The sequence below is a fragment of the Geomonas sp. Red276 genome, assembly GCF_054784495.1.
On the sequence record NZ_BLXW01000037.1, the window covers coordinates 1 to 50,440 of the forward strand.

The window sequence follows — 50,440 nt, forward strand, 5'->3', positions numbered from 1 at the left end:
GTTGGTGCTGGAGCCGTAGAAGCGCAGGCCGGCGGTCATGAACTGGGACGGGGTCTTGTCCATGCGGACCACGATGCGGCGGAAGATCATATGGTTGGTGCCGACCGGGTTGCCGTTGTAGTCGTCAGGCTTGGTATAGAAACCGTAACGGCCATACCCCCAGACCCAGCAGTCTTCCACCAGGCCGTAGGAGGAGCCGCCGGCGATGGCCGCGATGGGAACCTCGTCGTTGATGGTCGGGTTCATCCCGTCCTCGAAGCCGCAGTTGCTGATCCAGGCGTGGTCGCCGTACCAGAAGAAGACGCCGTTGCCGCCGTGGCGGAAATGGATGCCGTCGAAATGGACGTAGTTGCGCTTTCTGTCGGCCGTGTTGATGTTGGAGACCGCGAGGTTGTTGTACTGGGCGTCGATGATGGCGCCGCCCACGTGCTCGGACTTGATGGTGGTGAAGGCGCCGGCAGAGCCGCTGGGCGGGAGCACGAACACGCTCGAGTACTCGGAGATCATGTTGGAGTCGCCGCTGTAGACCCCGTCCTTGAGGACCAGGGTGTCACCGCCGGCCATCAGTTTGAGCCCCGAGGTGATGTACTTCTTGGGACTGGTGGCCGAGCCGTTGCCGGAGTCGCTGGCGGCCGTGGGGTCGACGTAGTAGGTGGCGGCCAGGGCCTGGGTGGCGGGGACCAGCAGTGCAAGGGTCAGCATGGTCTTCATGATGCCTTTCGCGATGGTCTTGCGCATTTCTTTCCTCCGTTGAGTGCCTGGGCGGTGCTTCTCGTGGACCGCCCTTCTGTGTTTGGTAGAGACTTTGTCTGGTCGTTTTTGAAAATCTCTATATTTGTTGAGAACTTCTGGTATCCGATTCAGAGCGCGCAGATAGAGTGTTCGCATTGAATGCTGCGATTGGCGGTAAAACCCTGTCTGGTTTTAGGTGGATTCAGTAGGAGGCTGGGGTTCTACTCTTTGCTGCCAGTGCTGCCGGAGATGTTTGTTTCCATGGTTCGTATCTTGGTCCCTTTTGTCATTGCGCACAGTGTTTCAAATCACATGATTTCGAGTTGTTGTCGGCTCTGTTTCCTTCGTTCTCGCTGCACACCTTCTCCCTTGGCAAAGGACGTGCCGCCCGGGCCCAGGCGGCCTCCAGGCCGGCAAGACACCGGTATCATTGAAAATCGGCAACGAACAAAAAGCGAGGCGGGGAGGGGAAATCTTGCGCAGAGGGTGCACACGGGGGGGGAGCAGCGGCCAGCCCCTTGGGGAAGCTACCGAAAGGAAAGGGTTATTTCGGAGAGATACGGCTAAAGTTCGGAAACTGAACAGTGGTCACAGTCTGAACAGCAGAGGGATGCAGGAGGGAAGGCCCGGCCGGTCGCCCGGGCCCCGAAGTCGGAAAAGTGTGATTCAAATCACCGGCCGGCGTAGATGTCCGGCTTGGGATTGCCGAGGTACCCCCAGATGTAATCGGTGAGCGGGGTGGCCGAAGTAGCCGCGAGCGCCGCGAATCCCCGGTTGCCTCCCGGACCGCTCGCGGTGTAGGAGGCCATCTTGGCCCCCCACAGCCTCTCGTTGGCAAACGGCCAGAGCGGGACGGTCGTGGTGGCGTTCCAGTTGGGGTCGCCGTAGAAGGAGCCGGTCCCTCCCAGCTGGTACATGATGGTGGCCCCAACCCCCGCCGCGGCCAGCGGGGAGCCGCTTTCGACCCGGGGAAGGTACTTGAGCCCCTGGCCGTAGAGGTTGGCGCCGGCCGCCTGCACCGTGTAGCTCCCCCCCCGCCCGCAGGCCGAACCGCTGGAGAGGAAGACCCAGACCGGGGAGGTGAAGGTCTCGGTGCCGTTGCCGTCATAGAAGGTGGTGGCGCCGCTTCTCGTGAAGAAGAGGTCGTGGGTATGGCTCAGGCTGAAGCCGTAGTTCTGGCGGACGTCGAGGTAGCGGTTCATCCCCACCGTGTTGAAGCTCGTGGCGACCGCGAAGGGGGGGACGAAGTCCTGGGACATGGCCGGGCCGATGTTGTTGTCCCAGCAGACGTTGTTGCTGAAGGTGTGGGTCCCGGTCCCCTTTTCCGACCAGTAGCAGTCGATCAGGGGATTGTTGAGCACGATGTTGCCGTAGAAGGAGGCGTCGCGGTCGGAGGCGGAGCTCCCCCCGCCGGTGGCCAGGCCGTGGAACTCTCCCGAGGCGGGATTCCAGTTGCCGTCGATGATGATGTTGTTCTGCATGACGTTGGTGTCGGAGCCGTAGAACCGAAGCCCCGCCGTCATGTAGGCCCGCGGGGTGTTGTCGAGCCGGACTACGATGCGGCGGAAGATCACGTGGTTGGTCCCCACCCGGTTGCCGTTGTAGTCCTCGGGCTTGGTGTAGAAGCCGTAGCGCCCCTTCCCCCAGACCCAGCAGTCCTCCACGAGCCCGTAGGATGAGCCCCCCGCCAGGCCGGCGATGGGGACCTCCCAGTCGGCGCCGGCCGGCATGCCGTCCTGGAAGCCGCAGTTGGAGATCCAGGCGTGGTCGCCGTACCAGATGAAGAGGCCGTTGCCGCCGTTACGGAAATGGATGCCGTCGAAGTGGACCCAGTCGCGCCTTCTCCCGGCGGTGTTCATGTTGGAGACCGCCAGGTAGCGGTACTGGGCGTCGATGACCGCCTGCCCCGCGTGCTCCGCCTTGATGGTGGTGAAGTGGCCGGGGGTGCCGCTCGGGGGGAGGACGAAGACGCTTGCGTACTCGGAGATCATGTTGGCGTCGCCGGTGTAGACCCCGTCCCTGAGGATCAGGGTGTCACCGGGAGAGAGGAGGGCGAGCCCGGAGCTTAGGTACTTCTTGGGGCGCTCGGCGGAGCCGTTGCCGGAGTCGTCCGCCGCCTGGGGGTCGACGTAGAAGGTGGCAAAGGGGGTCGACGGCGGGGAGCTGCTCTGGGTGGTGGCGGCCCCTCCTCCGAGGTCGGCGGCGGACTTGCCGAGCCCCCCGCAGGCGGCGAGCAGCAGGATGAAGAACCCCACCAGCCAGGTGACCGCCAGGGTCTCCCCCTGCCCCTTGCAACGCCAGCGGGCCATCCCTTCCCTCTTGCGGCGCCAGCGCGCTTCCCCGCTCTGTCCCGGTCTCCATCCCCATGTCATTCCCATCACACAATCTCCCCTACTCCGTTTGCCGGCACCCTTCCCGCTCGGGAAGCGTCAACAGCGGATGCCTCCCGGCAACCCGGTCGAAGACCTTGGCCAGGTCCGCGGTCAGGTTCCTCCTGGTGAAACGCGATACGTCTTCCGGTTCGGCTTCCCTGAGCTTGGCGGCCGACTCGGTGAGGGAGCGCAGCGCCTGGAGCACCTCCTCGCTGCGGCCGGTCTCGATGAGGGTCAGGTTCCGGTAGTTGCCGCGCAAGAGCTCGGCGGTCTCCCCGGGGGGGACGATGGCCAGGATGTGGCGGCCGGCGGCCATGTACTCGAAGGCCTTGCCGGTGATGATCTTCTCGGCCCCCGGGAGGTTACTCAGGGTGAGCAGGAGGAGGTCCGAGCCGACCAGCTCGCTCATGATGGTGCGGTGCTCCGCGTAGCCATGCAGGGTGATCACCCCCGGATAGCGGCCGGTCACCCTTTCCACGGAGGGGATCTCGTCGTCCACCACCCGCCCGAAGATCTCCACCGAGAGCCGGTCCGCGAGCCTGCCGGTCGGGTCCCCCTCCAGAAACATCTCGAGTCCGGCCAGGAAGGTGGCGAGCGAGGTGGCCTTCCAGACGGTCCCCGCGTAGGTGATCCGGATCCGCCCGTCCTCCCGCGCGGCGGGGACGAGATCAGCCAGGTCCTCCTCGTCGTAGCCGTTGGTGATCACCGACCCCTTCCCGCGGGCAGCCTTGGGAAAACTCTGCTCGATGGCGTCGACGTAGCTCGTGTTGGCCGCCACGAGCCCCTGGCAGCAGGAGACCGCCAGCCGCTCGAGGAGCCGGTCCACCGTGGTGGCCAGCACCCCCTTCACGCTGTTCTCCCAGGTCTGCCGCGAGAAGGACCACTCGTCGCGGTAATCGAGCACCGCCGGGACCCCGAAGAGCCTCGCCACCAGCACCACCGGGACGAAGGAGGAGAAGGGGGGCGCCGAGACGAAGACGATCTCCGGCTTCTCACGCCAGAGGATGCGGAAGAGCTCACGGGTGAGCCCCGGCCACCAGAGGATCTGCAGGTCGGGGAGCAGGAACTGCCCCACCACCTTCTTGGCCAGCCGGGCGAGGAAGGACTTGACGCCGCCGGAGGCCTGCGACACCCGGCTCTTGGCTGCGTAGGAGGGCTCGAGGGTGCGGGCCCTGAAGACCTTCACCCCCTCGGGGATGTCGGCCAACAGGGAATGGTCGAGGACCGGGACGGAGGGATTTTCCACCGACAGCACCATCGGCTCCCAGTCGGCCTCCCGCAGGTACTTGACGAACTTTACCGGACGCTGGACACCGGCGCCACCGACCGGGGGGAAATTGTAGGAGACGATGAGCGCTTTTCTCATGACAGGTACTTCTCCTTCCAGGCTTTGAAGACCAAAAGCGACATCACCAGGCGGGAACCGTCCGTCCCCTCCCGCCCCGCGAGCGCCGACTCCACCCGGGCGGGATCGAGCCACGGGCTCATCTCCTCGGGGATCCGCATGGAGGCGAGCGCCCCTGCGAGCTCGTTGCCGAACCACTGGCCGACCGGGACCGGGAACCCCATCTTCTTGCGGTCCACGATCTCGGCGGGGAGCTTTGGCCGCATCATCGACTTGAGGACCGCCTTGCCGCTGCCCCCGGCGAGCTTCATCCGGGAGGGGAAGGAGGTGGCGAGCTCCACCATCCGGTAGTCGAGGAAGGGGACCCGAAGCTCGATGGAGGCGGCCATGGTCATCTTGTCCGCCTTGACCAGGAGGTCGTCGGCCAGCCAGGTCTTGGCGTCCACGTAGAGCATCCGGGAGAGGGGGTCGGGGAGGTGGGCCACCTTGGCGAAGTGGCGGGCGAAGGTCTCATCGAGGTAGCCGCCCCGGCGGGAGAGGAAGCCGGGGGCGTAGAGGCGATCCTTCATGCTCCCGGTGAGATAGCTGGAGGTCCCGTGGTAGCGCTCCTCCAGCCCGAGGTTCAGCCAGTCCCCGTACTTGGCGGGCTTCAACCGGCCGTTAAGCCGCGCCGCCCAGCGGGCCCCCTTCAGGAAGCAGGAGGGTACCACCCGCTGCAGCCGCTCGATTTTCAGCATCAGGTCGTAGAGGTAGTAGCCGGCCAGGATCTCGTCGCTCCCCTCCCCGGAGAGAAGCACGGTGGCCTTCTCCCGCGCCATCTGCGAGATCCGGTAGAGGGCGATGGCGGCAGGCTCCACGATCGGCTCCTCGGCGAACTCCACGAGCGTCCGGAGGCTTCCCAGGAAGTCGTCCGGCTCCAGCCGGAAGACGTGGTGCTTGGTGCCGAAGCGCTCGGCAACTTGGGCGGCGTACGGCTCCTCGGAGAAACTCTTGGTCTGGTCGTAGCCGACCGTGAAGGTGTTGACCGGGTCGGTGACCAGCTCGCTCATGGTGGCCACCACTGCGCTCGAGTCGAGCCCGCCGCTCAGAAAGACCCCGAGCGGGACGTCGCTTCTCAGCCGCAGCGACACGCTGTCCCGGAAGAGCTCCTCGATCCGCCCCTGGTACTCGGCATCGGGAAGCGACAGCGGCTCCACCTGCGCGAAATCCCAGTACTCGGTCTCCTCTAGCCTTCCGTCCCGGTAGGTGAGGAAGTGGCCGGGGGTGAGCTTGCGGATCCCCTGGAACATGGTCTCCGGCCCCGGGACGTAGCCGAGGCTGAAGTAGGCGTCCAGCACCTTTTCGTTGAGCTCGGAACGGACCGCCCCGGTGGCGAGGATCGGCTTCACCTCGGAGGCGAAGACCAGGCTCTCGCCGTCGTGGTAATAGTAGAAAGGTTTGATCCCCAGCCGGTCCCGCGCCCCCCACAAGAGCCTGCGCGGCCGGTCCCAGAGGGCGAAGGCGAACATCCCGTTGAAGCGGCTGAGGCAGCCGGTCCCCCACTCTTCGTAGGCGTGGATGATCACCTCGGTGTCGGACTTGCTCCTGAAGCGGTGCCCGAGCTCGACGAGCTCCTGGTACAGCTCGCGGTAGTTGTAGATCTCCCCGTTGTAGACGAGGCCGATCGACTGCTCCTCGTTGAACATCGGCTGGTGGCCAAGCGGCGAGAGGTCGATGATGGAGAGCCGCCGGTGGCCGAGCCCCACCCCCGGTTCGCACCAGTACCCGGCGTCATCGGGGCCGCGGTGCCTCATGAGGTCGGTGCAGACGGCGACCTGCCTCTCCTCCACCGGCCGGCTACGATCGGCATGAACGATTCCGAATATCCCGCACATCAACTCACCACCCTTTCGAAGACACCGACCACCCGGTCGGCCACCTCGCTCCAGGAGTTGGAGGAGCCGTGCCGGGAGATGGCGCTCCGGTTCCACCGCGTTCTCAGGGCTTCCTCGAGCCCGGCCGCCAGCGCCACCTCGTCCCCCGGCGTCACCAGCACCCCGCACTCGGGCTCCGGCACCAGGTCCGGGATCCCCCCTACCCGGCTCGCCACCACCGGCGTCCCGCAGGCGAGCGCCTCGATCACCACGTTTGGGCACCCCTCCCAGAGCGAGGGGAGGCAGAAGATGTCGGCGGCGTTGTACCAGCTGCAAAGGCCCCCGTGGTCGAGGTTGCCGAGGAAGCGGACCCGGCCGGCGATGCCAAGCCGCTCGGCAAGCGCCGTGAGGGTGGCGCGGAGCGGCCCGTCGCCGGCGATGGTGAGGGTGAGGCTCGCATCGTCCAGGCGGGCGATGGCCTTCAGGAGATGGTCGAGCCCCTTTTCGGAGGAGAGCCGGGAAACGGTCAAGACGGCGCGCTCGCCGCTCTCCACCCCGCAGCCGCGGCGGGCACCCTCCCGGTCAACGGGATGGAACTTGCCGCAGTCGATGCCGTTGGAGATCACCGTCACCCGGGAGGGATCCACCCCGTACTCGTCCACCACCTTGTTCTTGAGATCCTGGGAGACCGAGATGACGTGATCGAACTCCTTGAGGTGCTTCTGCACGATCCGCCGCATGGGGCAGTCGTCGAAGAAGTAGATCGCCTCGTTCCCCCGCACGGTCACCACCGTCTTCTTCCCGAGGCGCCGGGCCCATTCGAGCCCGCCGATCCCGTCCGGGTAGACCCAGTGGAAGTCGAAGATGTCGAAGTCGTGGCGGCGGGTGAGAAGTTCGATGTAGGAGGCCATCGAATGGCCGTAGAAGCGCGCGTCGAGCCACTTCAGGTAGCGGGGGATCACGAAGTAGCGGGGATGGTGGACCAGGAGCCCTTCGAGCATCTCGGTCTCCTCCAGCCCCTTAAGCCCACGGTACTTCTCGAGCCTTTCCATGAACGGGAAGGAGGGGACCGGGGCGATCATGGTGAGGTCGGTCTTCTCCGCCACGTGCTTCAGGCGCTCCTTGACGAAGACCCCGACGTGCGGTTGCACCCGGTTGGGAAACATGTGGCAGATGGAGGCAACTTTCATGGACGCTCCGTGGAAAGGGAAGTGGCGGCGCCGAAATGGTCGCTGGAGAGCCGGGAGATGGTGAAGCGGAACTTGCCGGAGGCCTCCACGAGCGACTGCTGCACCTGGTTGACCTGCACCCGGACCGAGCCCCCCAGGCAGAGGCGGATCTTCTCCAGCACCGGGTCGAGGACGGCAGGGAGAAAGCCCACACCGGGACGGACGTTCAGGGTGACCAGGTCGCGGCTCTCCTGGATCAGCTGGAACTGCTCGATGCCGGGAAGCCCGTAGAAGAGGTGGGTGAAATATTCGCCATGCACGAGCGCCCCCCGCTCGTCGATCAAGAAGTCGCTGGTGCGCCCGGTGACCCCTTCGATGAGCGGCAGGCCGCGGCCGCAGGAGCAGAGCCGGCCGGTGGCCACCCCGACGTCCCCCATCTTGTAGCGGACGAAGGGCATCCCGTAGTTCCAGAGGTCGGTCACCACGATCTCGCCGGACTCGCCCGGTTTCGCGGGGCGGCCATCCTTGAGGATCTCCACCACCACGTTCTCCGCGTTGACGTGCATCCCCTCCCCCGCCCGGCACTCGCTCGCCACCAGCCCGACCTCGCGGGAGCCGTAACGGTTAAAGACCTTGGTGGCGAAGGCCTCCTCGATGGCGCTCCGTTTTTCCGGCGTCAGGGTTTCGGCCGAGGAGACGAGCCCCTTGATCTCCAGGGGGGCGAGGTCGAGGCCGCGGCGTTTGACGATGCGGGCGAAGAGGTAGGCGACGTTCGCGTAGGCGACCACCATGGAGGGGCGGACCTTTTTCAGGCTCTCCAGGCAGCGGAGGACCTTTTCTTCGGAGATGTCGAAGGCGTTGAAACCGAAGGCACGGTAGAGGTAGCGCTCGACCAGGCGCGCCTTCAGGGGGGGCTGGAGGTCGAACTCCCGCTGGGCACCCCAAAGGGTCGCGTAGCTCTCCCCCGGTTCCCAGCCGCACCATATGTCGTGGCGCATCTTGTCGGCACTCCTAATCCGGTTGCGCTCCCGGTCCTTGAAGAAGCTGGTCGGCTTCCCGGTCGACCCCCCCGAGGCGTCGGCGATCAGCTCGCTACGGGGGATGTTGAGGGCGATCAGCCGCTCCCCTTCTTGCTGGAGATCCTTCTTGGTGAGGGTCGGGATCCGCAAGAGGTCGGCCTCGCCGCGGAAATCGTCGGGGTTAAAGCCGGCCTGGTCGAAGCGCTCGCGGTAGAGGGGGACGTTGCGGTAGCAGTGGTCGAGGAGCGTTTTCATGCTCGCGAACTGGATCGCCCGGATCTCCTCCGGCGGGAGGTACTGGCTCTTCTTGAGCTCCGCCAGCCGCCCGAGGTCCACGTTGCGGGTGAGCCCGAGGTAGGCGGGGAAGAGGATCTTCTTGTTTATCCGGTCATACAGCGACATGGGCCCTCCAGCAATTACATGGCAAAAACGGTCACTTCGCCTCCGGCACCGCCCCGGCGGGGACCCGCGCCTTTTGCTCCCCGAAGCGCAGGGAATCCCGGAAGCGGCCGATCGGTACCTCGATCAGGTACCAGGAAGCGGTCGCCACCCCCACCGTGATGATCGAGTAGGTGATGTACTTCCCGATCAGCCCGCTGACCAGGAAGTCGAGGTGCAAAGGTTCCAAAAGGTACGGCTTGGCCACGTACGGGACGAAGTTGTGGTAGAGGTAGAGCCCGTAGCTGATCTTGCCGAGGAACAGGAACGGCTTCCATTCCAGGAAGGTGCCGAGAGGCCCCGTGAATCCGTCGGTGGCCTTGTTGAAGGCCCAGCAAAACGCCATCGCCTCGAAGGTGCGGCTGAAGACGGAGAAGGCTCCCGCCACCTCGAAGGTCAAGAGGATGGCGTCCAGCACGAAGAGCCCTCCCCCCACCCAGAGGCAGAAGCTCATCACCTTGGCGACCGCCTCCGGACGGGACCTCCGGTAGGTCTTCAGGTAGGCGAGCACCGCCCCGATCGCCAGCATGTCCAGGTTCCCCAGGGCATGCACGAAGGGGAGGATGCTGTTGGTCCCGGCCACCAGGCAGTAATACCTGAAAAGCGGCGCGACCCCGATCACCGCCACCAGGGCCACCGGGAGCGCCCGCTTGGGGGTCAAAAGGACGAGCAGCGGCCAGAGAAGATAGAACTGCTCCTCCACCGACAGCGACCAGAGGTGGGTGACCGATCCGAGCTCCCAGCCGTGGTCGGCGAGGTAGATGTTGGAGAGGTAGCCAAGGTGCCAGCCGATGGAATCCCTGACCGGCGGGATGTCGAGCAGCCAGCCGGCCGCCAGCGTGAGGTAGAAGATCGGGAAGATCCTCAGGCTCCGCCTCACGTAGAACTGCTTGAAGGCGGTACTTAGAGAGATCCTCCCCGCTTCGAAATCGCTTCTCCCCTTCAGCAAGATCCCCGTGATGAGGTAGCCGCTCATCACGAAGAAGGCGTCGAGCACCGTCGAACCGAGGAAGATCTCGTGCCCGAAGATGGTAGGCTTGGGCAGGTGGGTGCTGACGAAATGGACATAGAACACACCGAAGACGCCGAAGGTCCGGATGGCATCAAGCTGTTTCATGTACCTCATCTTCGTTCCCTCCCCTCCAGGTGGCAGGCCAGCCGATCCGGTAGCCGGTCGCCCGCCGGTATAGACTTTCGTACTCCTCTTCATACCTGGCGATCATGGCGGCGATGGAATACCGCTCGGTCACCAGGCTCCTTCCCGCCTCCCCCATCCGCCTGGCCAGGGAACCGTCCTGCAACAGCGCCTTGAGACGATTGCAGAGGGCGAAGACGTCGTCCTCGGGGACGAGGTAGCCGGTCTGGCCGTCCACCACCACCTCCCCGGTCCCCACCGAGCGGGTGGCGATCACCGGCAAGGCGCTCGCCATCGCCTCCAGGATCACGTTGGAGAGCCCCTCGTGCTCGGCCTTGCTGGTGGAGACCAGGACGCTGCTTTCCGCCAGGAGGGCGGGGACGTCCTCGCGGCGGCCTAAGAAGCGGACGCGGCCGGAGAGTTTCTCCTTTTCCACGAAGGACTCCAGCTCCCCGCGGTCCGGGCCCTCCCCCACCAGCCAGAGCTCGAAGTCGGTCCTGAAGCCGGAGCGGACCAGCTCGCGGACCGCCTTCAGGAGCATCAGCTGGTTCTTCTCCTTCTTGAGGGTCCCGACCGAGCAGACCACCCGCTTGCCGCCGGAGGTAAACCCCTTTCCGCCCATTCCCGGGGCGAAGCGGTCGAGGTCGACCCCGTTGGTGATGACCCGGATCCGCTCGGCGGAGATCCCGAGGGTGCGGACCACCCGTTCCTTTAACCCGTGGGAGACCGAGAAGAAACTGGTGGCGAGCCGGGCCAGGATACGCTGGGCCAGCACCTGGTGGGGGCGGGAGAAGATGAGCCCGTGCTCCCCGTTGATGATCACCGGGCAGCCGGCCAGCCGGGCGCCGACCACCCCGTCCCAGGCGCCCCCTCCCCAGCCGTGGGTGTGGACCACGTCCGGGCGCATCCGCCTGAAGAAACCGGCCACGGTGAGGACGCGGGTGAGATCCCGCCCCTCGCGGAACCCCAGGCACTCCACCCGCACGTCCTCGGCCAGGCGCCCGGCCATGGGACCGGTCCCCTTCAGGCAGCAGATCATCGGCTCGATCCGGGTGCGGTCGTGTCCGTTGCAGAGGTTGACCACCCCGTTCTCCATCCCTCCCACCTCCAGTCGGGAGACCACGTGGCACACCTTCAGTCGCTTGCCCGTCATCGATCCCTCCTTACGGCGCCGCGGCGCCTACCATCACAGAGGCCGCCAAGCCGGCCTTCCTCATCTCGCAGGGGGGAATCGCGAAGTCCCGGTAGCGGTCCGGGTCCCCCGCGCACCCCGCCTCGGCCGCCCGCACCATGTTGAACGCCTCGCGGGCGGTGACGTAGTGCAGGCAAAAATTCACCCCGTCGTTGTAGCGGCTTTCCAGGTAGCCGAACATCCGGTCGGTCTCGGGAGCGAGCACCGACTCCCAGTCCTGGCCGCCGTGGCAAAAGACCTTCACGAAGAGCCACTCCGGCCTCCCCTCCACCCGCATCCCCCCCCGCACCCAGGCATCGATGCGGGTGGGGTCGCCATGGGAGCGGCTTCTCCCGATCTCCCCGTTCTCGATCATCGGGTGCCAGCCGAAGCGCCAGTCCCGCCAGTTGACCAACAGGGGACCGGTGAAGATCAGAAACTCGTCCTCCCCCTCCGGCCGCCCGACCGCGGCGCGGCGCCCCCGGGCGTACCCTTCCCACCCCGGCCGCATCCCGGCGTAGTAGATGGCGTTGACCTCGGCGGGCTGGCTCGCGGAGTGAAGGGCCGGGAAGGTGAAGTCGCCGTAGCACCCCGCCTCCTTGAGGATGGCGATCTCCCCGTCCACCCCGCAGAATTCGGCCCCCCGCGAGTTGTTGAGCGACCAGTTGCCGTGGATGAAAGCGAAGCACCCCGCCTTCCCGTTGCCGGCCGGCAGGAGGTAGCCGTGGCGCTGGAAACCGGCCAGTCCGTCCCAAAGTTTCTGGCGGAAGCTCGCCTCGCTGTCGTGGCTGTGGTGCCAGTGGAACTCCACCTCCCCGAGACCGGCATCCACCAGCCGCCGCATGGCGGAGAGCTCGTCGTCCCGGAAGAGGTCCAGCGGGTAGAACCAGCTGTGCCTCGGGGGGCGTCCGTCGGCGTCGCGGTGGGAGCCGGCGAGCTTCGGGTAGAGCTCCAGCCAGCGGGCCAGGCGCGGCTCCTTGCCGGCCGGCTCGAAGTGATCCACGAAGAGAAAGATGACGTGGGTGGGCCCCTCCACCGGGCGGCGGTCTTTTCCGTCGAGGAGCCAGCGGCCGTAGCCTCCCAGCCAGTTGCCGAGATGAAGATCCCTCATCGAGACGGCACCTCCCCTTCGGGGCGCTCGACCGGTTGGACCACCACCGCGTCGCCGTCGAACGCGGGCCAGGGGCCCTCCTCCTCGGCCGCCACCGCCTCCGGAGCCTCGGCATTGCGCAGGGCGATCACCGTCTGGGCCACCAGCAGGAAGAACATGATGGTGAGGAGCTGGTTCCCCCAGAAAAGGTAGAAGAGGCTGCTCACGAAGAAGCCTAAGACGTAGACCAGGTGGTGCTGACGGTCCTCTTCGCGGAAGGTGCGGACCGCCCCGTAGAGCCGTTTGAGAAGCCCACCCAGGAAGGCGGTCAAAAGGAAGCCCCCCGGAAGCCCGGTCTCGGCGAAGGCCTGCAGGTAGCTGTTGTGGAGCGGCTTGCAGCCGACCTCGTTACGCGCCTGCAGAAAGCCCACCCCGGCAAGCGGGAAGGCCTTCACCACCTGCTCGCCGCGGTAGCGGAGGTCGCTGCGGTCGTCGGTAGAGGCCTGCTCGTCGGTCCTCTCCGGGGTGAAGAGATGCGCGGTGACGAGCGAGAGGAGCACGACGGCGACTGCACCGAAACGGACCATGGACCGGCGGGAGAGGATCGCCACCGGGAGGTAGATGAGGAGCAGCGAGGCGAGCCCGGCCCGGGAGGCGGTGAGAAAGACCACCAGGGCGAAGAAGGGGAGCGTCCCCAGGGCGGCCAGCCGGTGCAGCGGATTGGGGTACTTGGAGGCGAGGAGCGAGGCGTTGGCCGCCCCCAGGCAGGCGACGAAGGCGGTCTCGTTGGGGTTCGCCCACATCCCCCAGGCCTGCAAACGCCCGCTCTTGGGGAGATGGAAGATCTGCCAGTTGAGCTCGGAAGGCTCCAGGGCGAAGTGGTAGTAGACCGGCTCCAGGCAGATCAAGAGCGCGCAGGCCAAAACCGTGCGGCTCAAGAGCCGGATGCCGTCGTCGTCGGCCATGAAGAGGAGGATGGCGAGGTAGAGGAGGAAGCCGACCGCGAGGAAGAGGAGGACGTCCTTGGTGGTGGCGGGGTGGAGGATCAACGTCTCGGCGAGGGTGAGCCCCACGAAAAGGTGGAGGTACCTGACCTCGGCCCGGGAGGCGAGCTCCCTCACCTTCCCCGCATGCATGATCAAAAGGAGGAGCAGGGCCGGGGGGAGCACCTCCATGAGCGGAATGGAGAGCTCCATCCGCTCGTTGGGGCGGATCAGCACCATGGCGGCGGTGAGGGAGACCAAAAGGCGCGGCCGGAAGAGCGCCACCACGATCACCCCCAGAAGGACCAGCTCCAAAAGGACGTTGGACTGGTAGAGGTACGGCACGATGAAAAGCGGTGCGTCAGCCATGGAGCCCCCCCCCGAGCAGGACGCTTCTCACCAGCCGGTATCCCCGCTCGCCCAAAAGCTTGCGCGCCCCGGCCAAAAGCCCCTCCTTCCTGCTCATCCGCCGCAGGGCCTCCTCCTCGGCAAGTGCCAGCCGCTCGAAGGTCGCCTGGTCGAGGGTGTTCCGCACGGCCAGCCGCGGCAGCTCGTGCAGCGAGCCCTCCGGGGACCAGAGGCCGGGGAGCGAGGTGAAGAGGGAGCGGTAGCCGAGCGAGACGGCTACCGAGGCGACTTCCGGGCCGATCCGGCCGCCGGGCGCCGAGAGCGAGGTGATGGAGGTCCCGGTGATCTCGCCCAGGATCTCGCGGGAATCGCGCAGCTCCCGCTCCAGGTTGGCGGGCTTTAACTGGGAGAGGAAGGCGTGGCTCGCCCCGTGGGAGCCGATCCCCATCCCGGCCGCCTTGAGGCTCCTGATCCCGTCCCGCGAAAGAAAGCGCGGGGCCCCGATCCAGTCGGTGGTGACGAAAAACTCGGCGCGGAAGCCGTAGCGCTCCAAAAGCGGGAGGGCGAGCGTCAGGTTGGAGGCATGGCCGTCGTCGAAAGTGAGCACCACCGCCCGCTCGGGAAGGGGGGCGCCGGTCTCGAGGTCGGAGGCGAGTAAGCTTCGGAACCCTTCGCTTCTCAGGAAGGCGAGCTGGGAGGCGAAACGCTCCACCCCCAGCACGTAGCGCTGCTCGCCGGGATCGAGGGAGCCGGCCGGGTGCCCGGCGTCCTCGAGGGCGTGGTACATGAAAATCGGGATCCCCTTCATTGGTTACCTCTTTACCCCATCCTCATCCCTACCCTGAGGGAGAGATGATCGAGGGGAGTATGCGTTGACGTCACTTGGCGTAGGCGGGGCGCCAGGCGGTGGCGCAGCGCCCCGAGGCCCAGACCCAGCAGCCCATCAGCGCCGCGCAGTTCATCACCGAGAAGAAGGTGGCGAGGTTGACGAGCCGCATGCCGCGGGCGGCCGGGACCAGGTAGCCGGCCGCCGCCGCCAGATAGAAGAGGAGCTGGGCGGCGAACAGGGCCAGGTAGAGCCCTCCCCTCGCGGCGAGGAGGAGGGAGATGGCCAGCATGGCCAAGAGCGCGAACGGGACCAGCAGCCGGAAGATCTTGTGCGAGAGGAAGCGCCACCAAAGCGGCGACTTCCCCGGCAGAGCCAAGGACGGCGAGAGCTCCAACAGCTGCAGGTTGCCTGCCAGGGTGCGCACCTTGCGGGTCCATTCCTGGTCGAGGTTCTCCGACAGTCGGTCGTAGGCGCGGGCGCCCTGTGCGAAGACTACCCGGTACCCCTGGAGAGACACGGACATCGGGGTGAAGACGTCGTCGAGGATGGTCCCCTGGGGAAGCGGGCGGTAGAGCTCGCGGCGGATGGCGTAGATGGCACCGGTCGCTCCCACCACCGACCCGGTGGCGCTCTCCATCTTCCGGATCGCCTTCTCGTAGCGCCAGTAGAGCCCCATCTCGGCCACCGGCCCGCCGCTTTGAGGATCGATCAGCATCAGCTCTCCGCTCGCGCAGCCGACCGTGGGGTCGGAAAAGCTCTCGGCGAGCCGGGCCAGCGCGTCGGGGGCGAAGCTTTGGCGGGCATCGGCGAAGACCACCAGCTCGCCGGTGGCCGCGGCCACCCCGTAGTTGAGGGCGGCCGCCTTCCCCACCCGCTCGGAAAGGGGCACGAGGAGCACGCGGGGTGCGTAGGAGAGGACGATCTCGTTGGTCCGGTCGGTGGAGCCGTCGGAGACCACCACGACCAGGAAGCGGTCGGCCGGATATTCCTGGGCGAGGAGGTTCTCGAGCCTCGCCGCGATGTTCTTCTCCTCGTTGCAGGCGGCGATCACCACCGAGAGGACCGGGGCAAGCTCCCCACCCTTCACCGGGCGCGGGAAGAGGCGGCTTAGCACCCGCAAAAGGATCGGATAACCGGCGTAGGTGTAGACGACCAGGAGCATGGCGCCCCAGAAGAGGATCATCAAAAGCATGCCGATCGCATCCATACGCATCCTCCTAGTGTCCCGCCGCCTCTAATAAGACACCCTCCAGCCGGCCGGCCAGGTGTGGCCAGCGAAACTCCTGCCAGGCCCGGCGGCGCCCCGCCTCCCCCATCCTCACCGCCTCTGCGCGATGCTCGAGGAGGTAGAGGATCCGTTCGGTCAGCTCGCCGCTGCGGTAGGGATCCACCAGGAAGCCGGTCTCGCAGTCGCGGACCGCGTCGGGGACCCCACCGCAGTTCCCGCCGATCACCGGCCTGCCGCAGGCCCCCGCTTCCAGGAAGACGATCCCGAACCCCTCGGTGTCGCCGTCGGCCAGCGTCCGGTTGGGCATCACGAAGAGCTCCCCCAGCTGGTGGAAGGCGACGATCTCCTCGTCGGCTATGAAGCCGCAGAAGCGGACGTGCGCTTCGAGCCCGAGCTCCTTCACCCGCCTCTTGAGGGGCTCCAGGTTGCGGCCGGTCCCCCCCACCAGGTAGAGGAGGTTGGGGATCCGGTCGATCAGGGCCGGGAGCGCCTCGATCACCCGGTCGTGCCCCTTGCGGGGGTCGAGCCTCCCCACCGTGTAGATGACCCGCCTCCCCTCGGTCGCGAACCGCCTGGCGAGCGGGGCGGTGTCGGCCGGCTCGAAGAAGCGCTCCTCCACCCCGGGGCAGGAGATGAAGGAGGGGCGGGAGTGGTGGCAGAAGGCGCTTAAGGCCTCGCTCGTGTAGTGCGAGTTGCAGATGTAGAAGTCGGCCATCTTGAAGAGCGCCCGCCGGATGGGGTTGGAGCGGAGCGCAATGGCGGGGATCTCCTCGCCGTGGAAGAGGAAGGCGACCGGGACCCGGGTGGTGAGCTTCAGGAGGGAGGCCACGAAGAGCAGCGGAAAGGAGACCTTGCCGACCACCACCAGCGAGATGGTCTCCTCCCGGAGCACCCGCCGGATGTCGCGGTAGAGGCGGAGGAGCTTGCCCGGCTGGCGGTACACGATATGGACATCGTCCTTCTCCGGCCAGTGGGCAACCCGCAAAAGCCGCGACTCCTCGGCCGCCGCCTGCTGATCCTCCAGCGGGTGGCCGGCCAGTTCCTTGGTGAAGACCACCGAGCGGATGCGGGACATGTGCCGCACCGTGTTGCGGAGATAGATCTGCACCCCCCCGGTGCTCGGGGGATAGAATTCGGCGATCCACAGGGCGTTCATCACTCACTCACCTCGCCGGTAAAGTGCCTCTCAGGAAAGAGAGAGGGTCTTCTTCAGATTGCGCAACGGCTGGTTGAAGCTCGCGGGGAGCGTGGTGGCCATGGCGAAGAGCAGGGCCTTGGCGCTCACCTTGTGCCGGAACGAGTCGATGAACCAGGAACGGGAGAGCCGGTTCTTCCTCTCCAGGAAATAGTGGTAGCCGACGTGCCAGCTCCTTTTGCCGATCTCGGCCTGCACGAGCCTCCGCTCGCCCGGCTCCAGCCGGTAATGGTCGAGCACGGTCTTCAAGACCGCCACCTCCCCCGCGTCCTGCCGGGCCACCTGGCCGCTGATGTTCCCGTCGTGCTTGCGGATCATCACCAGGGGACGCTCGAGGTAGATGATCGGGGAGGTGCGGGCGGCGCGGAGCATGAATTCCCACTCCAGGGATAGGACCCGCTCCTTGATGAAACGGTGGAAGCCGCCGACCCGGTCGTAGAGCGAGCGCCGCATAACCAGCCCGCTGACCGGGATGGGCTGCTCCTCGAGGAGGTAGCTGAAGAGGCGCTCCTTCATGAGCGAGACGTAGAGGGTACTCGTGGTGCGGGCCACCAGGCGGAGCCTTTTGAGGCGCTCAGATTTCCGGTAGAGGACATTCAACTGGGAATCGGTGACGTAGAAGTCGCTGAAGGCCCATTCGGTCTCGTGGGTGCGCATGGCATCCACCGCCTCGCCGATGAAGGAGGGGAGGTAGATGTCGTCGCTGTCGAGAAAGGCGAGGTAGTTCCCCAAGGCATGGCGGACGCCGATGTCGCGGGCGGCATCGGGGCCGGAGTTGGGGATGGTGATCACCCGCCCGGTAAGCCCGTAGCGCTCCAGGTGGAGCTTCGCCTGGCTGGCGGAGGAGTCGGTGGAGCCGTCGTCGACCACGATCACCTCGAGGTCTTTCCAGCTCTGGCCGGCGATCGACCTCAGCGCCTGTTCGATGTACCTCTCCCGGTTGTAGAGGGGGATGATGACCGAGACCAGTTCGTTCACGGCAGTCTACCTCCTGTTTCCGGGACCCGGTGGCAGTGGACCGGGAGCGAATCGCCGGCCCCCACCCCGCTCATCCCGGCCAGAATCCGGTCCATGCTCCGGCAGAAGCTCTCTACTCCGTACTCCTCGGCCTTGGCCGAAAGCCCCTCGGAGAGCCGTCGGTAGAGCCGGCGGTCGCCGGCCACGTGCTGGTACTGCCTGAGGAAACCGGCTGCATCTTCGAAATGCATGACATCCTCCCCTTGGGTGAGACCGAGGCCGTAGGCGCCGACGGCGGTTGAGAAGACCGGCCTTTTAAGAAAGCCGGCCTCCAGGATCTTGATCCGGGTCCCCCCTCCCGCCCGGAGCGGGACCACCGCAGCTCCGCAGCTTTCGTAGAGCGGGACGAGGTCGGGGACGTCGGCGTGCAGCTCCGCCTGCGGGGTCCGCCCGATGAGCTCGATGAGCTCTCGCTGCGGATTGCGGCCGGCCACCACCAGCCTCAGGCGGGGGAACTGGGCGCCAAGCTGCGGGAGGATCTCCTCGATGAACCAGGAGACCCCCTGGGCGTTGGGGGCGTAGCTCAGGGAGCCGACGAAGAGGAGCCGGTCCAGACGGTCGAAGCCGTCCTGCCGGTACCCCTCCGGCACCGCGGGCTCCGGGCAGACGTTGGGGACCACGTGGGCGTGGGCGGTTGAACGACCGCGGGCGAGCCGGGCCCGGTCCCCCTCCGAGCAGAAGAGGGTCTGGCCGAAGTGCATGCAGCGGGCATAGAAACGGGCCATGGTCATCCGGTCGAACCAGACCCCGACCCTCCCGGCCCCGGTCAGGTGACGGGTCTCGGCGTCGTAGACGCTGTCGAGCACGATGTCGTCCACGTCGAGGATGACCGTGTCGCGAAGCCTGCGGGAGAGCCGCAGGAGGGGATAGGCCTGGGTGAGGTAGCGGCAGAGTACGACGTCGTATTCCCCCTCCTCAACGACGGCCCTGATCTCCCGCTCGGTCTCGGCGGTGTAGTGGCCGGTGGACCAGGATTTCAGCCGTATGAGCTTGTCGGCGACCCGTCCGAAGGGGGTGCCTCGGTCTTTGCCGGAGAAGTCGATGTAGAACCCGCGCCGGAAGAAGTCGCTCCCCTCGGCGCTCTCCGGGCAGCGTCCGCTCCTTTTGCAGAGGATGTCGACCACCCCGTGCCGCTTGAAGTAGCGGGCGAAGTTCATGGTCCGCATGTCGGAGCCGGTGCACTCAGGAAGCGGGTAATGGGCGGTCATGATCAGCGTCTTCATCGGTTGCCGATGGCCTTAGGCCATCCCTCCTTCCGTCTTGGGGGAGCGGTAGACCTTGAGCCTGCCGCTCATGAAACCTGCCTTCTTGACCAGCGAAAGCTCCTCGCAGAAGCTCTTTTCGCTCCTGGTCAGCCTGGCCGCCAGCCAGCGCCTGAAGATCCGGAGGGTCTCCTTCACCTCGAAGAGCGGGACGCCGAAGAGGTTTCGGTGCGGGTAATCGCCGAGCAAAAGCCCCTCCAGCTCACCCGCGTCGAACTCCCATTTCCGGAAGTAGGCCTTTTGCATCCGGTTGGCGCCGATGCAGTGTCTCAGGAAGACCTCCGGGACGTAGTAGACCCCTTCCCCCGCGTCGATCAGCCTCTTGACCAGGTTGACCTCCTCCATCCCGTAGAGCTTGCCGGCGGTGCGGCCTAAACCGGTGGCGAAGGCGCCGTAGCGCTGGAAGACGTGGGCGCGGAAGGAGAGGTTCGCCCCCCAAAGCCGCGGCTCGGTCATGCGGATCCGCTCCTGGCCGAGGTCCAGGAGGGCCAGGTAGTTGTGGAGCTCGCGCCGGAGCCAGTTCGGGCAGGGGATCTCCCAGCGGGGGTGGATCTTCCCTCCCACGCAGGAGACCTGGGGGTCGCGGTAGGCGGCGGCCAGCGCCTTGAGCCAGGTGCGGTCGACGATGACGTCGTCGTCGATGAAGGCGAGCACCTCTCCCCTCGCCTCTTCGATGCCGCGGTTTCTGGCGAAGGAGAGCCCCTGGCGCGACTCGAGGAAGTAGCGGACCGGCAGCGGCGAGCCGACGGCGAACTCCTCGACCACCTGCCTGGTGTCGTCCTTGGAGTTGTTGTCGATGACGATAATTTCCGCGGAGATGTCGTCGCTTAGGTGGAGCGCGAAGAGCGAACAGAGGGTGATTCTGAGGCTGTCGCACCGGTTGTAGGTGCAGATGATCACGCTGATATCCATCTTTCCCCTCCAGCAAATACGTCATCAACTTCATGAGGACTTCATGGAGTGCAGATTCTCCCTCACCTGCCCTCCGGGCACCCTCTCCCGGGGGGAGAGGGGAACTGGCGGGAGTCCTTATCCCCTCGCCCTCCGGGAGAGGGGCAGGGGTGAGGGAAGCCCCCTACAGTGAAGCGACCAGCGAGGCGAAGGCGGCGTAGGAGTGCTCCATGTTGTAGCGCTCGAAGACCCGCTCTTTGGCGAGCCGCCTCCGCTCCTCACGGAGCCCCTCCTCCAGCCGGGAGGCCTCGATCATGGCGGGGGCCAACTCCTCCCTGAGCGCCTCCACGTGGACCACCTGCCCGATCCCCTCCACCACCGACGGCATCTCTCCCGCCGAGCTCACCACCGGGAGGCATTCGGCCGCCATCGCCTCCAGAAGCGACAACCCGATCGCCTCGTTGATGCTCGGCATCAGGAAGACGTCGAAGGCGCTGTAAAAGGGCCAGACCTCCCGCTGCTGCCCGGCGAAGATCACCCGTTCGGTAAGCCCGAGCTCCCGCACCATCTCCTTCAGGCTTTCCTCCAGCTTTCCAGAACCGACCAGGAGCAGTACGGCATCGGTCTCGCTCAACACCCGGTGGAAGGCCCCGATGGCCAGGTCGACCCCCTTCATCTCGTCGAAGCGGGTCACCATCCCGAAGAGGGTCTGCCCCTCCCCCACCCTGTAGCGCGACCGGAGGAGCTTCCGCTGGACCGCGTCGTGCCGGTAGCGCCGGCAGTCGATTCCGTTGGTCACCACCCGGACCTTTTCCGGCGGGCAGTAACCGTGGCCGGTGAGTTGCCCGGCCACCGCGCCGCTCACCGCCACCACCAGGTCGGCGTACCGGTAACGAAGCCCCCGCTGCCGCCGCATCCGGTACCACCAGAGCCCAAGCCCGGGGATCACCCCCAGAAAGCGCCGGGAAGAGCGCTGAGGCATCGGCTCGGGAAGGGCGTGCTCGACGAAGACCACCCGCTGGAAGCTTTCCCGCAGCTCCTTAAGGAAAGGGAGACTCCCCATCTTCCACCACCCCTTCACGAGGAGTACCGTCCGGCACCCCACCCCCTCCAAAAGCCCCCGCCATCTCCTCAACTCGTCCGGCTCGCAGCTCCCGGTGGAGAGCGAGGTCTTGGTCAGGGTGGCCATCCCGTCGCCGGGGAGGAGATCGTCGTAGACGTCGTTACGGCAGGAGATGAGCTCCACCGCGATCCCCCGCGCGTTGAGGAAACGGACCAGGGTGGAGGTATGGATCTCGGAACCGCCGTAGCCGCCGGTCTCGGTGATGAGGCAGATCCGCTCCGTCACGCGAAGTGCGGGTGGACGTCGAGGGCGTGGTCGAGGAAGAAATCACCCACGTACTTCTTGGACTGCCGGACGTTGAAGACCAGCTCGGAGGCGTTGTAGTAGTGGAAGTGGTTGACGCTCTCCTCCAGGTGGAGCCCCAGCGAGAAGACCCCCTTCGGGAGGTTGGCCGCGAACCGCCAGCCGATATCCACCCGCTCCCCCTTGGCGAGCCTGAGCACCTCGCCGTGCATCGCGCCGTAGGTGGTATCGAAGACCACCTTGCCGCCGCTGGTCAAAAAGAGCCCCGGAGCCACCTCGCACTCCTCGCGGGCGACCACGCCCAGTTCCACCAGCACCTCGTCCCCCTGCTCGATGCTGGTCGCGTCCCCCTCGGCGGTGGTGATCCTCTTGCTGGTGATCTCCAGCTTGCCGCTCGTCACCGACTGGGGGGACCAGGCCCCACCCACCATGTAGTAGTCGTTGATCACCAGGGCGGGATCCCCCTCGCAACGGACCTTGCCATGCACGAGGAGGAGCCCCTTGTTGCAGAGCGAGGCGACCGCCTCCATGTTGTGGGAGATGAAGATCACCGTGGTCCCGTTGGCGAGGATCTCCTCCATCTTCTTGATGCATTTGGCCTGGAAGGTGTAGTCCCCGACGCTCAGCACCTCGTCCACCAGGAGGATTTCCGGGTCCACGTGGGCGGCGATGGCGAACCCCAGCCGGGCGTACATCCCCGAGGAGTAGCGCTTGACCGGGGTGTCGATGAACCGGGAGATCCCCGAGAAGTCGATGATCTCCTCCAGCCGGCGGCCGATCTCGTCGCGCTTCATCCCGAGGATGGCACCGTTCAGGTAGATGTTCTCGCGGCCGGTCAGGTCCGGGTGGAAGCCGGCCCCTACTTCGATCAGGGCGCTCATCCGGCCGTTCACCTGCATCTTCCCCTTGTTGGGACGCAGGATGCCGCTCAGGATCTTGAGCGAGGTGCTCTTTCCGGAGCCGTTGGGGCCGATGATCCCGAGCGCCTCCCCCCGCTTGACCTGGAAGGAGACGTCGTGCAGCGCCCAGAACTCCTTCTTGTCCAGCTCGTCGCGGCTGCCCCCGAGCGCCTTCTTGCAGAGGGCGGGGATCAGGTCCCGGAGGGAGTCGTGCCCTTCCCCCTGTTTGAACTTCTTCCAGACTCCATCGAACTCGAGTGCAATGTCTGACATGTCGAAAACCTCGTAGCGAAACCGGTTAGATCTTCTCGGCGAAGAGGAACTCGAGCCGGTGGAATATGGTCCAGCCAACCAAAAAGCTCACCACGCTGCAGCCGCAGGCGTAGCCGAGCCAGGCGAGGTCGGGCCCCTGGTGGAGCACCACCACCGCGTTGATCGCCTCCAGGATCACCCCCACCGGGTTGATGAGTAGCAGCGGCGCCCATTTGCCGAAGGTGGAGACGTCGTAGAAGACCGGGGTGAAGAAGATGGCGAAGGTGAGAAAGACCTCGACCAGGTACTTCACGTCCCGGAAGAAGAGGTTGGAGCAGGCGAGAAAGAGGCTCGTGCCGGCGGTGAACATGATGAGCATGAGCACGAGGAACGGGAGCCAGAGAAGCTGCAGGCTCACCCCGATCCCCGAGAAGGCCAGGATCACGGTAAGGGCGGCCGAGGCGACCGCGAAGTCGAGCAGGTTGGCGAGCACGGCGGCCAGCGGGAAGACCTCGCGGGGAAAGTAGATCTTGGTGATCAGGTTGGAGTTGCCGGTCAGGCTGTTGGTGGCGAAGCGGATGGCCGAGATGAAGAAGGACCAGGGGAGCGCCTTCACCGAGATGGAGGCGACGTCGGCTAACTGCAGCGGTTTACCGGAGACGAAGGAGATGGCGACCTTCACCACCACCCCGGCGGCAACGATCAGCATCGGCATCAAAACCGCCCACATGAATCCCATGATGGACTGCTTGTAACGGATCTTGATGTCCTTCCAGGTGATGATGAGGAGGAGCTCCCGGGACTTCACCAGTTCGTCGATCATCTCTTTCATGTAACCCTCGTCTCGAGCCGGCTTTCCACCGGCAGATTTATCGTGCGCTTGCGACCCCCATCCTCATGGTCGGACTAAAGCAAATCCCACTGCCATCCGTGTTGGTACCTTCCTACACTTAAGAGCCCTCTCCCGAAGGTGGGGGACTGGCTCCGCCAGGTGCCTGTCCCCTTAGGGCTTGTGAGCAAGGGGCGGCCAGGCTGAGTGAGCGTCCCCCTAGCCGCCAGCTAGAAGACCGCCCTCACCTCCATCAGCACCCGGTTGGTGCGCCGCTCGGAGGAGAAGTGCTGGAGGCTCGTGCGGTCGCTTTGGAAGCTGTAGGTGGCGGAGAGCGACGTTTCGGGATTGAAGAACCCCCAGGTGAAGCCGCCGCTGCCTGTTATCCGGTACGGGTAGCTGTCGCCGCTCGTCCCCTGGTAGAAGTGGTCGAGCCCCGCCCCGGCCGAGATGGAGAGGCTCTTGGCCACCTCGTAGCTGGCGTTCCAGGTTCCGTTCACCCGCCGCTTCTCCAGCGAGTCGGTCTGGGTGATGTAGTACTCGGAGTACCCCCCGCCGACCCCCATGCTCCCCCGCTGGAAGCGCCGCTCGATCCGCCCGGAGTAGGTCACCTGCCTGGTCGAGATGGAGAGCGGGTCGTCCGCCTTCTGCACCATGGTGTCCAGGGTGACGAAGAGCTTCCCGAAGTCGTGGGTGATCCCCCCTCCCCAGAGGAGGTTGCTGGCCCGGATCCCCCCGTCGAAGCGCTGCCACGAGTTGCCCACCCGCCCGAATATGAAGCAGTTCGCCGCGTAGGCGTACCGGAAGCCACCCATGGCGTTGTGGGTCTGGTAGCTGCCGAGATCGGTCTTGCTCCGGGAGTAGCTGTAATCGAGATTGAGCGTGGTGTTCTCGCTCACCTGCTCCTCCCATCCCGCCACCGCGCCGTGCTCGCGCTGCCAGTTCCCCACCCCCTCCCAGTAGCGGGTGTCCGCGAACCGGTATCCGGTCTTGAGCACCCCGTGCTGGGTCGGCCGCCAGAGAAGGTAGGGGGAGACCGAGGCCACGTTCTGGGTGGTCTGGGGAGAGAGGAGGCTCTCCTGGGCCACGTCCCGCGACACGTCCACCGTGGTCCGTTTGAGCGAGTCCGCCAGGTCGACGAAGAGGAAGTTCTCCAGGAGCTGGAGGTTCCCCTTGAGGTCCACGTAGTGGTACTGCTCGTCGCCGTGGGTCTTCCTCGCGTAGTGGCGGTAGTCGAAGGTGTAGGAAGAATCCCAGACCAGCCAGGGCGCGTGGTAGTTCAACAGGGCACCGGGGCGGACGCGGGTGGTGTACTCGGTCCGGCGTCCGTCGGCGGTCTCGAAGATGTTATCGTTGTACTCCTCGCCGGCGGTGATCGACGGCCTGAACTGCAGCTCACCGGCCGCAGCCGGCCCGGCGGCCGCCAAGGCTCCCGCGCAAAGGAGCAGGGCGAGACCCGCGATCCCTTTATGCCGCCGTCCCCCGTTCATTTCCAGGGAGAACCGGCGCCGCCGAACAGCCGGCGCATCAGGCCACCGGTGGCCGGGGACGGGGTAACCGCGGGCTCGCGGGAAGCGCTCTCCACCTTCGTGTGCACCTCTGCCCCACCTTTGAGCGGCACCGCCGGTGCGGCATCCCTGCGCTCCCCCGCCGGCTGGGGGTTACGCATCACCGCCTCGGCCCTCAGCCGCCCCATCAGTTCGTTGAGCTCGTTGAGGACGCTCGGCACCCGTGACACCTCGCGCTCCACGGAGGCAAGGCGCCGGGCGAGGTCGCTCCCGCCGGAGCCGGGGGGAGGGTTCTCCGCACCACCAGCGGGGACGGTACCCGGCGGAGTTTCCCCCGGCGCCGCGTCCGGGATGGGGGTGGTGATCACCCCGTTCCAGTAGTGGTTCTCGAAGTCGAGGTCGCCGATGATCTCCCGCACCATCTCCACCGAGGCCTCCCGCACTTCTTCGGCGAAGGCGGAGAGCATGATGAAGTCGCAGATGATGTTGATCAGGCGCGGGATCCCCCGGCTGTAGTAGTGGATGATCTCGATGACCCCCTTGTGGAAGTGGAGCGCCTGGGCATTGCCGGCCACCTCCATCCGGTGCACCACGTACTCCGCGGTCTCCTCGGGGGTGAGGGCCCGCAGGTGGCAGTTGATGCTGATCCGCTGCCTCAGCTGCAAAAGCCCCGGCCCCATGAGGGTCTCGCGAAGCTCCGGCTGCCCCACCAGCATGATCTGCAAGAGCTTTGAGTGGGCGCTCTCCAGGTTGGAGAGCATGCGGATCTCCTCGAGGAGGTCCGCTCCCAGGTTCTGCGCCTCGTCGATGATGAGGAAGGGCTGCTTGCCGGCCGCGTACTGCTCCAGGAGAAAGTCGTTCAGCTCCCGGAGCAGGGCGATGCGGTCCTTGCCGGCCGCGCTGAGCCCGAAGTCGTCGTTGATCATGGCCAGAAGCTGGGTGGAATCGGCCCGGGTGTTGAAGACCTTGGCGGTCACCAGCCGATCGTACTTCTTGTTCAGGAGGTCCCGGATGATGGTGGTCTTGCCGGCCCCCACCTCGCCGGTCAAGAGGATGAAACCGGCCCGCTCCCGGATGCCGTAGTCGAGATAGGTGAGCGCCTTCTTGTGGGAGCGGCTCAGGTAGATGAAATCCGGGTCGGGCACCAGCTCGAACGGCTTCTTCTTCAGATTGAAAAACGACTCGTACATGGAATCTCCCGGTCGGTTCAGCTCACTTCTTCACGCGGGGGGCGGGGGCGGGCTTGTACTTCCGGTAGTAGGAGTACGGCTCGTCGAGCGACCACATGGCCGCCGCGTTGTAGACCACCCCCATCACCGGGCACCCCTTCAGCGAGGCAAGCGCCTCCTTGATGCTCGACTCGGCGGCGAGCCTCTCCATGACGACGAAGAGGAGGCCGTCCATCAGGCGGGCGAGCGAGCGGGTCTCGGCGAAGGGGAGCACCGGCGGCGTGTCGAAGATCAGGTAGCGCTCGCCGTAGCGGTTTTTCATCTCCCCCACCACCTCCTTCATCCGGTGCGAGGAGAAGAGCTCGCCCGGGTTGTCGGCCTTTTTCCCCGCCCTCATGATGGAGAGCTTGCCGATCCCGGTCGGGACGATGGTGTCGCCGATCTCCGCCTCCCCCAGGAGGACGTCCCCCAGCCCCGGACCGTTCTCGATCTCGAGGTAGCGGTGCACCGAGGGGCGGCGCAGGTCGGCGTCGATCAAAAGGACGGTGTGGTCGATCTCCTGGGCGAGGCTGATGGCCAGGTTGAGCGCGGTGAGGCTCTTTCCCTCGTTGGGGAGCGAGCTCGTCACCGCCAGGGTGTTCCTGAACTGCTCCCCCTTGGTCATCTTCACCAGGGTCGACTTGAGCTTGCGGTACTCCTCGGCCACCGGGGATTGCGGATCCTTCAGGGCCACCAGGAAGGGGTTTCGGGGAGTGAGCCTGCGGTCGGCGACCGGGAATAGCGGGGCCGTCGGCGGCGGGGGCGAGGGGCGGCGCTCCTCGTGCGGCGCGGGGGCCGCGGGCTCCGGGGGCAGACCCTGCCTCAGGAAGGCAGCCTTTTCCATTGCGATGTCGATTCTGCTCATAGGTCCTCACTTGAATCCTAGATCGGGGCGGGATGCCCCACCCACGCCGAAATGGACGAGCTCAGTGCACGACCGGCTTCCCCGCCTCCCGGGCCATCATGGCGGGCAGGCGGTCGAGAACGCGGTCCATGTAGGGAAGCTCGAGAAACTCCATGGCCGGGAAGCAAAGGAGCAAAAGGAAGTAGGCGGTGGCCAGGGTGGCGACCCGCATGAAGCCCCGGCGGCGGCGTGCCACCACGGCCGGCTCCTCCATGAGCGGGATGACCGCCAAAAGCGGGAGCCCCACCCTCTTGGCGCTCGCCACATCCTTCATGGAGCCGTCGAGGCGGTCGAGGAGCAAAAGGAGCGCGAAACTCGCCGAGAGGGAGCCGACGAACCCCATCAGCATGATCTTCAGCCGGTTGGGGCTCACGGGCTTGGAGGGGAGGACGGCGGGATCGACTACCCGGAAGGTGGTGGACTTGTCCTGGACCTCCATCTGCTTGGAGACCTCGGACTGTCCGTGGCGGGAGACCAGCTGGTCGTAGAGGGTCTTCTGGCTCTTCTGTTCGAGCTCGAGCTTTTCAAGCCCGGCCTTGGCGGTCGGGATCGACTGCAGCACCTGCCGGTTGGTGGCGATGTAGCGCTCAAGCCCCTTTTCGGTGATCTTCAGCGCGCTGATCTCGGACTCGATCTTGGCGAGCTCCTGCGGGTCGAGGGGGCGCATCTCGTTGGGCTTGCGGCCGCGCATCTGCTCCTTGACGGTTTCGATATCCCCCTTGACGGTGATCACCTCGGGATAGCTGTCGGTGTAGTGGACCCGGAGCTCCTCGAGCCTCTTTTGGAGCTGGATGAGCTGCATCTGCAGGGGATCGGCGCTCTGGCGGGTCACCTGGCGCATCCCCTCCAGCTGGCGGCGCCTCAGCTGCAGGTCGTAGAGCTTTTGCTGGGCCTGGTTGATCTCCTCGAAGAGCTTCCCTTCGTCGATGGCGATCATCCCCCCCTTGTCCCGCTTGTAGCTGTTGACCTCGCTCTCGGCCTTCTCGAGCTTCTCGTTGTAGGTGGCGATCTGCTCGGAGAGAAACTTGGTGGCGTCGTAGGACTCGCCCCGTTTCGAGGAGATGTTCTCCTCGATGTAGAGCCGCACCAGGGTGTTCACGTAGTCGCGGGCGAGCCTCGGGTTCGAGTCCGTGAAGGAGATGATGAAGAGGTTACGGTCCTTCACCTTCACCTTGGTGTTGGCCTGCAGCTTCCTGATGAGCCCCTCGGTCTCCTTGTCGCCCTTGCCGACGTTCAGGTCCATCCGGTCGACCACCTTGGCCAAGAGGGAGCGGCTGGTGATGGCGTAGGAGAGGACGTTGATGGTGTCCTCCATGGAGGGGGTGACGGTCAGCCCCTTGACCAGCTCGCTGATGACGTTCTTCTCGATGAAGACGGTGCTGGTCGACTCGTACTTCCGCGGCAACAGGTAGCTCGCCGCGAAGGCGGCCGTCATGAGGAAGAGGCTCAGCACCAGGAAGAGCTCCTTCTTGCGTTTGACCAGGTTGATACATCTCTTCAGATCGATCTGCGAAGAATCCATACCCACCTCTCGCTTTGCGTATTTCCCTGCCGGGGCCAAGCCGTCTCGACGGCGCCTGCACGCCAGACACCGGTCTCCACGGCGACTACACCCGGGGTCCCAGTTCCCCCGGCCCGCCCCTTCGGCCCGGCTAGAAGAAGCTCTCCTTCACCACCACGTAGTCACCCGGCTTCAAGTCGATGTTCTGGGTGAGGTCGCCGTCCTTGGACAGCGTCTTGGCCTTCACCTCGATGGCCACCTGGTTCCCGCCGTCTTTCCGGTGGACGGTCACGTCGTTTTGGTCGGCGAAGCGGGTGAAGCCCCCGGACTCGAGGATCGCCTCCATGACCTTCATCCCTTCACGGTACTCGATCGCCTTGGGGGTGTTGACCGCCCCCAGCACGTAGACGCTCCGGTCGGTCAAGAGCGGCATGAAGAGCGAGTCGTTGGACTCCAATAGGCGGTCCTGATCGATGTCCCCCTCGATGAAGAGGCGGTAGAGGTCGATCTTGACCTTCTTGCCGTTTCTCAGAAGGTAAGCCCGCTTCAGGTCGGCCACCTTGACGTCGGGAAGCGTGCAGAGAAGCTGCAAGACCGAGGTCCGCTGGGCCAGGCTGTAGACGGCGGGCTTCACCCCGGAGCCGAAGACGTAGACCTTGGAGTTGGTGATCTCCTTGACGGTCACCGTGACGATGGGGTTTTTCACGAGCTCCCTGAGCCGGTCGGCCAGGTAGGCCTGGAGCTTACTCGGCGTGGAGCCGCTCGCCACCACCTCCCCCAACCCCGGCACGGTGATCTTCCCGTCCGGGCGCACCTTGACCGGGAAGTTCAGCTCCTTCACCCCCCAGACGGCGATCTCCAGGCTGTCCCCCTCCCCGATCACGTAATCCGAGGCCGCCGCCGAAAGCGCGGTCAACAGAACCAGCAAAAGGCTCACCACTAATCCCCATCTCATCGTTTTCACCCTCCTCATCTTCCCCCCCGCCCGAACAGCACGACCTTCACCGTCTCGAAGATGATCAGCCCGTCAAGAAACAGCGAAAGGTTCTTGATGTAGTACAGGTCGTAGCGCAGCTTCTCCACGGCGTCCTCGGTGGTGGCCCCGTAGGGATAGCGCACCTGGGCCCAGCCGGTCAGCCCCGGCTTGATGGTGTGACGCTTGGAGTAGTAGTAGATGTCCTTCTTGAGCGTCTCCACGAACTCCGGGCGCTCGGGGCGCGGACCTATGAAGCTCATCTCCCCCTTGAGGACGTTGAAGAGCTGCGGGATCTCGTCGATCCGGGAGTTCCTCAAGAAGCGCCCCACCTTGGTGACCCGGGTGTCGTTCTTGCTGGCCCAGACCGCCCCGTTCTTCTCGGCGTCGGTCCCCATGGTGCGGAATTTGTACAGGGTGAACGGCTTCTCGCCAGCCCCCACCCGGACCTGGCGAAAGAGCACCGGCCCCGGGGAGTCGAGCTTGATCACGAGGGCGATCAGGGGCAAAAGGGGGGCGGTCAAGAGAAGCCCCGTGAGCGAGAGCGCGACGTCGATGCAGCGCTTGTAGGCGTTGACCAGCGCGGTCCGCCGGAACCCGTGGGAGAAGATGATCCAGCTCGGGGTGATCTGTTCGAGCATCAGCTTCCCCTGGGCGAGCTCGTAGAAGGCCGGGGCGTCGAGCACCTCGATGCCGTTCAACTTGCACTGCATCATACCCTGCAAAGGGAGCGCGCCGCGCCGCTCGGAAAGCGCCACCACGAGGATGCTCGCGCGGTGCTTGCGGACGGTCGCCAAGAGGTCCTCCTCCATCTGGACCACCGGGGAGACCGCCGGCGGGGAGGAGCCCTCGTTCTCCGCGCAGGGGAGAAAGCCGGCCAGGGCGAAGCTCATGGCACGGGTGGCAACGAGCTCCCCGATCCCTCTCGCAAGCTCCCCGGTCCCCAGGACCAGCACCCGCTGGATGAAGGGGTCCTCGTACCCCACCCGCCCGGTCAGCGCGTGGCAAACGAACTGGAGCAGCACGAAGAAGCCGATGGAGAGAAAGAGCACCCCCCTCCCCAGCATGACGTCGGGGTCCAGGTAGTAGACCACGGAAAGGAAGAAGAAGCCGGCCCCCCCCGCCTGCAGGCAGGTAACCAGGAGCTCCCGCTTGCTGGCCTTCCCCTCCAGCGAGTAGACCTCCATGAGGTAGGAGGAGAAAAGCGAGACCATGACGAAGATGGCGGTGACCTTGAGGGTCTGCCCTTCCAGGGGTCCCTGGAAGGCGTCGCTTCCCAGTCTGATGGCATAGGCGGAAAAGAGGGAGAAGACAGCGACCAGCGCATCCAACATTGGTAACAGGATAAGGCGCCAAACCATGGTGTTTCCCTCTGCCCTTACCTGAGTTCGGCAAGGAGCATGTGAACTGCGTTGACATCCGGCCCCGCGCCGAGCGCGAGGGCCTTTTTTACCGCCTGCTGGGCCCTGGCGCGGTCACCGTTGGCCCGGTAGGCCAGCGCCAGGTGGTACTGCACCGACTGCTCGGAGGAGAGGGAGGCCGCCCGCTCCAAAAGCCTCACCGCATCGCCGCGGCGGCCGTTCTTCAAAAGGGCGTAGCCGGTGGTGTCCATCACCTGCGGGTTACCCGGGTCGAGGCGGTAGGCGGCCACCGCCAGCCGCAGCGCCTCCTGCGGGGTCCCGTAGCCGTCGGCCATGAGGCAGGCCAAGTTGTTGAGGGCCGGGACGAAGCTTGCGTCGGCCTGCAGGGTGCTCCGATAGAGCCCCGCCGCCTCCTTCTTGCGGCCGGTGCGGTCGAGGAGAGCAGCGCGGGCGAACTGGGCGGCGATGTGGTCGGGGGCGAGGCTCAGGGCGTCCTGGTAACAGGCAAGCGCCTTGTCGAACTCGCCGCGTGCCTCGTGAAGCCCCCCCTGGACGAGCTTGGCCTCCACACTCCTCGGCTCGGCCCGTACCCCGTTCATCGCCTCCCTGAGGGCGGAGGCCAAGTCCTTCTGGTGGCGGTAGACGGAGGCGAGCAGCAGGTAGCCGCGGGCGGAACCGGGCTCATGGTCGATCACCCCGCGGGCCTCCTCGATAGCCTTCCCCCCCTCACCCATGGCGAGGTAGGTGGCGATCTTCAGGGAAACTCCCGCCTCCCGGTTCACCCCTTCCAGCTGGTCGAAGACCTTGAGCGCCTCCTTGTAGCGGCGGGCCTCGGTCAAAAGCCTCCCCTTGGCCTCCAGGGCCGGCCCCTTGGGATCGCTGCGGATGACCTCGTCGAGCGCCTTCAGGGCCTCGTCGCTCTTCCCCTTCTTCCGGAGGTAGCCGACCTGGGCGAGCAGGGCCTCGGTCTTGCCGGTCTGGGCTGCCAGCCGGTACTGGGCGGACGCCTCGGTCTCGCGGCCGGCGAGGTCGTAGAGGGCGGCCAGGGCCAGCATCCCCCGCACGTCGGCGGGGTTGCGAAGGAGCAGCGCCCCGAGCTCGGCGATGGCGCGGGGATAGTCGCCGGAGGCGGCGTAGTAGGCGGCCAGGTTGTGGTAGGTGGCGCTGAAGGAAGGGTCGGCCTTCTTGGCGGCGTCCAGCGCGTTCAGCCCGGCCTGCTTGTTGCCGGTGGCGAACTGGAGGGCGGCCATGGCGTTGTCGATGGCGGCATCCTCCCGGCCGCCGGTCAGCCCCTCCTTAAGGACCGCGAGCGCCTTGGCGCTTTTCCCCCGGCGCTGGTAGTGGGAGGCCAGGAGGAGCCGGTTGCCGAGCCGGTCGGGGGTGGCGCTCACCGCGCTGGCGAGCTCGCTCTCACCGAGGCTCTCCTTGCCGCGGCTGAAGTAGTAGAACCCCTTCTTCAGGTGGGCGGAGGCCATCTTGGCGTCGAGGGCGGTGGCGCGGTTGAGCTCGGAGAGCCCGTCCTCGAAGTGCCCCTGGGTCATGTAGGCGGTCCCCAAGAGCTCGTGGGCCAGGGCGTCCTTGTCGTCGCGCCGCAGCACCCGCTGGATCTCCGCCACCGCGTCGTCGAGCCGTTTCTGCCGGATGAGGATCTGGGCGGTGATCAGGCGGGCCTGGCGGGATTCGGGGACCGCGTCGAGGATCTTGCGGAACTGGCTCAGGGCCATCTCGAACTGCCCCTGGTTGTAGAAGCAAAGACCGAGGAAATGGTAGGCCTCGAGGGTGGGGCCGTTCTTGAGGGAGGCCTGCAGGGAGGTGATGGCGTCGTCGTAGCGGTGGCGCTGGTAGTTCACCAGCCCCTTGAGGCGGTGGCCGTCGCCGCGGCGGGGATACTTGGCGATCATCTGGTCGGCGGAGGCCTCGGCCTGGGCGAGCTCCCCCTTCTCGATCTGGATCAGCCCGAGCTTGTAGCGGGCGGTGGTCTCGGCGGGCTCCATCTGGAGGATGCGGCTGTAGACGGCGGCCGCGCGGTCGAGGCCGCCGCTGCCGCTTTCCACCGAGGCGAGGAGGTAGAGCGCCTTGAGGTTCCTCGGTTCCCCCTGCACCACCTCCTCCAGAAGGGTCTTGGCCCGGCCGGGCTGGCCGGTGGCGAGCTTCAGCGAGGCGAGCGCGATGCGGGCGCTCCCCTGCCCGGCCGCGATGGCGCGCGAGAGGCAACCTTCGGCCTCCTGGTAGCGGCTCAGGACCAGGTAGGAGGTGCCGAGGATCTCCAACGCCTCGGGATGGTCCGGGTGCTTGGCGAGGTACCCCTCGCTCAGCCTGGCCCCCTCGCTCCCCTTCCCCTCCAGGTTCAGCACGCGGGCAAGTTCCAGGACCGCCTCCTCGCGCGAGGGGTTCTGGGTGAGCACCTTGGAAAACTCCTTCTCGGCCTGTTCGTACTTGCCGAGGGCGAGGTAGGCCCGGGCCAGCTGGTAGCGGGCGTCGTTGAAGTTGCCGTCTTTCTCCAGCGCGCTTTTGAAGTAGACCACGGCGCCGGAGGGATTGGAGGCGTCAAGCTGCTTGACCCCCTCGGTGTAGAGGCTCTCCTTGGTATTGCTGCTGCAAGCGGCGCAGGTCAATAGCACGCAAAACGCTATGACGGGCAGTCTCATAGCTCCCCTCCAGGATCTCCTAATGAGCACGTTGGTGAATCCGTAACCATTAAAAGTCATTGTCGAAATGTTTAACAGAAAAGTCGACACCGTCAAGAAAAATTTTACAGAATTAATCTTTCTGCCCGCCAAAAACCTTATAAGTCGGCGTTATAGCTGGGGCGAAGAGCTTCTCAGGAAAAACCTGGGGTGCCGGCGACGCCCCTTCGCCAAGGTCGTTTTAAAAAACTTTTTCTAATTTAAAGGTTACCCATCTTCATTCCCCGAGTGTATTCCCCAACTTAGCCCATCCTGGCCCCGCCGGGAGGCCCCGGGCCGGCAAAAGTCCGGCCGCCCCCCCTCCCCCCCGCCGTCCGGCACCGGCGCCCCCCCATGTGTCGGCGTCCTTTACAGAGTCATCCTCCCCTCCGGAATGGAATTCGTTTATTATTGGCGACTTACAAACTGGCACTCCAGTTGCACCAGAGCGGATGACAAGCGGCGATTCCATCGATTGAGAAAAGGAGGAGGACATGAAGAAGCTCTTAACGCTACTCTGTGCGGCGATCTTCTTTGCCGCCATGGCACCCGCCGCAATGGCGACACCTGTCTACAGCGGTGATACCTACGCCAACTTCGGTGTCGGCAACAACCCGACCTCCGGCGAGGCCGGGTACTACATCTGGAGCAACGACCCCGACCGCCGCAGCTGGTCGCTCCGGTGGACCGGCGGGAGTACGGGGAACGAGAACTTCTTCGGCACCTTGAGGATCTCGCTGCCGGCCACTTCCAACACGGTCGACTTCGAGACCTACACCTTCTTCGGCTTACCCGCCGGTGACGTCGCCTACTCCATGCCCTTTAGCGGCAGCGACTACATCACCTTCAAGGCGGTGGAGGGAGCCGGCTGGGACGGGATCGACTTCACCGTGGGGGGAGTTCCCGGCGACCTGATCAGCCTGAGCCTCGGGGGGGACCTCTTCAACGGCACCCCGGGCGACACCGTCACCCCCTCCAACATCTTCATCGGGCAGGGGCTCGGCAACCCGGTGGCGGTGGTCGGCAACTACCTTCCCCCCTGCGGCACCCTCACCCCGGTCTTGAACTTCGACATCCCGGCACCGGTGCCGGAACCGGGCTCCCTGGTCCTCCTCGGCGCCGGCTTCCTCGGGGTGGCCATCTACTGCAAACGCCGCAAAAACGCCTGATTGACCCTATAGGGTAACCCACCGGCAAGGGGCGGCACCGGACGATGCCGCCCCTTGCGCGTCCGGTCGCCGCCGCTTCCGACCGCTGTAAAAGACGCCGACACCGCCTCGCCTTGCGAGGCGGCCGGCGTCTTGGCCGTTCCAGGTGGCAAAATGACCGCCGTCCTACGGAGTCCCCGATGAACGAACCCGCAGCCACTGCCGTCTCCCGCCGCGCCATGGCGACGCGCGTGCTCCCTTTCGCCCTTTTCATGGCCGGCATCGCGCTCGAGGAGGGGGTGGGGCTCGCTTCCCGCTGGGGAGGGAGCGGGATGACGGCCGGAGGGGGATACTACCTCTACCCGTTGAGGGCCATCCCGGTCGGCGCCCTGCTTCTCTGGTTTCTTCCCGAGTATCACGAGCTTCGTCTGGATGAGCTGCGGCGGTTGGGGAGGACGGCGGGGGTGGTGGGTATCGGCCTGGCGGTCTTCGTGGCCTGGGTGCTTCTGGATGGGAGAATCGGGCTGGGCGAGGTAGGCGCCTTCAATCCGGCGGCGCTCCCCGACGGGGCGGTGAGGCTCGTGCTGATCCTGTCGCGGGCGGCGGGTGCCGTGCTGGTGGTGCCGCTCATGGAGGAGATCTTCTGGAGGTCGTTTCTGATCCGCTTCCTGGTCGACCCGGACTTCGAGTCGGTCCCGGTCGGCCACTTCACCTGGCAGTCGTTTCTGGGGACCGTGGTGCTCTTCGGGCTGGAGCATCACCAGGTGGTGGCCGGGATGGTGGCCGGGGCTCTCTACAACGTCCTGCTCTACCGCACCCGCAGCCTGGCGCTTTGTGTGCTGGCCCACGCGACCACCAACCTCGCCCTGGCCGTCTACGTGGTGGCCACCGGGAGCTGGGGCTTCTGGTAACGGTTCCGACGGATGTAAATGAGCCCGACATCATGAAAACCGGCTGTAAAAGTTACCGACACCGGTCATTCGTACTCGGTAAAGCGGGGCTTGTTCAGCGACCTGCGCTCCACCCCCTTGTACCGGGAAGGGTCGCCCATCGTCCGGACCGGATCCACGCCCACCACCACCCACCCGGAACTCCTTAAAAAACGCGCAACTACGCCCGCCTCGATCAGGCTGTCGAGCATGAAATCCTTGACGTAGTCGTAACGATTATTCGTCCAGTGCACCTGAACAAGCATGAAAGTTCCTCCCCCTGCCAAGTGGCGACTTGGCCTTCAGGCATTGGAATCCATGTCGGTTGAGTGGCCTCGATATATAGCTGGGAGATACGTTAGCAAGAACCGGACCGGCGACGTTAAAAAATACCCATTATCCCCGCGCCCGCGCTAACCGGTCGGAATGACAGGGATAAAAAAAGGGGCACGAGGAAGAACTGCCCCGTACCCCTGCCCGGAAGGGCCGGGCCTACTGTCGGAATGTTGTCACCCGGTGGGACCTTCCGACACCGGGACGGCCGCTTCTCTTACTTGAAGGTGATCATCTGCATGACCCAGTTGCCCGAGGAGGTGAGCGGCGCGCTGGCGCTGTAGGTGCCGGTCGCGGTAACCGTGCGGTCCTGGGCGATGTCGCTGTCCGGGCTGGTGATGACCCGCGAGGTGTAGCCGCTTCCCGCCGCGCTGGTCCCGGTGGAGACCGTGTTGGCGGCGAAGAGGAGCTCGTTGGCGGTGGTGGTGGTCACCGAGCCGCTGGAGCAGGTGGTGCCGCTTCCGACGTTGCTCACCACCTTGTCCATCGCCTTCAGGCCGGAGTACTCGAGGACCCTGATGTCCGGGTAGCTCGCCGAGGCGTTGAAGCTGATCTTGATCTGGTTGGTGCCCCCCTTGATGTTGGGTGCGTAGTAGATCGACTGCCGCACCCCGGTGCCGGTCATGGCATCGGCCATGGTGTAGCTGTTGCCGAGGGTGTCGGTCACCGAGTTGACCCCGGTGGTGCTGTCGTTTCTCCCCACCACCACGTCGTTTTGGTCGGCGAACTTGCTGAAGCCCCCCGACTCGAGGATGGCCTCCATCACCTTCATCCCCGGCCGATACTCGAGCGCCTTGGGGGTGTTGACCGCCCCCACCACGTAGACGCTGTGCTCCTTGAGTACCGGCATGAAGAGGGAATCCCCCGACTGCAAAAGGACGTCCTGCTCGATGTCGCCGTCCACGAAGAGCCGGTAGAGATCCGCCTTCACCTTCTTGCCGTTACGCAAAAGGTACGAGCTCTTGAGGTCGGCGAGCTTCACCTCGGGGAGCGTGCAGAGAAGCTGCAAAAGCGTCGTGCGGCGGGAGAGGTCGTAGACGGCCGCCTTGACCCCGGAGCCGAAGACGTACACCTTGCTGTTGGTAATGTCCTTCACGGTGACGGTTACGATGGGGTTTTTCACGAGCGACTTGAGCTTCTCGGTGAGAACCCCCTGCAGCTGGCTCGGGCTCTTCCCGCTCGCCATCACCTCCCCCAGCCCCGGCACGGTGATCTTGCCGTCCGGCCTCACCTTGACCGGGAAGTTCAGGTCCTTCACCCCCCACACCGAGACCTCCAGGGTGTCACCCTCCCCCACCTGGTAGTCACTGGCCGGCAGGGCGGCCGGCAGCAACAGGCACAGAATAACCAGCAGCATCGTTCTCACGCTCATGGCTCACCTCGGGGTGTGAATGGAACGGCTCCTCCGCGACAAAAGCCGCCGGTATCGGGGAGGAAGACGCCTTCTGCTTGAGTTTTAGATTAGGTAATTATAATAAAAGATATCACACGCAATGGATTTCTCAAGGCGGGTGCCTCATTTCACCCCCGCACCAAGTAACGGGGAAATCGCTGTGACAGTGGCGGTTACTACCGATTGCTTGAAGCGACACCGCAACAATGGCAACCCCTCCGGCGGCAAACGTTCCTACCGGCTCCCGACGCCGAAAACCACCACCTTCACGGTCTCGAAGATGATCTGGGAGTCCAGCAGGAAGGAGTGATTCTTGATGTAGTAGAGGTCGTAGCGGAGCTTCTCCAGGGCGTCCTCCACGGTGGCGCCGTAGGGGTAGCGGACCTGGGCCCAGCCGGTCAGCCCCGGCTTGAGGATGTGGCGCTTGGAGTAGTAGTAGATCTGGCTCTTCAGGGTCTGCACGAACTCGGGACGCTCGGGGCGGGGGCCGATGAAGCTCATGTCCCCCTTGAGGACGTTGAAGAGCTGGGGGAACTCGTCGATCCGGTACTTCCGGAGGACCCGCCCCACCCGCGTCACCCGGTCGTCGTGCTCGGAGGCCCAGACTGCCCCGTCCCGCTCGGCGTCGGTCCGCATGGAGCGGAACTTGTAGAGGGTGAAGAGCTTCTCCCCGCTTCCCACCCGCACCTGCCGGAAGAAGACCGGCCCCGGGGAGTCGAGCTTGATGGCCAGCGCCACCAGCGGGAACAGCGGGGCGATGACCGTGAGCACCGACAGCGAAAGGAGCATGTCGCTTACCCGCTTGAGGAAGAGGAAGAGCCGGGTCTTGTGGAAGCCGGCGGAGAAGATGATCCACCCCGGGGTGATCTCCTCGAGGAGCAGTTTCTCGGTCACCGTCTCGTAGAAGGAGGGGGCATCCATCACCCGCATCCCCTCCAGCTTGCACTGCAGCATCTCCTGCAGGGGGAGCACGCCGCGCCGCTCGGAGATGGCCACCACGATAACCCCCACCTTCGCCTGCAAAGCGGTGCTTAAGAGGTCGCCGTTGGCGGCCACCAGCAGCTCGGGCGGGACCGGTTCGGCATCGCGTTCCACCTGCTCGGCACAGGCCAGGTACCCCGCCAGGGTGAAGTGGGTATCCCCCTCCTCGATCATCCCCCCGAGCTGCCTGGCGAGGGGCCCGGTCCCCAGGATGAGCACCCGCTGGCACAGGTGAGAGGAGCGGACCGCGAAGGCGGAGAAGGCATGCCACAGGAACTGGTAGACGAAGAAGATGAATACGCAGAGCGCCAGGTCGATGTCGATCAGCACCACCGAGTGGGCGAGGTAATCGATCACGAAGAGGATGAGCAGCGCGGTCACCCCGGCCTGCAGGGAGTTGATGAAGATCTCCCACTTCTTGCAGCGCCGGTCGACCGTGTAGACGTCCATCAGGTAGGAGGAGAAGAGCTCGGCCGCCACGAAGACCACCGCGGTGCGGGCGAAGAGTCCCGGGTTCCAGTACCGGCAGATCTCGGAGCCGCCGAAACAGAGGACCGCCGCGGAGAGCAGGGCCCCCACCGCCAGCAGGGCGTCGACCAACAGCATGAGAATAAGGCGCATCTTCATATCGTCCGACCTCGAAGAATGAGTCACCGCCAGCCGAGGAGACGCCGGGCCTTAGGGGAGCCGAAGTTCATCGGATGATTTTCCGCAAGCAGGCCCGACCGGAGTTTCCTGAGATTGGCCCCCTCCCGTTGCCGTTGGCCGGCGGAGGCGTCCCCCCCCGGCCTGGCCGCCCGGCCCGGGAGGGAGAGCCGGCAGCGGCGCGGGACCGGCCGCCGGCGGGGACGGGGGAGCTGGTTGATCAGGCAAGGAGCGGTCGAATTTCATCATGCGGCACCTGCCGGGGGATGGGCGGGATGGAGGCCTCCATCCCGCCCTGGATGCTAAAACAGTCTCAGGACGGCCTGGGCCGCCTGGGAGGACATGCTGAGGGAGGTGGTGCCCAGCGACTGCCGGGTCTGCAGCATCAGCATGTTGGCCCCCTCCTCGTTCATGTCGGCGAGGGTGAGGTTGTCGGCGCCGGTCAACAGGGTGTTGGTCATGGCGTCGGTGAAGCTTTGGCGGGTGGTGATGATGTTCAGGTTGGCGGCCAGGGTCTGGGTGTTGGTCCTCAGCACCGAGATGGCGGAATCCATCAGGGCGGCGTCGGTGGTGATGTCCGAGGAGCTCTGCCAGTTGTTGCTGGCGGTGGCGAGGCTCAGCCCCTGGGAGTTGGCGAGGAAGCCGATGACGTCGAGCTTGGAGGAGCCACCCTCGTTGAAGATGACGGTCAGCGTGTTGATGGAGCTAAGCAGGTTGAGACCGCGATACCCGGAGTCGGAGGAGAGGTTGTCGATCTGGGTGCGGATGGTGTCGTACTGGGCGGCCAGTTTGGACTGGACGTTGGTATCGCTGGTGGAGAGGGCCGATTGCGCGACACCTTTGGCGGCCGCGATGAGGCCGGTGATGGCGCTGATGCCGGCGCTGGCGGCGTTGACCGTCTGCACCGCTTCGGAGAGGCCATCTTTACGGTCGGAGAGGTCGCTGGCCCGCTGGTTGGCGTTCTGCGCGGCGAAGTAGTTGGTCGGGTTGTCGAGGGCACTGTTGACCTTCTTGCCGGACGAGAGCCTCTGTTGGGTGCGGTTCAGCAGCGAGCTGGTCTGCTGCAGGTAGAGCAGGTTGGTCCTCATCCCGGCGGTCAAGGAAATGTCGTTCACGGTCATGGCGAATCCTCCTTTTCTGGGCGGCCCGGCCTTCTGCCGGTGGTTTTCTTACCGAAACGCTTGGGGCGGTTGCCGGTGGGCAGTGGACACTCCCCCAACGGGTCCCGCTTGAGCTCACTTACTAGGTATCGGCAGCGCCGCCATTGACTTAAGATTTTTTTAATTCGTTTTTTCAAATTTTTTCAGTGGGGAAAAAAAAGCGGCGCAAGGGGATGGGCCACGGGGAAGATCACTGAAGGAGAGGCTTTAGAGAGGGGAACGGCGAGGCAGAACCAGAGAGGGGCCCGGCAGGGACGGCAAAGGGGCCGCAACCGGAGACAGAGGCGGAAAGGGGACTATTCCCCCTTCTTGTGGAAAAGGGCCAGGAGGCTGACCACCAGCCAGAGGACGAAGGTGCAAAGGACGAATAACTTCACGACTCCTCCTTGAGAGAGTGACACGTGATGGTACCCGTGAATGAGCGGGCGCGACAGGACCGTTCGGAACATCGGCAGGAAGTAAAAGGCGCGGCGGGCGTCGGGGAAAACAGTTATAACGGTACTACAGACGCCCCCACTGTCAAGAAGGCAACCGTCTGAGAGATCAAGGAGGCATCCGTATGAGAGATCAAGGAGGCGATCGTCTGAGAGAGCGGTTCCGGCCAAGCGGCGACACCGGTTCAGTGGCCCGTCCCCCTCGTGCGGGGCGGGCCACCTCCCGGCTTACTTCGGCGCCTCTTCCCGCTTCTCCCCGCCCCTCAATAGGAACATGCGCCAGTCCTGCCCCAGGATCAGCCGTGCGCCGCGCTTGAAGGTCATGTAGGACCATCCCCAGTGGAAGACCACCTGGAGGCGGTTGGCGAATCCGGTCAGGTAGTAGATATGGACGAAGAGCCAGGCGAGCCAGGCGATGAAGCCGGTGAAATGGATGTTGCGGAACTGCCCCACCGCCTTGTTCTTCCCGATGGTGGCGAGCATCCCCTTGTCGAGGTAGCGGTACGGCTTGCGCGGCTGTCCGGCCAGGTCCCGCAGGATGTTGCGGGCCGCCTTTTTCCCCTGCTGGAGGGCCACCGGCGCAAGCCCAGGGAGGGGATTGCCGTCCCGGCCGATGAAATGGGCGAGATCCCCCAGCACGAAGAGGTAATCGTGTCCCTTGACGCTCAGGTCCTCCTCGACCAGGACCCTCCCCTGCCGGTCCAGCGGCACGCCGAGGAGCGCCCCCAGCGGGGAGGCCTTGACCCCGGCCGCCCAGATGACGGTCCCGGCCGGGATCCGCTCGCCGCAGGCGACCACGCCGTGGCGGTCCAGGTCGGTCACCACGCAGTCGGTCTGCACCTTGACCCCGAGCTTCTCGAGCTTGTCGGTGGCGTTGGCGGAGAGGTCGCGGGAGAAGGCGGGAAGCAGGCGGGGTCCCCCCTCGATCAGCACCACCCGGCTCTGTCGGGGGTCGATCCTGCGGAAATCCCTGGCCAGGGTGAAGCGGCTCATCTCGGCGAGCGCCCCGGCGAGCTCCACCCCGGTAGGCCCCCCGCCCACGATCACGAAGGTGAGCAGACGCTGCCGCTCCACCGGGTCCTCGCTCATCTCCGCCTGCTCGAAGGCCAGCAGGGTCCTCCGCCGGATCTCGCGGGCCTGCTCGATGCTCTTCAAACCCGGCGCGGCCTGCTCCCACTCCTCGTGTCCGAAGTAGGCGTGGTTCGACCCGCTGGCGAGGATCAGGTAATCGAAGGGGATCGGATCGAGCTCCTTGACGATGACGCGCTTGCCGGCGAGGTCGAAGCCGGTCGCCTCGGCCAGGAGCACGGTGATGTTCTGGAAAGGCGCGAGGATGCTGCGGATCGGCGCGGCGATGTCGGCGGGGTTGAGCCCCGCCAGGGCCACCTGGTACAAAAGAGGCTGGAAAAGGTGATGGTTGCGGCTATCGAGAAGGGTCACCTGGACCCCGGGCTTGTTACCGAGCGCCTTGGCGGCGTTGAGCCCGGCAAAGCCCCCGCCGATGATGACGACCCGTTTTGCTGCCTGATTCATAGAGACCGGCTCCTTGGAAATTAATTACTAGAGAAGAGTACACGGGAAATCTCACTTTCCAAGTTCCACGGTCACTGAAGGGTCGCTGCTGGAGGGGGTCCCCTTGGCCCGGTTGCTCCCCCCGGCGAAGAGCAGGTAGCCGTACTTGCCGTAATGGGTGATCTTGGCCCCGTACTGGAGGGCGGCCCGGCCGGAAAGCGGGAGGTAGAGGGCGGCCACCCGTCCCGGTGCCTGCGGGCGGGGCATGACGGCGATGAGCAGCGCATCGGGGCCCGCAAAACGCTCCCCGGAGAGGGTGATCGCCTCGTCGGTCGCCGTGATCCCCTCCGGCAGCGGCGGAAGGAGCGAGCGGTCGGCGGGAAGGCCGCAGAAGATCAGGTCATGGGTGGTGTCGGAAGCGTCGAGGCGGTCCTCACCCACCAGCAAAGCCCCCTGCTGGGAGAGGGAGGCGAGCAGATTCATGAAGGGCTCCCTCCCCGCCTTGCAGTCGCCGGTCATCACCCCGACCAGGGAAGAGGCACCCTTGATGCTGTTGACGGTGGCGGGGAGCTCCCCTTTCCCCATGATCCTGAAGACGTCGGCATCGGGGTCGAGGAGGAGCCGGCCGGGAAGGGTGGCGCTGTAAAGGGTGAAGGGGGTCTCCTCCCCTTTGAGCGCGACCTTTTGCCGTATCGAACCCTGGGCGCTCTCCAGCCTGAGCGGGACCTGGAGCTGGTAGAGCGGCTCGCCCTGGCGGATCACGCCGGAGACCGCCCAGCCGTTACCGTCCCGCTTCCTGGCGACCCCGGCGAGCGAGAGGCGGGGGCCGCCGGGACGGGTGAGGAACTCGCCGACGAAGGGGGCCAGGTTCTCACCGGAGGCTGCGGAAAAGGCCACCACGAAATCGTTCCAGGTGGCGCTACGGTACATCCGCTCCCGTGCGACCTGGCGAAGCCCCTCGAAGAAGGCGCGGTCGCCGATCCGGGTACGGATCATGTGGAAGAGCATGGCCCCCTTCCCGTACCCGATGGCGCGGGACTGCGGATCGCTGCGGCTTAGGAAGGCGGTCAGGGGGAAGTCGGTGGCCGGGGAGACCAGCGAGGCGTAGTCGATGAGGAGCTGCCGGCGATACTCCTTTCCCTCGGCGGCCGATCTGCGCTCCTTGAGAAGGTAATCGGCCAGGTAGGTCACCAGCCCCTCGCACCAGTTACCCTGGGCGGGATCGACCCCTATCCCGTTTCCCCACCAGGAATGGGCGATCTCGTGGGGAAAGCTCGTGTCGACGATAAAGGGAAGCCGGATGACGGAGCCGCCGAGCAGGGTGAAGGAGGGGAAACCGTAGCCGGTGGGAAAGAAATTCTCCACTACGGCGAACTTCTCGAACGGGAAGGGGCCGAAGAGATCGCTGTAGAACTTGATGTAGCGGGCGGCGGCGTCCAGGTAGCGCGACGACAGCGCTGCGTTGTCCGGGTAGAGATAGCTGTAGAGGTCGATGCCGTCCACCCGCCGTTCTTCTATCTTGTAGTAGCCGGCCACCAGCGAGAGGCACCCCACCGGGTTGGCCTCCCGCCAGACGCTCCTGGTCACCTCCCCCACCGTCTCGCGGGAGAGCCGTTTACCGTAGGTGAGCCCTTCCACCCCGGCCGGCGCCTCGATCCTGGTGGTGCGGCGGGCCGGGACGTCGGAGGGAATCGGGTACCAGAAGGAGCCGTCCCCCAGGAAGGTCCCCTCCCGGGAGATGGTGCCGTTCACCCCGTAACTGGGGTCCTCGCCCGCGGCGGGGCCGGTGGAGGCACGGTCGTTGAAGAGGGCGTGGTAAGAGATCCCGACAGTGATCTCGTCTCCGGCCGCGGGAAGCGGGACGGAGAGGACGCCGTTATTGAACTCGTAGGGAGCTTTCTTACCCGCCACCTCGACCGCGTCGATGCGGGCCGACCTCGCCAGCCGCAAGGTCGCGCTCCGAGGTCCCGGGGCGAAGCCGATGGTCGTGCGGCCCTCCACTAGATGCGCCTCCGGCTTCAGCGTCACCCCCACCTCCTGCCACCGCACCGGCTGGCTCGCGTCAACCGCCGCGGCCGCCGGCAGGCACCAGAGTAACACCGCGCCGGCCACCGCCATCCACCACCCGCCTCGTCCGCCCGAGAATACCTTACCCTTCATGAATCGTCCTCCTTCCACCGGATACCAACTCACTAGCTTTGCAAACTTTATCCCGGTCCCTTCGTGCTTCATTTACCCTCTCCCCTAAAGGGGCGAGGGGATACTGGATCTCTGCCCCTTGTATAGTCATTCCCTCGCCCCCCGGGAGAGGGTGGCCGAAGGCCGGGTGAGGGAGGTTTTTATCCTCGCCCCCCACCACGTTCCGCGCCGGCCACCGGCGCCTCCTTGTGGCCGCGGCCATTGGGTTGTACCCTTTAGATTGTCGACGCCGACTACCGCAGGGAAGGAGGTGGACCGTGACGGGGAAGGCAATCCTGGTGCTCCTGGTGCTGCTGTCGATTCAATTAGTCCCCACCCCGGGGCAGGCGGACGAAAACATCGTGCGGATGAGCGACGGGATGTTCGTCACCTACCGCGAACTCCTCGACGCCGCCGCCAGCTCCAACCTGGTCCTTATCGGAGAGACCCACGACAACCGCGGTCATCACCTGATGCAGCTGAACCTGATCCGGTCCCTGTGGGAGCGCGATGTCCCGCTCGCCATCGGTCTCGAGATGGTCTCGACCGACGGGCAGCAGGCCCTGGACGACTGGGTGGAAGGAAAGATCGACGAGGCCACCTTCCGGGCGATCTTCACCGCCGGCTGGCCGATGGACTGGACACTGTACCGTGACATATTCCTCTACGCACGAGAAAAGCGGATCCCGATGGTCGCCCTCAACATCCCCGCCCCCCTGGTCAGGAAGGTCGCCCAGCGCGGCTTCTCGTCCCTCACCGCGGAGGAGCGGAAGGGGCTGCCGGAAGGAGCCAGTTGCGACCTCAACACCCCCCACACCGCCTTTCTGAGAAAGACCTTCCTCTCGATCGGCCCCCACCGGGCGGTCACCAGCACCTTCACCTACTTCTGCGAGGCCCAGGCCCTGCGCAACAGCGGGATGGCCCTCAACATCGCCCGCTACCTCAAGCGCCACCCCGGTACCAGGATGGTGGGGCTGACCGGGATCTGGCACGCCATCAAGGCCGGCATCCCGGTCAAACTCGACCAGGATGGCGACCGCTTCACCTCCACCGTCATCCTTCCCCTCTTCCCCGACCTCCTGCCGCAGCAGGTGGGACCGGACAACGCCGACTACCTGGTGGAATTCTGACCCTGCCCCAAAACCAGCGCCTCGAGATCCCGATACGGACGGAATCCTACCAGGCGCCGGTCGCCACAGAGAAAGGCGGGCACCCCGTTGATCCCGAGGGCTGCCGTCCGCCGCCAGTCGTCTCCTACCTCCTTGGCGCAGAGCCCCTCCTCGAGGACCCGGCGGCACTCCTGCGGGTCGAGGCCGGCCCGCTCCGCCGCCGGAAGGAGTTCCTCCCAAAGGGCGATGTTTCTCCCTTCCACGAAGTAGGCCCGGTACACGCTTTTCTGATAGGTATCCAGTAACCCTATCCGCTCGGCGTACTTCCCGAGCTCCTGCGCGTGACGGCTGTTGTAGGTGCGCGAACGCGGGGTAAGGGGAAGGCCTACCTCCTCGGCAACCAGACCGAGCCGCTCCTGGACGGCCGCCAGGTCGATGTCCCGGCCGGCAAAGAGCTCCGAGAGCTCCATCCCCTCCTCCGGTGTGTCGGGATGGAGCGGAAAGACCGTCCACTTGAAGCGGACGCCGTGCTCCTCTCTGAGTCGATCAGTACGGACCGTACTGAAGTAGCACCACGGTCAGATGTAATCGAAGAAGACTTCGACCAGGGTCGGGCTTGGCATAGTAACTCCCTTTATCTCTCTGTTCCAGTGATAAGTGTACTACATCCAGTGAGCTGCACCTGCTACCACGATTTGTTCCAGAGCACCGTCAAGCCGTGTCCGGACCTTCCGTCCCGGATGAAGCCCGACTCCCAACCGTAGGCGAGGTACACTTCCGAGTTCCAGAAGAAGGCCGAATCGAGGCTGATGGTGGCGGCCTTGCCGGTCCGGGGGCGGAAGGTGACGACGTCGGCGACCTCGACGGTGGCGCGCTCTCCCCAGATGTAGGAGCCGGTCAGGCTCAGGTAGAGGAAAAAGGCGAGTTCGCGGCGATAGGAGAGCGAGCCGGAGGCGTAGTCGGTGGCTCGCACCTGGTCGTAGATGATCCCGCTGTAGTGGGAGCGGATCAGGTCGTCCTCCTCGCTGGGGAGTGGCCCCCCCTCCACCAGGAAGGCGTTATAGCGGTCGCCGTCGCGGGAACTGGTGGCGCCTGCGTTGATGTTCAAAAGCACACGGTTTTTCTCGGAGAGACCCGGAAGGCCGCCGGCCGCCACCAGGTAACCGCGCAGCTGCTGGAAATCGTGGCGAATTTCCCCGCCGGCCGGTTCCAGCGACCTCCAGCCTTCGCGATTGAGGTAGTCGGCGTCCAGGCCGAGCGCCACCCCGCGATGGGCGAGCTCCAGGAGGTTCCTGGTCAGCCCGTCGTAACGGGCTCTCAGGCGGGCGCCGTAGAGGAGCGTGTCGGGGGGAATGACGACATCGGGGCCGGTCCCGTGGCTCCGCTCGGCATAGAAGTAGCCGATCCGGCCAAGGAGCTGGAGCTTGATGTTGTTGTCCACCCCTCCGGGGGCCACCGGGATCCTGATCCCCGGGCCGGCCGCCCCGATCGCCCAGCCGTAGGTGGCCGCGGTGGCCTTCACCTCCCGGTTGTTGGCGATCTCGGTGATGTCGCCGGGGAGGGTGAAGTTCTCGAAGTGGGTGACCAGTTCGAAGGTCCCGAAGCGGCGGTCGTACTCCAGCTCGTTTTCGAAGATGCTGATTATGTCGCGGGTGCGGAAAGTGTCGTCGGCCCGGCGCAGAAAGAATGCACCCACCGGCAGGCCGCCGATGCTCCCCTGCCGCGGCTTCAACACGGTCCCCCCCATGGTGAGGGAGGTGAGCCGGCTGCGATCCCGGGGAGGGATGGGAATCCAGCGCCCCATGAAGGGAACCTCGCGCGACTCTCCGGCCAGCGGGGTGTGGTACTCGGAGAGCTCTTCCGGGGACTGGGCCCTGAGCGGCCCGGCCGAAAACAGCACCAGCGCGCTGGCAAGAAAAAGGGAGGCGGACGCGGCCGAGCGAATTCGTGGAATGGTGAGCCGTTGCGGGATGATCATGGGGGGCCTCGCTCAGGTGGATGCAAAGTCCGGAAGACACATTAGACGCATCAAATATAATACACGATAATGAATCCTCAACCCCGTCGCTTATAACCTTTCCCCCACTCTTTCGGCCCAGATTCCCCCTTGACAACCTTTGGTTACCACCTGATATGGTTGTCACAAGATAACCAGGAGGGGGTATGGAAGAGCTCACGTCACGACAACAGCAGGTCCTCGGTATCGTCACCGACCACATCAACCAATACGGCTATCCGCCGAGCCTGAGGGAGATCGGGAAGGAACTGGGGGTAAGCGGTACCTTAGGGGTGATGAAGCACCTGGAGGCCCTGGAGAAGAAGGGATACCTGCGCAGGCAGGAAGGGAGCACGCGGGGGATCACGCTGGCCAACCAGGCCCAGGCGGTAAGCCTCCCGATCGTCGGGGTGGTGCGGGCGGGGACGCTCCATCCCGCCATCGAGGAGATCGAGGGGCACTTCGCCATCGACCGCTCCCAGATGCAGACCGGGGGGACCTTCTTTCTGAGGGTGAAGGGGGACTCGATGATCAACGCCTGCATTCAGGAGGGGGACCTGGCCCTGGTGCGCCCCCAGCCGACCGCCGGCAACCGCGACATCGTGGTGGCCATGGTGGCCGGGGAGGCGACCCTCAAGCGCTTCTACCGCGAACCGCACCGGATCAGGCTGCAGCCCGAGAACCCCAACTACGACCCGATCATCATCAACGAGGGAGAGGGGGAGGTCTCCATCGTCGGGAAAGTAGTTGGCATCTACCGGCAGATGGAGTAGCTTATGCAGCGCATTGCCGAACGGGTGCGGGTGGCGGCCATCTTCGCGCCGGGAGCCGGGGTCAAGCCGGTCTGGTTCGAGTGGCGCCGAAACAAGCACGCGGTGACCGAGCTCTCATACGTCTGGAGAAGCAGCGACGGCTCCGGCGTCAGGCTCCACTTCGCGGTGAGCGACGGGGCCAACCTCTTCGAGCTGATGTTCGACCCCGCCGACCAGAACTGGACCCTGGAGGGTGTCGAAAACGGCGGGTAAGGTGAGGATGGGGTAGCACGCCGCGGCTCGACTGTCGGCAATAGCATCGGGTTAAGGATAGACGGCGTGGACTCCCAGCGGATCATTCTCCACATCGACATGAATGCCTTCTTCGCCTCCGTGGAGCAGCAATCCAACCCGGAGCTGAGGGGAAAGCCGATCGCGGTCATCGGGGCGGCCAAGCGCACCGTCATCACCACCTGCTCCTACGAGGCCCGCGCCTTCGGCGTGAAGACCGGGATGAACGCCTGGGAGGCGCGCCAGAAGTGCCCCGAGCTGATCTTCGTGGTCGGCAACAACCGGAAGTACACCTACACCTCCACCGAGATCATCAAGATCATGCGGGAGTACACCCCGATGGTGGAGGTCTTCTCCATCGACGAGGCCTTCCTCGACGTCACCGGCTCCCTTGCCCTCTTCGGCTCCCCCGAGCGGATCGCCAACCTCATCAAGGAGCGGATCAGGGAGGGATTAGGCCTCACCTGCTCCGTCGGCATCGCCCCGAACAAGCTCCTGGCCAAGCTCGCCTCCGACATGCAGAAGCCCGACGGCCTCACCATCATCCCCCCCGGCGAAGTCTCCCGCATCCTCGAGCGGGTCCCGGTCAAGGACATCTGCGGCATCGGGCCCAAACTCCAGCAACAGCTCACCAAGCTCGGCGTCCGCACCTGCGGCGAGCTCGGCAGGTTCCCGGTGGATATCCTGAAGAGGAAGTTCGGCGTGGTGGGAGAGAAGCTCCACCAGATGGGGCTTGGTATCGACCACACTCCCGTCGTTCCGGAGGAAGAAGCCGAGGAGGTGAAGACCGTCGGTCACAGCACCACCCTCGACAAAGACATCACCGACCGAGACGAAATCCTGCGCTATCTGCTGCAGCTCTCCGAGATGGTAGGCCGGCGGGCCCGGCGCTACCAGGTTGCCGGCAAGACCATCACCCTCACCATCCGTTATTCCGACTTCACCACCTTCTCGAGGCAGGCCAGCCGCTCCAGCCACACCAACAACTCCGAAGAGATCTACCGCGGCGCCGTCATGCTGCTGGAAACCATCGACCTCACCCAGCCGATCCGCCTTTTGGGGGTGAGGATCAGCAACCTGGACCAACAGGCCGAGCAGTTGCCCCTCTTCGGAGAAGACCGCAGGAAGGCGCTGTTGGCTGGGGCCATGGACGCCGTCAACGACCGTTTCGGCGAAAGTTCCGTCACCTTCGGCACCCTCTTAGGCCAACGCAACACCGCCAAGATAATCTCCCCCGCCTGGCGTCCCGAAGGCCTCCGGAACGTCGACGTCGAGTAGAAGTTAAAACCCCCCCGCCCTCCCCTCCCCATCAAAGCCCGCAGCCCCCGATCACAAAGGAGCACCGGGTAGCCGAAAGCAGTTTCGTTATAGCCGTTAGCCAGGTCCTGTTAGTGCAGCTTTCCAACCGCCCCGATCTGAGCTCTCAACTCCGGGTGGATGGTTCGTTATCACATTGGCATCGAGGTTGAAATCCTTGATCCGCAGTAGCAGGCATTCAAATAGTCTCACTCCCCCGTCGAACGTCATTGATCTTGTTCATGAATTCTCCTTTGACATTAAACACCAAGCTATATATAGTTTCCCCTACCTAAAATCAGATCGCACTGAGCCTCCTTCATATCAAGCAGAGGAGTTATCAGCAGAGACGGAAAGGCTATGCGACAAAACGCCGGGACTCCGTGGCCGCAATCCCCTACCAAAGAGTGTCGAGAAAGATGGTTCGGGAACAGACCACGTTTGAAAAACGGCAGCGAGGCGGATGTGCAGGTCCGGCCATCCCCCCAAATGGAACAAATTTCCAGACCTGAGACGGAAGGACATCGTCCACTTAGGGGGCCCATCGTAACCCAAACACGATTTTTAACCACCAGGCTGGGTGGATGACAGGATCCGGTCAATTACATGGTTGAACTAAGCCGCTGGCGCGGCAACAGTGAACCATCAAAAGGCGGTCTCTCAGGAGGCTGCCTTTTTTATTGGCGAATGTGACTATCCTTTCAAAGAACGGCCAGATCTGGCCGCAATTCAACGAAAG

The 50,440-nt window shown here is 65.1% G+C and carries 39 protein-coding genes and 1 pseudogene; 6 read left to right on the forward strand and 34 right to left on the reverse strand.

The features are described 5' to 3' along the window. The 26 genes from ACYVL5_RS19370 to prsT form a co-directional block, all read right to left on the reverse strand. On the reverse strand, window positions 1-738 hold a 738-nt coding region (locus ACYVL5_RS19370), incomplete at its 3' end, for a hypothetical protein (protein ID WP_460597223.1). 665 nt (window positions 739-1,403) lie between these two features. Further along, window positions 1,404-3,110, reverse strand: a complete 1,707-nt coding sequence (locus tag ACYVL5_RS19375) for a right-handed parallel beta-helix repeat-containing protein (protein WP_460597224.1) — start codon at window positions 3,108-3,110, stop codon at window positions 1,404-1,406. 13 nt (window positions 3,111-3,123) lie between these two features. Continuing rightward, window positions 3,124-4,470 (reverse strand): glycosyltransferase family protein, encoded by a 1,347-nt coding sequence (locus ACYVL5_RS19380; protein ID WP_460597225.1) that lies wholly within the window; start codon window positions 4,468-4,470, stop codon window positions 3,124-3,126. Continuing rightward, window positions 4,467-6,323, reverse strand: coding sequence for an asparagine synthetase B family protein (asnB, locus tag ACYVL5_RS19385; protein WP_460597226.1), 1,857 nt, complete (start codon window positions 6,321-6,323; stop codon window positions 4,467-4,469). The genes ACYVL5_RS19380 and asnB overlap by 4 nt, the downstream gene beginning before the upstream one ends. Beyond that, window positions 6,323-7,492 (reverse strand): glycosyltransferase family protein, encoded by a 1,170-nt coding sequence (locus ACYVL5_RS19390; RefSeq protein ID WP_460597227.1) that lies wholly within the window; start codon window positions 7,490-7,492, stop codon window positions 6,323-6,325. Before ACYVL5_RS19390 ends, asnB begins: the two co-directional genes overlap by 1 nt. Next, window positions 7,489-8,892, reverse strand: a complete 1,404-nt coding sequence (locus tag ACYVL5_RS19395; protein ID WP_460597228.1) for a phenylacetate--CoA ligase family protein — start codon at window positions 8,890-8,892, stop codon at window positions 7,489-7,491. The genes ACYVL5_RS19390 and ACYVL5_RS19395 overlap by 4 nt, the downstream gene beginning before the upstream one ends. A gap of 31 nt (window positions 8,893-8,923) precedes the next feature. Beyond that, complete coding sequence (locus ACYVL5_RS19400; RefSeq protein ID WP_460597229.1) at window positions 8,924-10,045, reverse strand: acyltransferase family protein; 1,122 nt, start codon at window positions 10,043-10,045, stop codon at window positions 8,924-8,926. Further along, window positions 10,032-11,216: a glycosyltransferase gene (locus tag ACYVL5_RS19405; RefSeq protein ID WP_460597230.1), complete on the reverse strand. Its 1,185-nt coding sequence runs from the start codon at window positions 11,214-11,216 to the stop codon at window positions 10,032-10,034. Before ACYVL5_RS19405 ends, ACYVL5_RS19400 begins: the two co-directional genes overlap by 14 nt. 10 nt (window positions 11,217-11,226) lie before the next feature. Next, window positions 11,227-12,345: a hypothetical protein gene (locus tag ACYVL5_RS19410; protein ID WP_460597231.1), complete on the reverse strand. Its 1,119-nt coding sequence runs from the start codon at window positions 12,343-12,345 to the stop codon at window positions 11,227-11,229. Further along, a complete protein-coding gene (locus tag ACYVL5_RS19415) occupies window positions 12,342-13,676 on the reverse strand; it encodes an O-antigen ligase family protein (RefSeq protein ID WP_460597232.1) in 1,335 nt (444 codons plus the stop codon). The genes ACYVL5_RS19410 and ACYVL5_RS19415 overlap by 4 nt, the downstream gene beginning before the upstream one ends. Beyond that, window positions 13,669-14,463 (reverse strand): polysaccharide deacetylase family protein, encoded by a 795-nt coding sequence (locus tag ACYVL5_RS19420; protein ID WP_460597233.1) that lies wholly within the window; start codon window positions 14,461-14,463, stop codon window positions 13,669-13,671. Before ACYVL5_RS19420 ends, ACYVL5_RS19415 begins: the two co-directional genes overlap by 8 nt. Before the next feature lie 70 nt (window positions 14,464-14,533). Continuing rightward, a complete protein-coding gene (locus ACYVL5_RS19425) occupies window positions 14,534-15,691 on the reverse strand; it encodes a glycosyltransferase family 2 protein (protein WP_460597234.1) in 1,158 nt (385 codons plus the stop codon). A 10-nt stretch (window positions 15,692-15,701) separates the two neighbouring features. Further along, on the reverse strand, window positions 15,702-16,868 hold the full coding sequence (locus ACYVL5_RS19430; protein ID WP_460597235.1) for a glycosyltransferase family 4 protein: 1,167 nt from the start codon (window positions 16,866-16,868) through the stop codon (window positions 15,702-15,704). Between the two features lie 30 nt (window positions 16,869-16,898). Then, entirely contained in the window at window positions 16,899-17,885 is a 987-nt protein-coding gene (locus ACYVL5_RS19435; protein ID WP_460597236.1) for a glycosyltransferase family 2 protein, read from the reverse strand. Beyond that, on the reverse strand, window positions 17,882-19,147 hold the full coding sequence (locus ACYVL5_RS19440; RefSeq protein WP_460597237.1) for a glycosyltransferase family 4 protein: 1,266 nt from the start codon (window positions 19,145-19,147) through the stop codon (window positions 17,882-17,884). Before ACYVL5_RS19440 ends, ACYVL5_RS19435 begins: the two co-directional genes overlap by 4 nt. Before the next feature lie 15 nt (window positions 19,148-19,162). Beyond that, window positions 19,163-20,098: a glycosyltransferase gene (locus ACYVL5_RS19445; RefSeq protein WP_460597238.1), complete on the reverse strand. Its 936-nt coding sequence runs from the start codon at window positions 20,096-20,098 to the stop codon at window positions 19,163-19,165. Between the two features lie 163 nt (window positions 20,099-20,261). Further along, window positions 20,262-21,425: a glycosyltransferase family 4 protein gene (locus ACYVL5_RS19450; protein ID WP_460597239.1), complete on the reverse strand. Its 1,164-nt coding sequence runs from the start codon at window positions 21,423-21,425 to the stop codon at window positions 20,262-20,264. Further along, entirely contained in the window at window positions 21,422-22,615 is a 1,194-nt protein-coding gene (locus ACYVL5_RS19455; protein WP_460597240.1) for an ABC transporter ATP-binding protein, read from the reverse strand. The genes ACYVL5_RS19450 and ACYVL5_RS19455 overlap by 4 nt, the downstream gene beginning before the upstream one ends. 25 nt (window positions 22,616-22,640) lie before the next feature. Continuing rightward, entirely contained in the window at window positions 22,641-23,426 is a 786-nt protein-coding gene (locus tag ACYVL5_RS19460; RefSeq protein ID WP_460597241.1) for an ABC transporter permease, read from the reverse strand. Window positions 23,427-23,653: 227 nt separating this feature from the next. Further along, the gene (locus tag ACYVL5_RS19465; RefSeq protein WP_460597242.1) at window positions 23,654-24,913 is read right to left on the reverse strand and encodes a porin family protein; all 1,260 of its coding nucleotides are present in this window, start codon (window positions 24,911-24,913) and stop codon (window positions 23,654-23,656) included. Further along, window positions 24,910-26,121, reverse strand: coding sequence for an XrtA/PEP-CTERM system-associated ATPase (locus ACYVL5_RS19470; protein WP_460597243.1), 1,212 nt, complete (start codon window positions 26,119-26,121; stop codon window positions 24,910-24,912). The genes ACYVL5_RS19465 and ACYVL5_RS19470 overlap by 4 nt, the downstream gene beginning before the upstream one ends. Window positions 26,122-26,143: 22 nt before the next feature. Then, window positions 26,144-27,004, reverse strand: coding sequence for a tyrosine-protein kinase family protein (locus tag ACYVL5_RS19475; RefSeq protein WP_460597244.1), 861 nt, complete (start codon window positions 27,002-27,004; stop codon window positions 26,144-26,146). Window positions 27,005-27,065: 61 nt separating this feature from the next. Further along, complete coding sequence (locus ACYVL5_RS19480) at window positions 27,066-28,565, reverse strand: XrtA system polysaccharide chain length determinant (protein WP_460597245.1); 1,500 nt, start codon at window positions 28,563-28,565, stop codon at window positions 27,066-27,068. 130 nt (window positions 28,566-28,695) lie between these two features. Then, complete coding sequence (locus tag ACYVL5_RS19485) at window positions 28,696-29,499, reverse strand: polysaccharide biosynthesis/export family protein (RefSeq protein ID WP_460597246.1); 804 nt, start codon at window positions 29,497-29,499, stop codon at window positions 28,696-28,698. A 14-nt stretch (window positions 29,500-29,513) separates the two neighbouring features. After that, complete coding sequence (locus ACYVL5_RS19490; protein ID WP_460597247.1) at window positions 29,514-30,878, reverse strand: TIGR03013 family XrtA/PEP-CTERM system glycosyltransferase; 1,365 nt, start codon at window positions 30,876-30,878, stop codon at window positions 29,514-29,516. Window positions 30,879-30,895: 17 nt separating this feature from the next. Continuing rightward, the gene (gene prsT / locus ACYVL5_RS19495; protein ID WP_460597248.1) at window positions 30,896-33,526 is read right to left on the reverse strand and encodes a tetratricopeptide repeat protein; all 2,631 of its coding nucleotides are present in this window, start codon (window positions 33,524-33,526) and stop codon (window positions 30,896-30,898) included. Window positions 33,527-34,038: 512 nt separating this feature from the next. On the opposite strand from prsT, the gene ACYVL5_RS19500 reads away from it, so the two are divergent. Next, window positions 34,039-34,713, forward strand: coding sequence for a PEP-CTERM sorting domain-containing protein (locus ACYVL5_RS19500; protein WP_460597249.1), 675 nt, complete (start codon window positions 34,039-34,041; stop codon window positions 34,711-34,713). 179 nt (window positions 34,714-34,892) lie between these two features. Next, window positions 34,893-35,603: a CAAX prenyl protease-related protein gene (locus ACYVL5_RS19505; protein ID WP_460597250.1), complete on the forward strand. Its 711-nt coding sequence runs from the start codon at window positions 34,893-34,895 to the stop codon at window positions 35,601-35,603. 65 nt (window positions 35,604-35,668) lie between these two features. Here the strand turns inward: ACYVL5_RS19505 and ACYVL5_RS19510 are convergent, their stop codons facing one another. From ACYVL5_RS19510 to ACYVL5_RS19535, 6 genes are all read right to left on the reverse strand, one after another. Next, on the reverse strand, window positions 35,669-35,887 hold the full coding sequence (locus ACYVL5_RS19510) for a GSU3473 family protein (RefSeq protein WP_460597251.1): 219 nt from the start codon (window positions 35,885-35,887) through the stop codon (window positions 35,669-35,671). 284 nt (window positions 35,888-36,171) lie between these two features. Further along, on the reverse strand, window positions 36,172-37,326 hold the full coding sequence (locus ACYVL5_RS19515) for a polysaccharide biosynthesis/export family protein (protein WP_460597252.1): 1,155 nt from the start codon (window positions 37,324-37,326) through the stop codon (window positions 36,172-36,174). Between the two features lie 255 nt (window positions 37,327-37,581). Further along, entirely contained in the window at window positions 37,582-38,955 is a 1,374-nt protein-coding gene (locus tag ACYVL5_RS19520; protein WP_460597253.1) for a TIGR03013 family XrtA/PEP-CTERM system glycosyltransferase, read from the reverse strand. Window positions 38,956-39,275: 320 nt separating this feature from the next. Further along, window positions 39,276-40,094 carry a flagellin N-terminal helical domain-containing protein gene (locus tag ACYVL5_RS19525; RefSeq protein ID WP_460597254.1) on the reverse strand — a complete coding sequence of 273 codons (819 nt, stop codon included), beginning with the start codon at window positions 40,092-40,094 and terminating at the stop codon, window positions 39,276-39,278. A 701-nt stretch (window positions 40,095-40,795) separates the two neighbouring features. After that, window positions 40,796-42,100, reverse strand: a complete 1,305-nt coding sequence (locus ACYVL5_RS19530) for an NAD(P)/FAD-dependent oxidoreductase (RefSeq protein WP_460597255.1) — start codon at window positions 42,098-42,100, stop codon at window positions 40,796-40,798. Window positions 42,101-42,151: 51 nt separating this feature from the next. Next, window positions 42,152-44,239, reverse strand: coding sequence for a M1 family metallopeptidase (locus ACYVL5_RS19535; protein ID WP_460597256.1), 2,088 nt, complete (start codon window positions 44,237-44,239; stop codon window positions 42,152-42,154). Window positions 44,240-44,535: 296 nt separating this feature from the next. Between ACYVL5_RS19535 and ACYVL5_RS19540 the strand changes: the two genes are divergently transcribed. After that, on the forward strand, window positions 44,536-45,387 hold the full coding sequence (locus ACYVL5_RS19540) for a ChaN family lipoprotein (protein ID WP_460597257.1): 852 nt from the start codon (window positions 44,536-44,538) through the stop codon (window positions 45,385-45,387). On the opposite strand, the pseudogene ACYVL5_RS19545 reads toward ACYVL5_RS19540, so the two are convergent. Continuing rightward, a pseudogene (locus tag ACYVL5_RS19545) lies at window positions 45,369-45,932 on the reverse strand (DsbA family oxidoreductase); the annotation flags it as partial. The gene ACYVL5_RS19540 and the pseudogene ACYVL5_RS19545 overlap by 19 nt on opposite strands. Window positions 45,933-46,051: 119 nt before the next feature. Beyond that, window positions 46,052-47,344, reverse strand: a complete 1,293-nt coding sequence (locus ACYVL5_RS19550; RefSeq protein ID WP_460597258.1) for a porin — start codon at window positions 47,342-47,344, stop codon at window positions 46,052-46,054. 185 nt (window positions 47,345-47,529) lie between these two features. On the opposite strand from ACYVL5_RS19550, the gene lexA reads away from it, so the two are divergent. The 3 genes from lexA (at window position 47,530) to dinB (ending at window position 49,683) form a co-directional block, all read left to right on the forward strand. Next, a complete protein-coding gene (gene lexA, locus ACYVL5_RS19555; protein WP_460597259.1) occupies window positions 47,530-48,135 on the forward strand; it encodes a LexA family protein in 606 nt (201 codons plus the stop codon). 3 nt (window positions 48,136-48,138) lie between these two features. Continuing rightward, on the forward strand, window positions 48,139-48,387 hold the full coding sequence (locus ACYVL5_RS19560) for a hypothetical protein (RefSeq protein ID WP_460597260.1): 249 nt from the start codon (window positions 48,139-48,141) through the stop codon (window positions 48,385-48,387). Between the two features lie 66 nt (window positions 48,388-48,453). Beyond that, window positions 48,454-49,683 (forward strand): DNA polymerase Y family protein, encoded by a 1,230-nt coding sequence (dinB, locus tag ACYVL5_RS19565; RefSeq protein WP_460597261.1) that lies wholly within the window; start codon window positions 48,454-48,456, stop codon window positions 49,681-49,683. Window positions 49,684-50,440: the final 757 nt, after the last annotated feature.

What these genes read in the sequence shown, in the direction of transcription:
- ACYVL5_RS19375 (WP_460597224.1), bottom strand. Translation starts at nt 3,110, where the DNA reads ATGGGAATGACATGGGGATGGAGACCGGGACAGAGCGGGGAAGCGCGC.
- ACYVL5_RS19380 (WP_460597225.1), bottom strand. Translation starts at nt 4,470, where the DNA reads ATGAGAAAAGCGCTCATCGTCTCCTACAATTTCCCCCCGGTCGGTGGC.
- asnB (WP_460597226.1), bottom strand. Translation starts at nt 6,323, where the DNA reads ATGTGCGGGATATTCGGAATCGTTCATGCCGATCGTAGCCGGCCGGTG.
- ACYVL5_RS19390 (WP_460597227.1), bottom strand. Translation starts at nt 7,492, where the DNA reads ATGAAAGTTGCCTCCATCTGCCACATGTTTCCCAACCGGGTGCAACCG.
- ACYVL5_RS19395 (WP_460597228.1), bottom strand. Translation starts at nt 8,892, where the DNA reads ATGTCGCTGTATGACCGGATAAACAAGAAGATCCTCTTCCCCGCCTAC.
- ACYVL5_RS19400 (WP_460597229.1), bottom strand. Translation starts at nt 10,045, where the DNA reads ATGAAACAGCTTGATGCCATCCGGACCTTCGGCGTCTTCGGTGTGTTC.
- ACYVL5_RS19405 (WP_460597230.1), bottom strand. Translation starts at nt 11,216, where the DNA reads ATGACGGGCAAGCGACTGAAGGTGTGCCACGTGGTCTCCCGACTGGAG.
- ACYVL5_RS19410 (WP_460597231.1), bottom strand. Translation starts at nt 12,345, where the DNA reads ATGAGGGATCTTCATCTCGGCAACTGGCTGGGAGGCTACGGCCGCTGG.
- ACYVL5_RS19415 (WP_460597232.1), bottom strand. Translation starts at nt 13,676, where the DNA reads ATGGCTGACGCACCGCTTTTCATCGTGCCGTACCTCTACCAGTCCAAC.
- ACYVL5_RS19420 (WP_460597233.1), bottom strand. Translation starts at nt 14,463, where the DNA reads ATGAAGGGGATCCCGATTTTCATGTACCACGCCCTCGAGGACGCCGGG.
- ACYVL5_RS19425 (WP_460597234.1), bottom strand. Translation starts at nt 15,691, where the DNA reads ATGGATGCGATCGGCATGCTTTTGATGATCCTCTTCTGGGGCGCCATG.
- ACYVL5_RS19430 (WP_460597235.1), bottom strand. Translation starts at nt 16,868, where the DNA reads ATGAACGCCCTGTGGATCGCCGAATTCTATCCCCCGAGCACCGGGGGG.
- ACYVL5_RS19440 (WP_460597237.1), bottom strand. Translation starts at nt 19,147, where the DNA reads ATGAAGACGCTGATCATGACCGCCCATTACCCGCTTCCTGAGTGCACC.
- ACYVL5_RS19445 (WP_460597238.1), bottom strand. Translation starts at nt 20,098, where the DNA reads ATGGATATCAGCGTGATCATCTGCACCTACAACCGGTGCGACAGCCTC.
- ACYVL5_RS19455 (WP_460597240.1), bottom strand. Translation starts at nt 22,615, where the DNA reads ATGTCAGACATTGCACTCGAGTTCGATGGAGTCTGGAAGAAGTTCAAA.
- ACYVL5_RS19460 (WP_460597241.1), bottom strand. Translation starts at nt 23,426, where the DNA reads ATGAAAGAGATGATCGACGAACTGGTGAAGTCCCGGGAGCTCCTCCTC.
- ACYVL5_RS19465 (WP_460597242.1), bottom strand. Translation starts at nt 24,913, where the DNA reads ATGAACGGGGGACGGCGGCATAAAGGGATCGCGGGTCTCGCCCTGCTC.
- ACYVL5_RS19470 (WP_460597243.1), bottom strand. Translation starts at nt 26,121, where the DNA reads ATGTACGAGTCGTTTTTCAATCTGAAGAAGAAGCCGTTCGAGCTGGTG.
- ACYVL5_RS19475 (WP_460597244.1), bottom strand. Translation starts at nt 27,004, where the DNA reads ATGAGCAGAATCGACATCGCAATGGAAAAGGCTGCCTTCCTGAGGCAG.
- ACYVL5_RS19480 (WP_460597245.1), bottom strand. Translation starts at nt 28,565, where the DNA reads ATGGATTCTTCGCAGATCGATCTGAAGAGATGTATCAACCTGGTCAAA.
- ACYVL5_RS19485 (WP_460597246.1), bottom strand. Translation starts at nt 29,499, where the DNA reads ATGAGATGGGGATTAGTGGTGAGCCTTTTGCTGGTTCTGTTGACCGCG.
- ACYVL5_RS19490 (WP_460597247.1), bottom strand. Translation starts at nt 30,878, where the DNA reads ATGGTTTGGCGCCTTATCCTGTTACCAATGTTGGATGCGCTGGTCGCT.
- prsT (WP_460597248.1), bottom strand. Translation starts at nt 33,526, where the DNA reads ATGAGACTGCCCGTCATAGCGTTTTGCGTGCTATTGACCTGCGCCGCT.
- ACYVL5_RS19500 (WP_460597249.1), top strand. Translation starts at nt 34,039, where the DNA reads ATGAAGAAGCTCTTAACGCTACTCTGTGCGGCGATCTTCTTTGCCGCC.
- ACYVL5_RS19505 (WP_460597250.1), top strand. Translation starts at nt 34,893, where the DNA reads ATGAACGAACCCGCAGCCACTGCCGTCTCCCGCCGCGCCATGGCGACG.
- ACYVL5_RS19510 (WP_460597251.1), bottom strand. Translation starts at nt 35,887, where the DNA reads ATGCTTGTTCAGGTGCACTGGACGAATAATCGTTACGACTACGTCAAG.
- ACYVL5_RS19515 (WP_460597252.1), bottom strand. Translation starts at nt 37,326, where the DNA reads ATGAGCGTGAGAACGATGCTGCTGGTTATTCTGTGCCTGTTGCTGCCG.
- ACYVL5_RS19520 (WP_460597253.1), bottom strand. Translation starts at nt 38,955, where the DNA reads ATGAAGATGCGCCTTATTCTCATGCTGTTGGTCGACGCCCTGCTGGCG.
- ACYVL5_RS19525 (WP_460597254.1), bottom strand. Translation starts at nt 40,094, where the DNA reads ATGACCGTGAACGACATTTCCTTGACCGCCGGGATGAGGACCAACCTG.
- ACYVL5_RS19530 (WP_460597255.1), bottom strand. Translation starts at nt 42,100, where the DNA reads ATGAATCAGGCAGCAAAACGGGTCGTCATCATCGGCGGGGGCTTTGCC.
- ACYVL5_RS19535 (WP_460597256.1), bottom strand. Translation starts at nt 44,239, where the DNA reads ATGAAGGGTAAGGTATTCTCGGGCGGACGAGGCGGGTGGTGGATGGCG.
- ACYVL5_RS19550 (WP_460597258.1), bottom strand. Translation starts at nt 47,344, where the DNA reads ATGATCATCCCGCAACGGCTCACCATTCCACGAATTCGCTCGGCCGCG.
- lexA (WP_460597259.1), top strand. Translation starts at nt 47,530, where the DNA reads ATGGAAGAGCTCACGTCACGACAACAGCAGGTCCTCGGTATCGTCACC.
- ACYVL5_RS19560 (WP_460597260.1), top strand. Translation starts at nt 48,139, where the DNA reads ATGCAGCGCATTGCCGAACGGGTGCGGGTGGCGGCCATCTTCGCGCCG.